Source organism: Paenibacillus sp. H1-7, assembly GCF_022354825.1.
Taxonomy (GTDB): domain Bacteria; phylum Bacillota; class Bacilli; order Paenibacillales; family NBRC-103111; genus Paenibacillus_S.
In genome coordinates, this window is the sequence record NZ_CP031168.1 from 5,820,638 (window position 1) to 5,878,308 (window position 57,671).

At 50.5% G+C, this 57,671-nt stretch carries 55 protein-coding genes and 1 other annotated feature (2 of these 56 running past the window's edge); of the genes, 5 read left to right on the top strand and 50 right to left on the bottom strand.

Going from position 1 to position 57,671, the window contains the following annotated elements; translation table 11 throughout:
• The 3 genes from DVH26_RS25665 to pyrR all read right to left on the bottom strand — a co-directional run.
• Positions 1 to 954, bottom strand: the 5' portion of a protein-coding gene (locus tag DVH26_RS25665; RefSeq protein WP_239626891.1) for a dihydroorotase. Its footprint begins 333 nt before the window's first position; the window shows 954 of its 1,287 coding nt (coding positions 1-954); the start codon lies at positions 952 to 954; its stop codon lies beyond the left edge, outside the window.
• A 99-nt stretch (positions 955 to 1,053) separates the two neighbouring features.
• The gene (locus tag DVH26_RS25670) at positions 1,054 to 1,962 is read right to left on the bottom strand and encodes an aspartate carbamoyltransferase catalytic subunit (RefSeq protein WP_239626893.1); all 909 of its coding nucleotides are present in this window, start codon (positions 1,960 to 1,962) and stop codon (positions 1,054 to 1,056) included.
• The gene (pyrR, locus tag DVH26_RS25675; protein WP_239635488.1) at positions 1,959 to 2,489 is read right to left on the bottom strand and encodes a bifunctional pyr operon transcriptional regulator/uracil phosphoribosyltransferase PyrR; all 531 of its coding nucleotides are present in this window, start codon (positions 2,487 to 2,489) and stop codon (positions 1,959 to 1,961) included. Before pyrR ends, DVH26_RS25670 begins: the two co-directional genes overlap by 4 nt.
• Positions 2,490 to 2,902: 413 nt before the next feature.
• On the opposite strand from pyrR, the gene dapD reads away from it, so the two are divergent.
• Together dapD and DVH26_RS25685 are read left to right on the top strand one after the other, a co-directional pair.
• Positions 2,903 to 3,613, top strand: coding sequence for a 2,3,4,5-tetrahydropyridine-2,6-dicarboxylate N-acetyltransferase (gene dapD, locus DVH26_RS25680; protein ID WP_239626896.1), 711 nt, complete (start codon positions 2,903 to 2,905; stop codon positions 3,611 to 3,613).
• A gap of 166 nt (positions 3,614 to 3,779) precedes the next feature.
• Positions 3,780 to 4,940: an N-acetyldiaminopimelate deacetylase gene (locus DVH26_RS25685; protein ID WP_239626899.1), complete on the top strand. Its 1,161-nt coding sequence runs from the start codon at positions 3,780 to 3,782 to the stop codon at positions 4,938 to 4,940.
• A gap of 156 nt (positions 4,941 to 5,096) precedes the next feature.
• Here DVH26_RS25685 and DVH26_RS25690 read toward each other — a convergent pair whose 3' ends face one another.
• The 6 genes from DVH26_RS25690 to lspA form a co-directional block, all read right to left on the bottom strand.
• Positions 5,097 to 5,486, bottom strand: a complete 390-nt coding sequence (locus DVH26_RS25690) for an ArsR/SmtB family transcription factor (RefSeq protein WP_239626901.1) — start codon at positions 5,484 to 5,486, stop codon at positions 5,097 to 5,099.
• Positions 5,483 to 5,911 (bottom strand): SRPBCC family protein, encoded by a 429-nt coding sequence (locus DVH26_RS25695; RefSeq protein WP_379454540.1) that lies wholly within the window; start codon positions 5,909 to 5,911, stop codon positions 5,483 to 5,485. Before DVH26_RS25695 ends, DVH26_RS25690 begins: the two co-directional genes overlap by 4 nt.
• 4 nt (positions 5,912 to 5,915) lie before the next feature.
• The gene (locus tag DVH26_RS25700; protein WP_239626906.1) at positions 5,916 to 6,296 is read right to left on the bottom strand and encodes a hypothetical protein; all 381 of its coding nucleotides are present in this window, start codon (positions 6,294 to 6,296) and stop codon (positions 5,916 to 5,918) included.
• Between the two features lie 189 nt (positions 6,297 to 6,485).
• Positions 6,486 to 7,640, bottom strand: coding sequence for an aminotransferase A (locus DVH26_RS25705; RefSeq protein ID WP_239626908.1), 1,155 nt, complete (start codon positions 7,638 to 7,640; stop codon positions 6,486 to 6,488).
• A gap of 15 nt (positions 7,641 to 7,655) precedes the next feature.
• Positions 7,656 to 8,579, bottom strand: a complete 924-nt coding sequence (locus DVH26_RS25710) for an RluA family pseudouridine synthase (protein ID WP_239635489.1) — start codon at positions 8,577 to 8,579, stop codon at positions 7,656 to 7,658.
• Positions 8,580 to 8,614: 35 nt separating this feature from the next.
• Entirely contained in the window at positions 8,615 to 9,106 is a 492-nt protein-coding gene (gene lspA, locus DVH26_RS25715; protein ID WP_239626910.1) for a signal peptidase II, read from the bottom strand.
• 107 nt (positions 9,107 to 9,213) lie between these two features.
• On the opposite strand from lspA, the gene DVH26_RS25720 reads away from it, so the two are divergent.
• Positions 9,214 to 9,972, top strand: coding sequence for a TraR/DksA C4-type zinc finger protein (locus tag DVH26_RS25720; protein WP_239626912.1), 759 nt, complete (start codon positions 9,214 to 9,216; stop codon positions 9,970 to 9,972).
• Between the two features lie 158 nt (positions 9,973 to 10,130).
• Here DVH26_RS25720 and ileS read toward each other — a convergent pair whose 3' ends face one another.
• The 37 genes from ileS to DVH26_RS25905 form a co-directional block, all read right to left on the bottom strand.
• Complete coding sequence (gene ileS, locus DVH26_RS25725; RefSeq protein ID WP_239626914.1) at positions 10,131 to 12,899, bottom strand: isoleucine--tRNA ligase; 2,769 nt, start codon at positions 12,897 to 12,899, stop codon at positions 10,131 to 10,133.
• 62 nt (positions 12,900 to 12,961) lie between these two features.
• Positions 12,962 to 13,221 (bottom strand) — a binding site (T-box leader).
• A gap of 79 nt (positions 13,222 to 13,300) precedes the next feature.
• Positions 13,301 to 13,780: a DivIVA domain-containing protein gene (locus DVH26_RS25730; protein WP_239626916.1), complete on the bottom strand. Its 480-nt coding sequence runs from the start codon at positions 13,778 to 13,780 to the stop codon at positions 13,301 to 13,303.
• 178 nt (positions 13,781 to 13,958) lie between these two features.
• The gene (locus tag DVH26_RS25735) at positions 13,959 to 14,741 is read right to left on the bottom strand and encodes a YlmH family RNA-binding protein (protein ID WP_239626919.1); all 783 of its coding nucleotides are present in this window, start codon (positions 14,739 to 14,741) and stop codon (positions 13,959 to 13,961) included.
• 10 nt (positions 14,742 to 14,751) lie between these two features.
• Positions 14,752 to 14,967, bottom strand: coding sequence for a YggT family protein (locus DVH26_RS25740; protein WP_481857620.1), 216 nt, complete (start codon positions 14,965 to 14,967; stop codon positions 14,752 to 14,754).
• Positions 14,968 to 15,042: 75 nt separating this feature from the next.
• Positions 15,043 to 15,477: a cell division protein SepF gene (locus DVH26_RS25745; protein WP_239626924.1), complete on the bottom strand. Its 435-nt coding sequence runs from the start codon at positions 15,475 to 15,477 to the stop codon at positions 15,043 to 15,045.
• Between the two features lie 81 nt (positions 15,478 to 15,558).
• Complete coding sequence (locus tag DVH26_RS25750; RefSeq protein WP_239626926.1) at positions 15,559 to 16,242, bottom strand: YggS family pyridoxal phosphate-dependent enzyme; 684 nt, start codon at positions 16,240 to 16,242, stop codon at positions 15,559 to 15,561.
• Positions 16,243 to 16,271: 29 nt separating this feature from the next.
• Positions 16,272 to 17,129 carry a peptidoglycan editing factor PgeF gene (gene pgeF, locus DVH26_RS25755; protein ID WP_239626928.1) on the bottom strand — a complete coding sequence of 286 codons (858 nt, stop codon included), beginning with the start codon at positions 17,127 to 17,129 and terminating at the stop codon, positions 16,272 to 16,274.
• 196 nt (positions 17,130 to 17,325) lie between these two features.
• The gene (locus tag DVH26_RS25760; protein WP_239626929.1) at positions 17,326 to 17,625 is read right to left on the bottom strand and encodes a YlmC/YmxH family sporulation protein; all 300 of its coding nucleotides are present in this window, start codon (positions 17,623 to 17,625) and stop codon (positions 17,326 to 17,328) included.
• A 178-nt stretch (positions 17,626 to 17,803) separates the two neighbouring features.
• Positions 17,804 to 18,586 (bottom strand): RNA polymerase sporulation sigma factor SigG, encoded by a 783-nt coding sequence (gene sigG / locus DVH26_RS25765; RefSeq protein ID WP_079910477.1) that lies wholly within the window; start codon positions 18,584 to 18,586, stop codon positions 17,804 to 17,806.
• Between the two features lie 169 nt (positions 18,587 to 18,755).
• Positions 18,756 to 19,478: an RNA polymerase sporulation sigma factor SigE gene (gene sigE / locus DVH26_RS25770; RefSeq protein WP_239626930.1), complete on the bottom strand. Its 723-nt coding sequence runs from the start codon at positions 19,476 to 19,478 to the stop codon at positions 18,756 to 18,758.
• A gap of 123 nt (positions 19,479 to 19,601) precedes the next feature.
• Positions 19,602 to 20,522 carry a sigma-E processing peptidase SpoIIGA gene (gene spoIIGA / locus DVH26_RS25775; protein ID WP_239626931.1) on the bottom strand — a complete coding sequence of 307 codons (921 nt, stop codon included), beginning with the start codon at positions 20,520 to 20,522 and terminating at the stop codon, positions 19,602 to 19,604.
• Positions 20,523 to 20,827: 305 nt separating this feature from the next.
• Complete coding sequence (locus DVH26_RS25780) at positions 20,828 to 21,283, bottom strand: flavodoxin (RefSeq protein ID WP_239626932.1); 456 nt, start codon at positions 21,281 to 21,283, stop codon at positions 20,828 to 20,830.
• Positions 21,284 to 21,542: 259 nt separating this feature from the next.
• Positions 21,543 to 22,673: a cell division protein FtsZ gene (ftsZ, locus tag DVH26_RS25785; RefSeq protein ID WP_239626933.1), complete on the bottom strand. Its 1,131-nt coding sequence runs from the start codon at positions 22,671 to 22,673 to the stop codon at positions 21,543 to 21,545.
• Positions 22,674 to 22,717: 44 nt separating this feature from the next.
• Positions 22,718 to 23,968: a cell division protein FtsA gene (gene ftsA, locus DVH26_RS25790; protein ID WP_239626935.1), complete on the bottom strand. Its 1,251-nt coding sequence runs from the start codon at positions 23,966 to 23,968 to the stop codon at positions 22,718 to 22,720.
• Positions 23,969 to 24,146: 178 nt separating this feature from the next.
• Positions 24,147 to 25,043, bottom strand: a complete 897-nt coding sequence (locus DVH26_RS25795) for a cell division protein FtsQ/DivIB (protein WP_239626938.1) — start codon at positions 25,041 to 25,043, stop codon at positions 24,147 to 24,149.
• 222 nt (positions 25,044 to 25,265) lie between these two features.
• Positions 25,266 to 26,534: a UDP-N-acetylglucosamine 1-carboxyvinyltransferase gene (murA, locus tag DVH26_RS25800; RefSeq protein WP_239626940.1), complete on the bottom strand. Its 1,269-nt coding sequence runs from the start codon at positions 26,532 to 26,534 to the stop codon at positions 25,266 to 25,268.
• Between the two features lie 15 nt (positions 26,535 to 26,549).
• Positions 26,550 to 27,455, bottom strand: coding sequence for a UDP-N-acetylmuramate dehydrogenase (murB, locus tag DVH26_RS25805; RefSeq protein WP_239626944.1), 906 nt, complete (start codon positions 27,453 to 27,455; stop codon positions 26,550 to 26,552).
• A 205-nt stretch (positions 27,456 to 27,660) separates the two neighbouring features.
• Complete coding sequence (locus DVH26_RS25810) at positions 27,661 to 28,728, bottom strand: undecaprenyldiphospho-muramoylpentapeptide beta-N-acetylglucosaminyltransferase (RefSeq protein WP_239626945.1); 1,068 nt, start codon at positions 28,726 to 28,728, stop codon at positions 27,661 to 27,663.
• Positions 28,729 to 28,733: 5 nt separating this feature from the next.
• Positions 28,734 to 29,831: a stage V sporulation protein E gene (spoVE, locus tag DVH26_RS25815; protein WP_239626946.1), complete on the bottom strand. Its 1,098-nt coding sequence runs from the start codon at positions 29,829 to 29,831 to the stop codon at positions 28,734 to 28,736.
• Between the two features lie 55 nt (positions 29,832 to 29,886).
• On the bottom strand, positions 29,887 to 31,308 hold the full coding sequence (murD, locus tag DVH26_RS25820; RefSeq protein ID WP_239626947.1) for a UDP-N-acetylmuramoyl-L-alanine--D-glutamate ligase: 1,422 nt from the start codon (positions 31,306 to 31,308) through the stop codon (positions 29,887 to 29,889).
• A gap of 3 nt (positions 31,309 to 31,311) precedes the next feature.
• Positions 31,312 to 32,274, bottom strand: a complete 963-nt coding sequence (mraY, locus tag DVH26_RS25825; RefSeq protein ID WP_239626948.1) for a phospho-N-acetylmuramoyl-pentapeptide-transferase — start codon at positions 32,272 to 32,274, stop codon at positions 31,312 to 31,314.
• A gap of 170 nt (positions 32,275 to 32,444) precedes the next feature.
• Positions 32,445 to 33,848 carry a UDP-N-acetylmuramoyl-tripeptide--D-alanyl-D-alanine ligase gene (locus DVH26_RS25830; RefSeq protein WP_239626949.1) on the bottom strand — a complete coding sequence of 468 codons (1,404 nt, stop codon included), beginning with the start codon at positions 33,846 to 33,848 and terminating at the stop codon, positions 32,445 to 32,447.
• Positions 33,841 to 35,331, bottom strand: a complete 1,491-nt coding sequence (locus DVH26_RS25835) for a UDP-N-acetylmuramoyl-L-alanyl-D-glutamate--2,6-diaminopimelate ligase (RefSeq protein ID WP_239626950.1) — start codon at positions 35,329 to 35,331, stop codon at positions 33,841 to 33,843. The genes DVH26_RS25830 and DVH26_RS25835 overlap by 8 nt, the downstream gene beginning before the upstream one ends.
• Before the next feature lie 95 nt (positions 35,332 to 35,426).
• Positions 35,427 to 37,361, bottom strand: a complete 1,935-nt coding sequence (locus DVH26_RS25840; protein WP_239626952.1) for a stage V sporulation protein D — start codon at positions 37,359 to 37,361, stop codon at positions 35,427 to 35,429.
• Positions 37,362 to 37,442: 81 nt separating this feature from the next.
• A complete protein-coding gene (locus tag DVH26_RS25845) occupies positions 37,443 to 39,737 on the bottom strand; it encodes a penicillin-binding transpeptidase domain-containing protein (protein WP_239626954.1) in 2,295 nt (764 codons plus the stop codon).
• A 24-nt stretch (positions 39,738 to 39,761) separates the two neighbouring features.
• On the bottom strand, positions 39,762 to 40,193 hold the full coding sequence (ftsL, locus tag DVH26_RS25850) for a cell division protein FtsL (protein ID WP_239626956.1): 432 nt from the start codon (positions 40,191 to 40,193) through the stop codon (positions 39,762 to 39,764).
• Positions 40,194 to 40,251: 58 nt separating this feature from the next.
• Entirely contained in the window at positions 40,252 to 41,202 is a 951-nt protein-coding gene (gene rsmH / locus DVH26_RS25855) for a 16S rRNA (cytosine(1402)-N(4))-methyltransferase RsmH (RefSeq protein ID WP_239626958.1), read from the bottom strand.
• Between the two features lie 29 nt (positions 41,203 to 41,231).
• Complete coding sequence (gene mraZ, locus DVH26_RS25860) at positions 41,232 to 41,669, bottom strand: division/cell wall cluster transcriptional repressor MraZ (RefSeq protein ID WP_239626960.1); 438 nt, start codon at positions 41,667 to 41,669, stop codon at positions 41,232 to 41,234.
• Between the two features lie 117 nt (positions 41,670 to 41,786).
• The gene (locus DVH26_RS25865) at positions 41,787 to 42,854 is read right to left on the bottom strand and encodes a DUF4349 domain-containing protein (protein ID WP_239626963.1); all 1,068 of its coding nucleotides are present in this window, start codon (positions 42,852 to 42,854) and stop codon (positions 41,787 to 41,789) included.
• 178 nt (positions 42,855 to 43,032) lie between these two features.
• On the bottom strand, positions 43,033 to 44,295 hold the full coding sequence (locus DVH26_RS25870) for an adenosylhomocysteinase (protein ID WP_239626965.1): 1,263 nt from the start codon (positions 44,293 to 44,295) through the stop codon (positions 43,033 to 43,035).
• 87 nt (positions 44,296 to 44,382) lie between these two features.
• Positions 44,383 to 46,023 (bottom strand): bacillithiol biosynthesis cysteine-adding enzyme BshC, encoded by a 1,641-nt coding sequence (bshC, locus tag DVH26_RS25875; RefSeq protein WP_239626966.1) that lies wholly within the window; start codon positions 46,021 to 46,023, stop codon positions 44,383 to 44,385.
• Positions 46,024 to 46,182: 159 nt separating this feature from the next.
• Positions 46,183 to 47,139, bottom strand: coding sequence for an ABC transporter ATP-binding protein (locus DVH26_RS25880; protein WP_239626968.1), 957 nt, complete (start codon positions 47,137 to 47,139; stop codon positions 46,183 to 46,185).
• Positions 47,136 to 48,161 (bottom strand): ABC transporter ATP-binding protein, encoded by a 1,026-nt coding sequence (locus DVH26_RS25885; protein WP_239626971.1) that lies wholly within the window; start codon positions 48,159 to 48,161, stop codon positions 47,136 to 47,138. The genes DVH26_RS25880 and DVH26_RS25885 overlap by 4 nt, the downstream gene beginning before the upstream one ends.
• A gap of 66 nt (positions 48,162 to 48,227) precedes the next feature.
• Complete coding sequence (locus DVH26_RS25890; protein ID WP_239626973.1) at positions 48,228 to 49,142, bottom strand: ABC transporter permease; 915 nt, start codon at positions 49,140 to 49,142, stop codon at positions 48,228 to 48,230.
• Positions 49,142 to 50,077, bottom strand: a complete 936-nt coding sequence (locus tag DVH26_RS25895) for an ABC transporter permease (RefSeq protein ID WP_239626975.1) — start codon at positions 50,075 to 50,077, stop codon at positions 49,142 to 49,144. The genes DVH26_RS25890 and DVH26_RS25895 overlap by 1 nt, the downstream gene beginning before the upstream one ends.
• A gap of 271 nt (positions 50,078 to 50,348) precedes the next feature.
• Positions 50,349 to 52,004, bottom strand: a complete 1,656-nt coding sequence (locus tag DVH26_RS25900) for a peptide ABC transporter substrate-binding protein (protein ID WP_239626977.1) — start codon at positions 52,002 to 52,004, stop codon at positions 50,349 to 50,351.
• 391 nt (positions 52,005 to 52,395) lie between these two features.
• Positions 52,396 to 53,385 (bottom strand): asparaginase, encoded by a 990-nt coding sequence (locus DVH26_RS25905; RefSeq protein WP_239626979.1) that lies wholly within the window; start codon positions 53,383 to 53,385, stop codon positions 52,396 to 52,398.
• A gap of 172 nt (positions 53,386 to 53,557) precedes the next feature.
• On the opposite strand from DVH26_RS25905, the gene DVH26_RS25910 reads away from it, so the two are divergent.
• Positions 53,558 to 53,914 carry a helix-turn-helix domain-containing protein gene (locus DVH26_RS25910; protein ID WP_239626982.1) on the top strand — a complete coding sequence of 119 codons (357 nt, stop codon included), beginning with the start codon at positions 53,558 to 53,560 and terminating at the stop codon, positions 53,912 to 53,914.
• Between the two features lie 65 nt (positions 53,915 to 53,979).
• On the opposite strand, the gene DVH26_RS25915 is transcribed toward DVH26_RS25910, so the two are convergent.
• From DVH26_RS25915 to DVH26_RS25925, 3 genes are all read right to left on the bottom strand, one after another.
• Positions 53,980 to 54,375 (bottom strand): DUF3397 domain-containing protein, encoded by a 396-nt coding sequence (locus DVH26_RS25915; RefSeq protein WP_239626985.1) that lies wholly within the window; start codon positions 54,373 to 54,375, stop codon positions 53,980 to 53,982.
• 21 nt (positions 54,376 to 54,396) lie between these two features.
• Entirely contained in the window at positions 54,397 to 55,368 is a 972-nt protein-coding gene (locus tag DVH26_RS25920) for a ketopantoate reductase family protein (RefSeq protein WP_239626987.1), read from the bottom strand.
• Positions 55,369 to 55,475: 107 nt separating this feature from the next.
• A complete protein-coding gene (locus tag DVH26_RS25925) occupies positions 55,476 to 56,123 on the bottom strand; it encodes an RsfA family transcriptional regulator (protein WP_239626990.1) in 648 nt (215 codons plus the stop codon).
• A gap of 372 nt (positions 56,124 to 56,495) precedes the next feature.
• Here DVH26_RS25925 and DVH26_RS25930 point away from each other — a divergent pair, with 372 nt between their 5' ends.
• Positions 56,496 to 56,726 carry a DUF2626 domain-containing protein gene (locus DVH26_RS25930; RefSeq protein WP_239626992.1) on the top strand — a complete coding sequence of 77 codons (231 nt, stop codon included), beginning with the start codon at positions 56,496 to 56,498 and terminating at the stop codon, positions 56,724 to 56,726.
• A gap of 61 nt (positions 56,727 to 56,787) precedes the next feature.
• On the opposite strand, the gene DVH26_RS25935 is transcribed toward DVH26_RS25930, so the two are convergent.
• A protein-coding gene (locus DVH26_RS25935; RefSeq protein ID WP_239626993.1) for a class I SAM-dependent methyltransferase crosses the window boundary here: on the bottom strand, positions 56,788 to 57,671 show its 3' portion. It continues 235 nt past the right edge of the window; 884 of the gene's 1,119 nt are visible here — the last part of the coding sequence; the start codon falls outside the window, past its right edge — the gene reads right to left on this strand; the stop codon is at positions 56,788 to 56,790.

Genomic DNA, 57,671 nt, shown 5'->3' on the forward strand with positions numbered 1-57,671 from the left:
CGCTTTCTCCTCTTCGCTGTGCGGTGCATGGTCGGTAACGATAATGTCGATCGTACCGTCCAGCAGCCCTTCGATACAAGCTTGCACGTCTCTTGGCGTGCGGAGCGGAGGATTCATCTTCCAATTCGCATCCATGCCCGGAATGTCTTCATCGGACAGCAGCAGGTGGTGCGGACAAACTTCTGCGGTCACTTTGATGCCGAATTGCTTCGCGTGACGGATCAGGCGAACGGATTGCTCCGTGCTGACGTGGCACACATGGTAATGAACGCCTGTCGCTTCGGCGAGCAATACGTCACGGCCTACATGAATCGCTTCCGACTCGTTCGGAATCCCCTTCAAGCCGTGCTTCTTGGAGAATGCTCCTTCGCTTACCCAAGCGCCCTCTACCAGCGTGTTGTCTTCGCAGTGAGCGATAACCGGGAGCCCGATCGATGCCGCTTTGGCCATCGCATCCTTCATCATTTGCGCGCTTTGCACGCCAACGCCGTCGTCCGTGAAGCCGATAACGCCGGCCTCTTTCAGTGCGTCAAAATCGGTCAGCTCGCGGCCGAGCTCGTTCTTCGTAATACAGCCGTATGGCAGGACGCGAATTACGCCTTCGGTTTCCGCTTTGTCCAGTACATACTTGACCGTCTCGACCGTGTCGATTACCGGCCGGGTGTTCGGCATGCAGGCGATCGTCGTGTAGCCGCCGCGTGCAGCGGAACGGGTTCCGGTTGCAATCGTTTCTTTATGCTCAAAGCCCGGTTCGCGAAGATGCACGTGCATATCGATCAAGCCCGGTGTTACCAGTTTGCCTGCCGCATCCACTACCGTGTGGCCCGCCGTATCCGGCACGCCGTTGGCTGCGTCAATTATCGTTTCAACTACATTGCCTTCTACTAAAATATGCCGTTTCGCCAGCTCGTTACCGGTAGCTACAACCTGCGCGTTCAAGATCCAAATTCCCATAATGCCCTCCCTGTCGTTCTTCATTGCTTATAGTGTGCCCAGCGAATTCATTCGCCCGCATTTCTCTATGTACGGGCCCGTATTAGGAAGCTAATGATGTTAGCTTAATGCCCGTTCGATTACAGCCATTCTTATCGGAACCCCATGCCCCATCTGGGCGAAAATCTTCGAGCGCTCGCACTCGACCAGCTCGTCGTCTATCTCAACATCGCGGTTGACCGGCGCAGGGTGCATGATGATCGCATGAGGCGCCATCGCCGCTTCCCTTTTCACGGTTAAGCCGTAAGCCTCACGATAGTCGGCAGCCGACTTATACACGCTCTCTTCGTGGCGCTCCAGCTGCACCCGCAGCATCATCACCACATCGGCCTTGATTGCTTCGTCGATCGTAACGTACGGCGCATATGCAGCCAGCTCTGGCGCCTGCATCGATGGCGGAGCACACAGGCTTACTTTGGCTCCCATCGTCTGCAGCGCCCATAAGTTCGAGCGCGCTACCCTGCTGTGCTGAATATCTCCGATGATCGCTACGTGCAGCCCCTTCAGATGCCCGAACTGCTTGCGCATCGTATACAGATCGAGCAGCGCTTGCGTAGGATGCTCATTGTTGCCGTCGCCTGCATTGATCAGCGGTACTTTGATCTTCTCCGCCAGCTCGGCCAGCAGGCCGTTCGGCTTCATCCGGATCACGCCGGCGTCGATCCCCATAGATTCAAGCGTTTTGACTGTATCGTATATCGATTCTCCTTTTTGCACACTCGATACTGCAGCCGCGAAGTTCAACACTTCCGCGCCGAGTCTTTTCTCCGCTACTTCGAAGGAAAATCGCGTTCTTGTGCTGTTTTCAAAAAACATATTGGCCACAAAACGGCCCTGCAAGTGGTTCGCCAGCTTCACGGGATATTGCTCCCAATAGGCCGCCCGGTCTAATATGGCCGTGATGTCCTGTGCACTCATCCCTTTGGTGCCTAACAAATGTTTCTCCGATGCGAGCTTCAACTGTGTCATCCGTTTTGCCTCCTTTGTTGAGTAATGACGACCTGGTCGTCTCCGTCCACTTCTTTAAGCAGTACCTCGATGCTCTCAAGGCGCGAGGTCGGAATGTTTTTGCCCACGTAATCAGGACGAATCGGAAGCTCCCGGTGGCCTCGGTCGACCAGCACGCCCAATTGGATCATCTGCGGCCTTCCCAAATCCATCAAAGCGTCCATTGCCGCTCTAACGGTTCTGCCTGTGTACAGCACATCATCGAACAAGATGACCTTCTTGTTGTGAATGTCCATTGCCGGTGCTGCATCGCTCTTGACCGCCCGCTCCAGCCTGCCCGACCGGTCGTCGCGGTAGCGCGTTACATCAATCTCGCCTACCGGAACCGGAACGTTCTCGATCTCCATGATCCGCTCGGCAATCCGGTTGGCAAGGTATATGCCGCGGGTTCGAACACCGATAAGCACACAATTCTCGAAGCCTTTGTTTCTTTCCAAAATTTCGTGAGCGATCCGGGTCAGCGCTCTTCGCATTCCCGTTTCGTCCATTAACACGTGCTCTGCTTCCTGGGCCAAGGTCTCCGACCTCCTGCATCAATGAATAGTGTTAGGCTAGCGATTGAATCCTACAAAAAAAAACCTTGCACTTAGGCAAGGTTTGCGGACACAAGGAGAGAAGCGGGCATGGGGATAGAGAGTCTGTACGCACAGACTGCTGCTTATCTCTGGAATCCCGTTCCATCCAATCGTTCACCTTGCCAGCCTCTCTGGACTGATTTTAAAGGTGCTATTCAGTTACAAGCATTATCCCATGTTCGACACCCGCTGTCAATAGCAACTGTCGATGTATGTCGAGGCGCATTGCTAGAACCCCGCTTTTATGCTATAAAGAAAAGGAATGATTTCACCGGGCGGCATATGGACGGTCACCCGTTATTTTACATAAGGAGTTGGAACCTAAGATGTTGGAAATGAACACAGAAGAAGTTATCAATTTTATTAAAACCAGCACGAAAAAAACCCCAGTGAAAGTATATGTAAAAGGCGATCTGGAATCCATTGACTTCGGCTCCGCCGTACAATCGTTTATTTCCGGCAAAAGCGGCGTCGTATTCGGCGAGTGGACGGAAGTAAAGCGCATTTTGGACGAGAACCAAGCCAAAATCGAAGATTATGTCGTTGAGAACGACCGCCGCAACTCCGCCATCCCTATGCTGGATTTGAAAAACATCAACGCTCGCATCGAGCCGGGCGCTATTATCCGTGATAAAGTAGCTATCGGCGACAATGCCATTATCATGATGGGCGCTTCGATCAACATCGGCGCATCCATCGGTGCCGGCACTATGATCGACATGAACGTGGTAGTAGGCGGCCGCGCCAAAATCGGAGCTATGTGCCATATCGGCGCCGGTTCTGTTGTTGCCGGAGTTATCGAGCCTCCATCAGCTCAACCGGTTGTTATCGAAGACGACGTGCTCGTAGGCGCTAACGCGGTTATCCTCGAAGGCGTTCGTATCGGCAAAGGCTCCGTAGTAGCAGCTGGCGCAGTAGTAACTGTCGACGTTCCAGAAAATACGGTTGTTGCCGGAGCTCCAGCTCGCGTGATCAAAACCGTTGACGCTAAAACGAAGTCCAAAACGGAAATTCTTCAAGACCTGCGCACCCTGTAAGGCTAGGTGCCCTCAGCAAGGGCCCGGCGATTATCGCCGGGCTTTTTGTATAGGATCATCTGCTTTTAAGGAATACGCTGCGTCAAGGATAGAAATTTTGCGCGATTACGCGCTGTGCGTATGAAGTACAATCGTAATACCATCCTGCTTAGGAGGAGCTCTTTACATGTCTAACTCTACAACTAGCACTGTCGCATCGCCAAGCCGGTTCGTATCCATTCGGCGCGACCTGCATCAAATTCCCGAAGCTGGCTTTGCCGAATTCAAGACACAGCAATATTTGCTCGATTATATCAGCACACTCCCCCAGGAGAGAATCGAAGTCCGCACTTGGCGAACAGGCATACTTGTTAACGTCAAAGGCACGGCGCCAACCCGCCGATTAGGGTATCGTGCCGATATGGACGGACTTCCGATTGCGGAGGATACGGGCTATGAGTTCCGCTCCACCCATCCGGGCTATATGCACGCGTGCGGACACGATGTGCATATGTCTATCGGACTTGGCGTATTGACCCATATCGTCAATCAGCCGATCCGAGACGATATCACATTCATCTTCCAGCCCGCAGAGGAAGGGCCGGGCGGCGCAAAGCCGATGCTTGAATGTGAGGAGCTTCGAGATTGGATGCCGGATCAGATCGTAGCGCTTCATGTTGCTCCCGAATATCCTGTCGGGACTATAGCGACCAAGCCTGGCATTTTGTTCGCCAATACGTCCGAGCTGTTCATTGACCTGACGGGCAAAGGCGGGCACGCCGCGTTTCCGCATAATGCCAATGATATGGTTATCGCAGCTTGTCAGCTTGTCACCCAGTTGCAGACGATCGTATCGCGCAATGTCAATCCGTTGGATTCGGCCGTTATTACCATCGGTAAGATCGACGGCGGCACCAAGCAAAATATCATCGCAGAGAAGGCGCGTCTTGAAGGAACGATCCGCACCTTGTCCGCGGAAACAATGACTTTGATTAAATCCCGCATCGAAGCGTTGACAGCCGGTATGGAAACCGCGTTCCAATGCAAGGTCGATATCGATTACGGGGCGAACTACCGGCAAGTATTCAACCATGCGGAGACGACGGCGGAATTCATGGACTGGGTTCGCGACAACGGGCTCATGCAGGTCATTGAATGCACCGAAGCGATGACAGGCGAGGACTTCGGCTACTTCCTGGAGACAATCCCCGGATTCATGTTCTGGCTCGGCGTCGATACTCCTTACGGCTTGCATCATGCCAAGATCGAGCCTAATGAACAGGCTATCGACCTAGCTATCAACACCATAAGCCGATACTTCCGTTGGAAGTCGGACGAACAACAATAAACAAAACCGCTCATTGACGAGGATGGATACATATTACTTACTCCAATCCTCTCCATGAGCGGTTTTATATTATGACCTTCAAACGACCGAGTACCAGAGTCGTTCATACATCCGTTTTTTTACGTCAGTACATACGGAACAGAGCGATCCGTTCGGTCATTCTCCCCCGCTCTCCGACGGCTTACGATTCTCCACCAGTTCGATCGTTCCAGACGATGGACCACTTTCATCGGCCTCAACAAACCGTTTGAGCGCGGCCATCTTATTCTCCCAGTACCTCTCGTAGAAGGCAAGCCAGCGCTTCAATTCAAGCAGCGGCTCGGTATCCAGCCGGTAACGCGTCTCGCGCCCTACCTTTCTTTCCTTCACAAGACCTGCATCCGACAAGATGCGAAGATGCTTCGATACGGCGGTTCGGCTCATTGGGAAATGGCTGCTGAGTACCGTAACGGGCTTCTCCTCCTCCACCAGCAGATTTAACAACTTCCGCCGCGTCGGATCGGCAATCGCCTGGAATACATCAACCTTGGGCGAAGCGGAGCTCATTGCGAGTCTTCAATGATCGTTCTCAGCTTTTGCACGATACCGATCCAGCCGTTGGACATTCTTTCGTGCACGACTTGGTGCGTTTCACCGAATTCGGTTACTTTATCTATATCCCATCCGGAATGAATCAGGGTGAATTCGGTCTTGCCTTCGAGCTCGGTTAGTTCAAAGGTAAGCGTCCAGTCTTTCCCCCATGTGAAGGAAAGCCGTGTTGGCGGGTCAAGCTCCGTTACTTTGCAAGGCGAATCGCCGAAAGGACCGGCTTTCAAATGGAACTCGTATCCGAGCACAGGCTCGAAATTGTTCGGCATAAACCAGGCGCCTATTCCATCGGCGGTTGCCACTGCACTCCAGACTTTTTGAATCGGTGCATTCAATGTAACGGTTTGACGAATATCGGGTACGGTATTAGTGCTCATAAACATCCTCCTAATTTTTCGTTTTTACTTTATCCTGATGACGAAACCGCAGCGCAGACCATGTCTCATCGACGGCTACGTTGCTGACACACCGGTATGGAGACAGCTCGGCGACCAGTGTGAATAAAACATCCCGGTTAATATCCGTTTTGAGCTTCGAGCTTTGCTTCGGATAAGTGATCCAGAACAATGCATCCTCCTTCAACAACGGTGTAACCTGAGGAAGCCGCTCCTTCAATTCCTCCGCATTGCTTACAAACAGCTGCACAAACTCGTACAACCCCTCCGCTGTATCCGTGCCCTCTACTCCCAGCTTGTACCCTGCAGGAGCGTTGACTACCAGGGCTCTTCCCTCTTTGTAGCGAAGCTTCTTCAGTAACGCCTCATTCATGAATAGCGGTTCCTTTCTTCAACAATAAGATTGCTTCTTTGATGCAACTAAATGCGAAACCTTTTGGTTTCATTTTGTATTATACGAAACCTTTTGGTTTCACGTCAATCCCCTTTTTCTTCCGCTTAAATTATTGTTGCCCGGTAAAAAGAAAAAGGACGCAGGAATCACTTCCCTGCATCCTCCTTTTTATAATGTGCGCACGAAGGTCTCCATGCGATCCATTGCTTGCTCGAGCACTTCCATTGCATAAGCGTACGAAATACGGATATATCCTTCGCCATAAATGGAGAACGCATCGCCCGGAACGACAGCAACCCGCTGCTCTTCCAGCAGCTTCATCGTGAAATCCATGGAGCTTAGCTTGAACCGTTCGATCGAAGGGAACAAATAAAAGGCTCCCTCCGGCTTCTCCAATTCAAATCCCATCTTCGTCAACCTGTCATAGACGTAATCTCTACGTTGAATGTAAGCTTGCTTCATTGGAAGCGCATCGTCCACACCGTTGGTCAATGCCTCCAGAGCCGCATATTGGCTGATCGAGCTGGCACAAGTCACATTATATTGATGAACCTTTACCATATGCTGCGACAAATACTCAGGTGCGAATGTAAATCCAATACGCCAGCCGGTCATCGAATGCGATTTAGACAGCCCGTTAATGACAATTGTCTTCTCTCTCATCGTACCGATAGTCGCCAATGATTTATGAGGCTGATCATATATAAGTTCGCTGTAAATTTCATCGGAGATTACAAAAATGGATTTGCTCTCAAGCAGCCGCGCAATCTCGTTCAGCTCTTCCTCGCTCAGCACCCGGCCTGTCGGGTTGGACGGATAGCACAAAATGATGCATCGCGTTTTTTCCGTTATGTGAGGCTCCAGCAGGTCCGCCGTCAGTTTAAACCCGTTTGCTCTTGTATCGACATAAATGGGCTCTCCACCGCACAAACGCACCAGCGGCTCATACCCCGGATAAATCGGTCCCGGCAAGATCACCTCGCTGCCCGGCTCCAAAATGGTTCTAAGCGTAATATCAAGCGCTTGGCTGGCCCCGGTCGTTACTATGACTTCCGTCTCCGGCTTATATGTAAGGTCATATTTGCCTTTCACGAAGGCCGCGGCGGCTTGACGCAGCTCCAGCATTCCCGGGTTAGGGGTGTACGTTGTTTTGTGCGCATCAATCGCTGCTTTGGCGGCCGTCATAATATGATCCGGAGTCGGAAAGTCCGGCTGACCGATCGTTAAGGTAAGTGCATCCTTATACGTGCTGACCAGATTGGAGATTTTCCGGATTCCCGAAATTTGAATATCCTTAACCTTGGGGTTAATCAAATGTTCCATGACTTCGATCCGTCCTTATCGATTTTTTAGCACATGAAGCAGATGCTTCATATCCTCGGGCATTTCAGCCTCAAACTGCAGCTGCTCTCCCGTTCTTGGATGAACAAATCCTAGGATCGCCGCATGCAGCGCCTGTCCTTCCATTGTGATGCTTTTGTTTTTGGCCGGACCATAGGCAGGGTCCCCTGCCAGAGGATGCCCGATGAACTTCATATGAACCCGAATCTGATGCGTACGGCCGGTTTCGAGCTTCAGCTCCACCAGAGTGTAATCGCCGAACCGCTCCAGAACGACAAAATGGGTGACCGCACGCTTACTATTCTTCTCCGTCACGGTGTACAGCTTGCGGTCATGGGGATCGCGCCCGATCGGAGCCTCGATAGTGCCATGATCGTGAGCAACGTTCCCGTGAACTACAGCCAAATATTTGCGGTTGACCGAATGCTCCTTCAACTGCGCGGCGAGAGAGGCATGAGCCAGGTCGTTTTTGGCCGCCATCAGCAAGCCGGACGTGTCCTTGTCGATGCGGTGCACAATGCCCGGCCTCATTACACCGTTAATACCGGACAAGTCCTTGCAATGATACAACAGGGCATTCACTAACGTGCCGCTGTAATGGCCAGGCGCAGGATGGACTACGAGTCCCCGCGGTTTGTTGACTACGATGACATCCGAGTCTTCGTACACTACATCGAGAGGAATCGCTTCAGGCTCCAGACGCAGCTCCTCAGGCTCCGGTATCGTCAGCAGCAGCTTGTCGCCTTCAGCCAGCTTGTAGTTCGCTTTCACTTCGCCGCCGTTTACTTTGAGATACCCGTCCTTGATCCATTGCTGGACCTGAGTTCGCGAGACCTCCTCCTCCAGCGATTCGGTAATGAATTTGTCGATCCTCTCGCCGCGGTCTCCGGCTTCCGCTGTCCATTCCAGCGTATTATCCATTTGTTCTTGATCCTGATCGGAAACTGACATTTTCGTTACGCGCCTTTCTTTTCATTTCTCCAGCTGATTAACGAATCGACGAAAATGAGAATGACTCCAACCACGATAGCGGAATCGGCCACATTAAAGATCGGATACGTATAATCTACATGAGTTCCGAACCAATTGAATTGAAACCGGAATTGCAGGAAATCGACGACTTCTCCGAACAAAGCCCGGTCGATAAAATTGCCCAATGCGCCGCCAAGCAGCAAGCCCAAAGCGAAAGGAAGCAATTTGCGGCCTTCCTTGCGCGTTTTTTGCAAATACCAAATCACTCCCGCAGCGATAATGATCGTAATGACGATAAAGAACCAGCGCTGCTCCTGCAAAATGCCAAATGCGGCCCCGCGGTTTCTGTGGGATGTTATTTGGAAAAACTCGCCGATGACCGGCCGCGACTCGCCAATCGTCATATTGTTGACAATGAGCCACTTGGTAACCTGGTCCAAAATCAGCACGATCACTGCATAGATGTAATAAATCAATGTTTCATCTCCTTATCGCTTCCTGGGATACAATGATTTTCCTATGTAAAAAGAAAAGCTCCCGCAAAAAATAGGAGTATTGTGATTTCTAAAAGGAGGCGTCTCTTATGACGAATCACCCGAACTCATTGGATTCCCGTCAGCTGGAACAATTGGAAACCATGCTTCAGGAAGAACGGCAATGGCTCGAAACGCATATGCAAGAAAACGATCATTTCGGTCTTCACGATTCCATGCGCGACCAAACCGGCGAACTATCGACCAATGACAATCATCCGGCCGATGTAGGCTCCGAAATGTTTGAACGAAGCAAGGACATTGCCTTGCATGAAAACCGGGAACGCCATCTGATGGATGTCAATGATGCCTTGTCACGGATCGAGAAGGGTGAATACGGCTACTGCCGCACGTGCGGAGCACCTATATCCTATGAACGACTCAAAGCCATTCCATCGACCGCTTATTGCGTTGAGCATGTGCCGGATCCGAGCTTGTCTCAAAGGCGTCCGGTGGAAGAACAGCTTTTGGCACCGCCTTTCGGCCGAACAAGCCTGGACGAGCTTCCGGAGCAAAACCAGTTCGACGGCGAAGATGCATGGCAGATCGTCGAAAGCTGGGGTACCTCCAACAGCCCGGCAATGGCTGAAAATCCTAACGTATCGGACGATTATAACGATATGGAAGTAGAGGCCGAAGAAACCTACGGCTATGTGGAATCCTTTGAAAGCTTTTTGGCTACGGACATGTACGGACAACACGTCACCGTTGTAAGAAACAGAGCCTATCAGGACTACATGCACAATGGCGAAGGTGAGGGCTTGCTGGAACCCGAGCAATCGATAGAAGACGAAAATTATTATGATTAAGGTCCAGTGTTGCTGACTTCTAATTTCGATATTTAAAAGCCCCATCCATCCCACATATTTCGCTGTTAGGATTCTTGACCAGCTTCCTCCACTATAACCAAAGTAACGAGCGAACCGGCAAGACTGTTGAAGAGTCTTGCCGGGCGCCCGCTTATAACTTAAGCACCGGTGTTCAGCTTGATAACTCCCGCGCAGCGTTTGCACAGCGTCGGATGCTCATGATCGTGACCGACTTCCGGTGTGACAATCCAGCAGCGCTCGCATTTCTCGCCTTCTGCCACTTCAATTTTCACCGAATGTCCTTTGTACGCATGTGCGCCTTCAGGAGCGGCTGTACCCGCTTCGTGAACAACGACGTCGGATACGATGAACAATTGATCCAATTGTTCGAAGCCTTGCAGCAGCTGGTGCGTTGCTGCATCAGGGTACACATGAACGGAAGCACCGAGAGAGTTACCGATTACTTTTTCCTTGCGCGCCGCTTCGAGCGCCTTCAGAACATCATCGCGAACGGCGATGAATTGCTCCCATTTGCTCTCTACCGCTTCATCAAACAAGGAGCTATCGGTTTGTGGAGCCTCGCTCAGCTGTACGCTGGCCAGCTCAACACCTGGAATATACTTCCACACTTCATCCGCTGTATGAGGCAGAATTGGAGCAATCAATTTAGTTATTGCCGTGAGCGCATCATATAATACCGTTTGCGCCGCTTTTCGTCCAGCATCAGCCGGAGCGCTTGCATACAGGCGGTCTTTGCAGATGTCAAGATAGAACGCGCTCATCTCTACTGCGCAGAAATGATGGACTGCTTGGTACACGATGTGGAATTCGTAGGCGTCATAAGCTTTCATGACCCGCTCGATCATCCGGTTCAATCGGATCATTGCAAACCGGTCAAGCTCGCTCATTTCACTTGCCGCTAAGCGGTCGGCTGCCGGATTGAAATCGGACAAGTTTCCAAGCAGGAAGCGAAGCGTATTGCGAATCTTCCGGTACACTTCCGTAATTTGACTCAAAATATTATCAGAGATACGAACATCCGCCTGATAATCGACCGACGAAACCCACAAGCGCAAAATATCGGCACCGAGCTTATCGCAAACCTGGTTAGGGTCCACGGTATTCCCCAACGACTTCGACATTTTGCGGCCCTCTCCGTCCAACGTGAAGCCATGGCTCAAAATGCCTTTGTAAGGCGCTTGACCGCGTACGGCTACGCCAGTAATCAGGGAAGAGTTATACCAGCCGCGGTATTGGTCGGAGCCTTCCAAATACAGATCGGCAGGCCACTGCAGCTCGTCGCGAGTTTCGAGAACGGCTGCATGGCTGGAGCCGGAATCGAACCAAACGTCCATGATGTCCGTTTCCTTGCGGAAATGGTCGTGTCCGCATTTCGAGCAAACCGCGCCGCTCGGCAGCAGCTCGCTTTCGTCTTTTTGGAACCAGGCGTTGGAGCCTTCCTTTTCAAACAATTGAGCCACATGCTCGATCGTGTCGTTGTTTACCAGCGGCTCGTTACAGCTGCGGCAGTAGAAGATCGGGATCGGAACGCCCCATACGCGCTGACGGGAAATACACCAGTCTCCCCGGTCGGCAATCATATTGTGCAGCCGCACTTCGCCCCAGTTAGGCGTCCAGTTAATCCGTTTGATTTCGTCGAGCATCTCTTGACGGAATTTATCGACCGAGGCAAACCATTGCTCGGTAGCACGGAAAATAACCGGCTTCTTCGTCCGCCAGTCATGCGGATATTGATGCTGAATCGTGCTCATGTGCAGCAGATGTCCGGATTCTTGAAGCTTGTCGGTAATAATCTTGTTGCCCTTCTCGTAAAACATGCCTTCAAAGCCAGGAGCTTCCGCTGTAAAATGCCCTTGATCGTCAACCGGGCACAATACGCCCAGATTGTAGCGTTGACCAATAACGAAGTCGTCCTCACCGTGGCCCGGAGCCGTATGTACGCAGCCAGTTCCGGCTTCAAGCGTAACGTGCTCGCCTACCATAACCAGCGACGTGCGGTCATAGAACGGATGCTGGCACAGCACATGCTCCAGCTCGCTGCCCTTATATTGCGACAGCACTTCTACATCTGTCCATCCGATTTCTTTGGATGCCGCTTCCAGCAGACCTGCCGCAAGCACGAACTTTCTGCCGTCGGCTTGTACGAGAGCATAGTCAAATTCAGGGTGCAAGCTGATCCCTAGGTTCGCAGGCAGCGTCCAAGGAGTCGTTGTCCAAATGACGATAGACGCATCTTCCGGCAGCTTGCCTTTGCCGTCTTTCACTTGAAAAGCGACATAAATGGAAGTCGATTGCTTATCCTTATACTCAATCTCCGCTTCGGCCAGTGCGCTCTCGGAAGAAGGAGACCAATATACCGGCTTTAATCCTTTGTAAATGTAGCCCTTATTCACCATTTGCCCAAACACGCGAATTTGTTGAGCCTCGTATTTCGGCTGAAGCGTAATATACGGGTTGTCCCAATCGCCGCGAATCCCGAGACGACGGAATTGCCCCTTTTGCTTCTCCACCCATTGCAGCGCATATTCCTTACAATATTCGCGGAACTCATGCACGCTCATCTTTTTGCGGTCCACTTTACCGCCGTTAGCGATAGCTTGCTCGATCGGCAAGCCGTGTGTATCCCAGCCCGGTACATAAGGCGCGTCGAACCCTTGCATCGTTTTGAACCGAACGATAATGTCCTTCAAGATCTTATTCATTGCATGGCCGATATGGATATCTCCATTCGCATAGGGAGGCCCGTCGTGTAAAATAAATTTCGGCTTGCCTTTGCGGCTTTCCTGCACCATACGGTAAATATCGATTTCATTCCAATGCTCCTGCATTTTAGGCTCAGCTTGCGGCAAATTACCGCGCATCGGAAATTCGGTCTGCAGCAGATTTAACGTTTTACCATAATCCATCGTTCCTTCAATCCTTTCGCTTCTTCTGTTTCTCCATTCATGAAAAAAAGACCTCGCATCCCCATAGGGACGAGAAGTCTCGCGGTACCACCCTGATTAAGGCTATCGCTGCCGCTCCAGTGTCATATACTACAATGAACCGGTTGCCGGACAATATGCCTTCGCTCAACGATCGATAACGGGATCATCCGATCTTCTTTACTGGTTTTCAAGAGACGCTCATGGGTGATATTCCTTTACTGCACAGGACGGGCTTCCACCAAGCTCCCGACTCGCTGAACCATGCATGAGATAAAGTACTCGTCCCAGTCAACGCTTTAGCTATCTTTTACTTTACTATTACGGAGTATAGCGAATAAATAAGGCCTAGTCAACTTAGCCCACAATGGAACTACGGCCGATTAGGAATGCTCGAGTTCCATCCGTTCCAGGGAGCTCCAGTCTTCTTTGCCCAACAGCTCCAGCTGAGCCTCCAGCAAGGTGCGAAAACGTGTACGATAAATCGAAGCCTGCTTCTTCAGCTCCTCGATTTCCACTGCAATTTTGCGCGATTTTGCCAGCGATTCGTTGATAATACGATCTGCGTTCTTTTCCGCTTCTTTTATAATCAACTGCGCTTCCTTCTTGGAATTCGATTTCACTTCGTCAGCAGCTTCTTGAGCGATGATGATCGTTTTGCTCAACGTTTCCTCGATATTGGCAAAATGATCCAGCCGCTCTTGAATCGTCGCCAGCTGATTTTGCAAATCCTTGTTCTCACGAATAAGCGCTTCGTAATCTTTAATCACTTGATCGAGAAATTCGTTTACCTGATCTTCATCATAACCGCGGAACGAACGGCCAAATTCTTTATTATGTATATCCAACGGTGTTAAAGCCATTGCTGCACCTCCTGAATATTTTGCAACATCCCGATTAAGTACTTGTCAGACGCGTAATGCTATATTCGACAGCAGCCTTCATTTTCCTGCATTGTTTCGTAAAAAAATGTAATTCCATCGTTCTCGATGCTTTATCGCTTTAACCTGCCGCAATCCCATGAGGTAAAAAAATCGGCAATTATACATATTTGCCGACTTTCACTCGAAATCTTCCTTTTTTAGTTACGCCTTCAACTTCCAGCACCTTAAACCGTCCGAATCCTTGCATTGATACGACATCACCCGCTTTCAGCGGCTTGCTCGGATCCTCCTCTTGCTTCCAATTCACCTTGCACCGACCGGCTTTGATCGGAATCAAGATTTTGGCACGGCTCAAATGGTACACGTCGCTCACGATCCCATCCAGCCTCATGGAGGCGACGGACAGGTTGATGTCCTCCAGCTTCGTGTCCGCGGCCTGAAGCTTCTCCAGCGGCAGAGCTTCCGTCTGCACATGCACCCGGTGCACCTGCTGCAGATTAAGCCGCATATAGTCCGCTACCTCGCTTGCTACGAGGAAATGACAGCCCGAATCCGATACATGAATATCGCCTATTTTGTCCCTTTTCATCCCGAGTGCCAGAATAGCTCCCATGTAATCGCTGTGATCCAGCTCCTTCAGCTTATCATCCAGCGAAGATACTGCGATCAGACTGATTCCCATGTCCTCGTCATCCAGCACCCGGTAGTCCGGAGCGATGAGCGCTCTTCTTCGTTCCGCGCCGTCATGCCCTCCGTCAAACCGCACCTGCACGTCCATACTTCGGTTCACTAACGATTCTACAATAAAAGCTTGCCGCGGATCCAAAAAATCCGTTAGCTTCGCGTCATGCTGCTCCGCCTTGGCGACCCACTCCGCAGCCTTATCCACAAAGCGGTGTTCATCCGGGTGAAAATGCGAGTAAATGTTATCTACGCTCAATTCCAATCACCTATACAAAAAAGTTCACAATCGCCCGGATGCCTTCGCCGACAAATCTTAGCGCGATCAAAGCGATGATGGGAGAAATATCGATCATTCCGCCAATTGGAGGGATGAAGCGACGGAAAATTCCCAGGTAAGGCTCACACAGCTTCCCGAGGATTTCGCCGACAAAGCTGTCTCTTGCAGCAGGCAGCCAGGACAGCAGCACGTAGGCGATCAGCATATATGTATAGATTTCAACAAGGGTGTAAATGTAGCCGTCAATAGAGTTGTACAAGCTGGTCACCTCGATTTCAAATTATTGAGAGTAGCCTTCATGATTCAGTATTTCCGAGATGGACCCGTGAATTTCAACCGTATCCGGTGTACATAGAAAAATGTTCGGACCAATCTTGGAAATAGATCCGTTAAGAGCATAGACCGTTCCGCTCAAGAAATCGACGATTCGGGTCGCCTGATCCGGACGGACCAAATGCAGGTTGACGACAACCGGACGCCGCGAACGCAAATGATCGGCAATCTCCTGGGTATCCTCGTACGATTTAGGTTCATTCAGGACTACTCTGACATTTTTTTGCGAGTGTATGCTTACGATGTTTCCTTTATTTTTACGTTGCTCTAATGGATTGGTTTCAGGTTCTTCTACGGTTTGTTCGACGACTCGTTCCCGCTCCACGATCTCTTCTTCATCTTGTAATCCCAAGAAATTCATGAATTTGTTCATTACGCCCATGTCCTCTCCTCCTTAGAGTTTCGCCGCAGGCGAAACTTGCTTCGTAAGCATACGCTTGATTTCGCCGTAGTCGAAACTTACTTATTCTTTACCCACCAGCACGGAGCCGAGACGAATCCACGTCGCTCCCTCTTCGATCGCGACCTCGAAGTCGTTGGACATCCCCATCGACAGATGCGGCACTTCGTAGCCAAGCACCTTGTTGCGGTTCAGCTCGTCCCTCAATTCCCTGAGCCCCCGGAATACCGGTCTGGTTGCCTCCGGCTCCGCTTCATAAGGCGCCATAGTCATCAGTCCTACCACCCGGATGTGCTCCCGTGAACGGATTGCATCAATGAATCCTGCGAACTCCTCCGGAGGGAGGCCGTACTTCGATTCCTCTCCGGAAACATTCAGCTGTATAAAGCATTGTGCTGTTATACCAAGCGCGGCCGCCTTCTTATCGATTTCCTTTGCAAGCGACAGCCTGTCCAATGAATGGATATAGGCAAATTTACCGACAACATCCTTTACTTTGTTCGTCTGCAGATGTCCGATAAAATGCCATGTCCCTTGATCGCCGAAAGCTTCCCATTTGGCTTGTGCATCCTGCCACCGGTTCTCACCGATATGCTGGAGACCGTGCTGAAGGACGAGACCGGTTGTTTCGAGCGATACGTATTTGGTTACTGCAATAATTTGAACCTCATTGCGGTCGCGTCCTGCGCGTGCGCACGCATTCGAAATTCGTTCTTCCACTAAGGGTATAGATTGCGTCAATAGCAAAACGCGAAGTCACCTCTATTCCATGTTGCCTATTCGTATAGGCCGATCCATGCCGCCATCCGTCCTGTCTTTCCGCCTTCTTTACGATGGGAGAAGAACAAATCCGTTCGGCAGCTTGTGCATAAACTACTCATTTCGATACGAGACGGCAAAATTCCTGCTTTTATCATAATTTGTCGGTTCATTTGTTGCAAGCTTAAGTTATACTTCCCGTTTCCTTTATCTGCATAAATCGGAGAACCGCCGTCTTCCTGTTCATTTCTAATTTGCAGCTCATCCATGGACTGACGGATTCGGGATATCACATGCTCATCCACCTCATAGCAGCAATCACGAATGGATGGCCCTATCGCAGCCAAAACATCATCAGCCGCCGTACCGTAATGGAGACTCATAGCCTCCACCGTCTTCTTGGCTATTTGCAGAACAGTCCCCTTCCAGCCCGCATGTGCCAGGCCGATAGCGTTTTGTACCGGATCATAGAACAACAGCGGTACGCAGTCCGCGAACAGAGCATGCAGAAACAGTCCCGGCTCATTCGTTATGAAAGCGTCCTTGGACTGAATGGCCCGCTCCCTGGAATCAATCCCTGCACCCGCATGCTCCCGGGTAATGATCTGTACCTCGTTCCCGTGCACCTGTTCCGCATAAGTGCATTGATCCAGCCCGACCCTCAGCGCTTCCGCGAGCTTCTCTCTGTTTCTTACCACATCTTCGTGAATATCATTTACGTGAAGGCCGCAGTTCAAGCTGCCGAACTCGCTTTTGCTGACGCCTCCGAGCCGGGATGTAAATCCTGCTGTCAAGCCTGCATTTTGGTTCATCCAGCTTTTTATATAAAACAGCTCGCACCCGTTCTCCACCTTTTGCAAGACAAATGGTTCCAATCCAATCAACCCCTCGCCCTCGATTTCCGTATATCCTCTCTCTACCAGTATACACGATGGAGAAACAAAACCTCAAAACAAAGCTTCAAAAATGTTCCAATATTCCTCACAAACACAACATAAAAAATAACACACATCGAAAAGCGCCCCGTGAATCGGGCGTCTTCTAGTGTGCCTGCCAGCTTGAATCGGGGTGTTACCCCCTATATTGCCGGTTAAATTCCTGCCCGGCTTCCATTTCCTCCTGTTGCCGGTAGGTTCTTACATCGTCCAGCTTAACCAGAACAACATCCATGCCGATCTTGACGATGTTTTTCCACGGGATGACGACGTCCGTTGTTCCCCCGAACCATCCGAAGAAGCGTCCGCCGTTAGGCACGACGATCGATTCGATTCTCCCTTGCCGCAGATCCAATTCCAAATCCGTTATTTGTCCGAGCTTTTTACCGTCCACAATATTGATTACGTCCTTGGTTTGAAAATCCGATATTTTCACGCTGCAACCACCACGTATTCTCATGTATTATTTACCGACTGACCAACGATTGGTATGCTCGCGCATACTATATATTTACTATATGTAGAACTTGGGCAAAATGTCCATATTCAAGAAAAAAAGACCCTTCTCTCCCGGTTGGTCAGGCGAGTCAGGTCTCGGACTATTGCAAGATCGGTTAATTTTTTACGTGCTTTTGCATTTGCGATATCGCCGATTTCTCCAATCGGGAAACTTGCGCCTGGGATATGCCGATTTCATCAGCAACCTCCATTTGCGTCTTTCCATCAAAGAAGCGCATGGACAAAATCATCTTTTCCCGGTCATTCAGCTTCCGCATAGCTTCCCGCAGCGCGATGCCTTCAATCCAGGACACATCCTTGTTGCGGTCGTCGCTAATCTGATCCATCACGTAAATCGGGTCTCCACCGTCATGATAGATCGGCTCAAACAAGGAGACAGGATCCTGTATCGCATCCAGTGCAAACACGACATCCTCCTTAGGCACATTAAGCGCTTCGGAGATTTCGTAAATCGTAGGCTCGCGGGAATTTTGGTTGGTGAGGCTGTCGCGAACCTGCAGCGCCTTATAAGCAATGTCCCTTAAGGACCGGGATACCCGAATAGGGTTGTTGTCACGCAAATAGCGTCGTATTTCTCCGATAATCATAGGTACTGCATACGTGGAAAACTTAACATTTTGGCTCAGATCAAAATTATCAATTGCCTTCATCAGTCCGATACAGCCGACTTGAAACAGATCGTCTACATATTCACCGCGATTGTTGAAACGTTGAATGACACTCAGCACTAATCGTAAGTTGCCGTTGACCAATTTCTCTCTTGCCGTTCTCTCGTTGTTCGTTTGAAGTTGAACGAATAATTCACGCATTTCCGCGTTGGTAAGAACAGGTAGCTTTGCAGTGTCCACACCGCAAATCTCGACTTTGTTTCGGGTCACCGTGATTACCTCCCAAGGAGAAACATTACTGTTAATTATCTCCTCGGTCTGCATTTTTATGCGTGGGTCACACCTGCCTGTACAACCGCCGGAAAGGCAAGCGGAGCAAATTTCCAAGCAAATCAAGCGCGGATTCGCTTTCATCGGAGCGAAAAAACTTTTTTCCAGTTTACACCATTTTATTGAATTCCTTGCGCAGCCTTTTGATAATGCGCTTTTCCAGGCGCGATATATATGACTGCGATATCCCAAGCATATCCGCAACATCCTTCTGCGTCTTCTCCTCTCCGTCCTGAAGGCCGAAGCGCAGCTCCATTATCGTCCTCTCCCGTTCAGAGAGCTTATCCAATGCTTTATGCAGAAGCTTCCGGTCCACTTGCTCCTCGATATTACGGTAGATCGTATCGTTCTCGGTTCCCAGCACATCCGATAGCAAGAGCTCGTTCCCGTCCCAATCAATATTGAGGGGCTCGTCGAACGAAACCTCCGTACGGATTTTGCTGTTACGGCGCAAATACATAAGGATCTCATTCTCAATACAGCGAGAAGCGTAGGTGGCCAGCTTGATTTTTTTCTCAGGGTCAAACGTATTCACCGCTTTAATGAGACCGATCGCGCCAATCGATACGAGGTCCTCAATGTTGATTCCTGTGTTCTCAAACTTGCGGGCAATATAAACGACCAGCCGCAGATTTCTCTCAATCAGCATGGCACGAATAGCTGCATCTCCCGAAGGAAGCTTCTCCAGCAAGTATTCTTCCTCTTCGCGTGTCAAAGGAGGAGGCAGGGCTTCACTTCCGCCGATATAGTAAATCTCCTCCCCTTTGAGGCCAAGAAACAGCAAAAGACGGAAATAATAGATTTGCAGAATGAGCTTCAACTTCAAGAGCATATTCGTGTTCCTCCTTAGCATTGTGCATAATGGATTCGTTCAAGATATAAGACATTGATTCGGTCGCATCTCCGGCTAATCCGATACCTCATGATTTACTGCTCTCAGATTACTGCCTTATTCTCAGGAGGATTGCAGCAGCGTAGGATGGATGATCGCCTGATAGGCATTGTCCGCGCTCAGTTTGCCACCGTCCAGTCCGATCAGCACCTTTAACGTTTCGAACTGCTTGTCGTTATACGTGATGACTACCCGATCCGGTTTGATTGCCAGCATAAACTGCGTGCTTCGGTTCACACCCCGGTATGGAACCAGCCTGAGCCGATCCTGCCATTCAAACTCATCGGTTCCTATCGCTCCTACAATTTGATCGACTTCGGACTTCTCGATTCGTTTCTTCCACGATTCCGGTATTTTTTCTCCCCACTGGGAGAGTTCCATGACCATGACCGGCGTTTTGGTCAGCGGATCGTACAGTTGATTGCCGGTATCAATCAGCCCTGTACAGCTGGATTCGAACTCATCGATGTGCACGTCCACCTTGGCAAAATAGGAGGACATCTCTTCCTTGCGCTTGGCAGCCTGCTGAACATAACGATACAACAGGATAGAAGAGAACAGCACAACGATAACGAACAGCAGCCCGATCTGCAGCCTGTGCTCCAAACCGCCGGATTGTGTAAATAAGATGCCGTTGATCACTTCGCCCGACGACATCCAAAAATAATGAACACCTACGATAGCACCGGCCGCTACAAAATTAACTACATAAAAAGCCCCCACGTTCCGCCAGAAATGCTGCATCCCTCCATATCCGAACGCAATGAGGAGCATCATTAGAGACAATAGGAACTTCACCGCAAAGGTGAACAAAAAGGAAAGCGGCGGAAAAAACAAGAACACGACATAAACCCCGCCGAGACATGCCGAGCATACAAGCCTCCACCATCGAAACGTTAACTTTCGAGATTTTGCCGTTGCCAGCAGCAGTGCCGCATCAATGAGCATGTTGATCAGGAAAATGATATCCACGTATACGATCATTTCCCGTTTCCCTCCTGGCACTTGGCCGGTTCATTCATTGATTTGAGCGAATGAGACAAGTATATAGTAAGCTTATTCCAAAGTCTGTCTAAACTTGCCGATTAGGTGCAACTTTTTTTGTCAGATTTTGGATTGCAATAATGAGGACAAGCTTGACCTGTAATCGCTGGTTAGGCTGCCGTCTCACTGTACATCATGTTTATAAGCTGTCATCCGTTAATGAAAAAAGAGAGGGCTTATGCCCCCTCCTTCTCCGGTCCTCCATGCGTTAAGTAACATCTATTCCAACATTTCATATGTAAGAGCTATTGCGAATTTCCGTTCAAAGCTTGAACAAACTGGCTGCCATAATTTTTGCAATCTTCTTTTTCTTCCTTCGATGGAGATAATTCAATCTTGAGTCCATCCAATACAACCTCCGCTCCACGCTCCTTCAGCTTTTCAATGAGTGTGTCCACGGCAGCGCCGTATTCCGAGTAAGAAGAATCGCAAGAACCGAAGACGGCAGCTCTTTTTCCGGTTAAATCCAGATCGTCCATATCATCATAAAAGTCAAGAAACTCGTCCGGCAAATCACCGTCGCCCCAAGTATAAGCTCCCAGCAAAATTCCATCATAATGTTCCAGCTCGGATGGGTTGCTATCCATTACATTTTTCTGGACAAGCTCTGCACCCGCCTCGACTACACCATCTGCTATTGCATCCGCTATATCCTCTGTATTGCCTGTCATGCTTGCAAAAATCATAATTACATTTGCCATGCTAGTTCCTCCCCAGTCCGTATGCATAATCAGATGATAACGATTCTCATTATCAAATACATGTAAATGATAATCATTATCATCTTTGTTGTCAATAGTTTTTTCATAGGCTCTGGTAGTTTTGCTAGCACGGCTCCCTGCTTTTTCTTACGCCAATCTTGTTCTGGGACCTGATTTCATTTTCCTTCTTGTCGTATCGAACAATAAAAAAGCCCTCTTCCACCAGGAAAGAGAGCTTTTGGGTTACCTAAGGCACTGCTTATTTATCCATTCCGTTTCTTCCGCGGTTGCGTAGGAAGGTCGGAATATCCAATTGATCGCTTGACGTTTGACCGCCGAAAGGACGCAAATTGTTTGTGCCTCGGTTGTCACTTGGTGCAGACTCCTGCGAGGAGGTATTACCGCCAACAGGTCTGCGCTGTTGTTGAACTTCCGGTTTATGTTCAAATCCGGTAGCGATTACAGTCACCTGAATTTCATCCTTCATCTTCTCGTCGATAACGGCACCGAAAATCATATTGACTTCCAGATCGGACGCGGAAGCAACAATATCCGCTGCTTCATTGACTTCATACAACGACAGGTTGGCACCACCTGTAATGTTCATCAATACACCGCGAGCGCCGTCGATGGAAGTTTCCAGAAGCGGACTTTGGATCGCCTTCTTGGCAGCTTCTGCAGCCCGGTTCTCGCCCGTTGCGACTCCAATACCCATCAGAGCAGAACCGCGCTCGGTCATAATCGTTTTTACGTCGGCAAAGTCAAGATTGATAAGTCCCGGTACGGCGATCAAGTCGGAAATCCCTTGGACGCCTTGACGAAGAACGTTATCGGCTACGCGGAATGCTTCCAGCATCGGCGTCTTTTTGTCAACGATCTCGAGCAATCGGTCGTTAGGAATGACGATCAGCGTATCTACTTTTTCCTTCAAAGCTGCGATCCCTTGCTCTGCCTGCATTGCGCGTTTACGGCCTTCGAACGTGAACGGTCTCGTTACGACGCCAACTGTAAGCGCTCCGCATTCCTTGGCGATTTCAGCAATAACGGGAGCCGCACCCGTACCTGTTCCGCCGCCCATACCGGCGGTGACGAATACCATGTCGGCACCTTTCAAGGTATTGAAGATCAGCTCGCGAGATTCTTCAGCCGCCTTCTTCCCTACTTCCGGGTTGGCACCTGCACCCAATCCGCGGGTAAGCTTATCTCCGATCTGCATCTTTTGATCCGATTTGGAATATTGAAGCGCTTGAGCGTCCGTATTCACCGTAATGAATTCTACGCCCTTCACTCCGTTGTCGATCATGCGGTTAACGGCGTTGCTACCGCCGCCGCCCGCACCGATAACCTTTATTTTTGCTAGACTATCCACGTCCATATCAAATTCAAACATACTCTATTGTCCCCCTCATTAAGCTTCATAAGTCAGGCGCACCCTTAAATAAACTCGCTCAACCAATTCTTGAATCGTTCCATGGCCGACGGCTTTTGTTCGCTGGCCGCGGATGGTTTTTTTGGATTCGAGACGGATTTTTTCACTGCGCTGTTCGTTTTGGCGGTTTTCAAATATTTGGAAGCATATTGGATAATCCCTACTCCACTAGTGTAAGAAGGGTCGCGAACGCCGATGAAATCAGGTACGGCAATTCTGACAGATGTAGCTAACTCGGCTTGAGCAACAGCTAAAACACCCGGCATGGATACCGTTCCGCCAGTCAGCACATAGCCTCCAGGCAGCTCGGAGAAACCGAGGCGCTGTACTTCCAAATGGATTAAATGGAATATTTCCTGCACGCGGGGTTCTACGATATTGGCCAAATCCACTTGCGAGAATTCTTTATCCACGTTGCTACCTATCCGATTGACCTTGAATACTTGATCGGCAGCAGCATGCTCGATGACGGAACAGCCGAATTTCAGCTTGATCTTCTCGGCAATATCCACTTGAGTACGAAGCCCGATCGAAATATCGTTCGTTATGTACTCGCCGCCGATCGGCAGTGTGGATGTGGCGACTAAATTGTTTTGTTCAAAAACGGCAATCGTCGTTTGTCCTGCGCCAATATCAACGAGCACGGTTCCGACGGATTTCTCGTCCTTCGACAGGCACAAATGTCCCGCCGCCAAAGACATCAGAATCAAGCCGCCGACTTTCACTCCCGCTTTCTCGACAACGCGAAGAAGATTATGTATCGCTGTCTTGGCGCCGGTAATAATAGTTGCTTCGACTTCGAGACGAACGCCGATCATGCTGCGCGGATCATGGATTTCATCCAGTCCGTCCACCAAATATTGGTTCGGTACGACTCCGATAATCTCGCGTTCAGGTGCTAGAGGAATTACTTTCGCGGCTTGAATGACGCGTTCGATATCCTCATCCCCGATTTCTCGGTCTTCATTGGAAACGGCAACTACGCCATGGCTAGATTGCAAAGCAATATGATTCCCGGAAATTCCAACGTAAACCTCTGCTATTTGAATACCTACCATACGTTCTGCGTGATCGATCGCGTTGCGAATCGATTGAACGGTCTGATCGATATCGACAATGGCTCCCTTGCGAATACCTTCCGAGTCGGCAGATCCAACCCCTATTATATTAATGGCGCCGTTAACGACTTCCCCAATAATAGCACGAACTTTGGATGTACCGATGTCCAAACTAACAATGATGTCATTGCTGCTCAACCTGTGGCACCTCCTATGACTTTTAATAGATATGAGCATCGATGAAAAGAAAGCTTCTGTACATATTCCACACGACTGGGATTTTCCCTCTTTTTTCGCAAATTTTTTTATACATTTGCGCCTAAACATACCGTAACTTCAATTCTATCATTAATTCTAGCGATTGAGTAGCTATTTTCTACCCGTTTCGCGGTGTTTCTTTGTCCTGTGTCTTCGTATCTTTACCTGTTGGAGCTTTGGTCGAATTCTCTTTGACGGCGTCCTTTTTCGGGTCTGTTTTGGTGTCTTTGGACGCGCTGTCTTTGCCCTTGGAGGCATCGGTATCGAAGGGGGCGTGAGTGTCCGCCTCCAGCAGCTTCAGGACGCCGGTATTGATTTTATTTTCCTTCAGGCTGGTAATATAAGTACCCAAATAGTTCAGCTTCTCAGGCAAATATCCGACGGTTGTAATCACTTCAAACTGGGAACGGGTATACATTTTGATCCGGTCGGGGTACGATTCCGATGGATCCGGTTTGATTTCCGAAATATCCGTTAATGTAGAAGGCGAAGCCGAAGCGAGCGCTTTGCACAGCTTATTCTTCAATTCCTCGTTGCTTCCCCACCCCGTTAAAATGGGCTTGTCCATCACGAAGTTGACATCTCCCGATACGGCGACGACGCTCCCGTCTGCAAGAATCGCCTCAGGCTGATTCTCGGCGTTGAACTGGTAGGCAACTCTCGGATATTCCTTGACTTCAATCTCGATTACACCGGGAAAATGCTTGGTCACCTTCGCCGACTCTACCATTCGCAGCGATTCGATCTGCTCCTCGATATAATTCGAAGTAACGGAAAAGAAATGATCCCCTACCTTGACCGGGGATGCTTGTAATACCGCATCGGCCTTCAGCAGCTCCTGACCCTTGACTTCGACCGCTGTAATCTTGCTGAGAGACGATTGGAAGAATAGAATGCACAGCAGAATGATGAAAAATAAAAAAAGAAACAAAAGCAGTCTTCTGCTGCTTCTTGATTTTGTTTTTGCCTTCGGTTTCGGTTTCTGGATGACAGGCAATCTTTGTTCGGGGTGCAAGGTTGTCCCTCCTAAGGGCTTTCTGAAGGAAAGCCTTCTTCGTAAGCATGTGCTGAGTTTTTGCGATAGCAAAAACTGGCTTCGTAAGCGTAAGCCGGGCTTTCTGAAGGAAAGCCTTCTTCGTAAGCGGAAACTATGTAAACCGCTGGTATCCCCGTCTAAAAAAGAGGGGATAAATCAGCGGCAATGTTCATAGGAATCATGATATAAGTTCGTAATGAGTTATTCGGAAGGAACAGGCAGCACACGATTGATATTGGCTCCGAGACGGGAGAGCATGAGCTCGATCCGGTCATACCCCCGGTCAATATGATGAATTTGTTCGATGACCGTCGTTCCTTGAGCGGCAAGACCTGCGATTACAAGCGCGGCTCCGGCTCTTAGATCGGTTGCTTCAACGGTAGCACCGTACAGTCTGGGAACGCCTCTGACAAACGCTGAATTCAAATCCAGACGAATGTCGGCACCCATGCGGGAAAGCTCGTCGACATGCTTGAATCTGCCTTCAAACACGGTCTCTTTCAAAATGCTCAGCCCATCGGCCAATGATAGCAATACCATTATTTGCGATTGCAAATCTGTCGGGAATGAAGGATGCGGCGAAGTGACGATGCGTTCTACTGCTTTGGGCCGCGATAAGCAGCTTATATTCATTATATCACCGTTAATCGCTATTTGAACACCTGCGCGCTTCAGCACATGAATCGCCGATGTCAAATGGGCGGGACATACGTTCTCCAGGGTAACGTTCCCTCGAGTAACAGCTGCTGCGATCATCATGGTACCGGCGACGATCCGGTCCGGAATTATGCGATAAGTACATGGAGTCAGCTCGGATACCCCTTCGATCGTTATCGTATCGGTACCCGCTCCAATAATGTTAGCTCCCATCGCATTCAGGAAATTCTGCAAATCTTGTATTTCCGGCTCTCTGGCTGCATTGGAAATGGTAGTCAAGCCCTCGGCCATCGTAGCAGCCATCATAATATTTTCCGTAGCACCAACACTCGGAAAATCAAGTACGATCTCTGCACCGCGCAATTGCTTGGCTGTGCACACAATCATATTGCCGGACTCCTCTATTTGCGCTCCTAATGCAGTGAGTCCTTTCAAATGTAAATCTATCTTTCTTTCTCCGATCGCGCAGCCGCCGGGCTGATAGACTTGCACTCTACCAAAACGCGCCAACAACGGCCCCATCAAAAAGATGGAGGATCTCATCTGACTCATCAGATGCTCAGGGATGTGATGCGAATGCGCTGTGGATGTGTTGACGGTAACTCTATCGTCCTGGTGCTCCGTGCGGCAACCTAGAGCCTTTAGTATGCTCAGCATGACCTGAATGTCCGACAGGTCGGGTACGTTGTGAATCGTAATCGTACCATCCGCCATCATGCCTGCTGCCAATATGGGCAATGCGGCGTTCTTCGCACCGTGAATCTTGATGGCTCCCGATAGAGGTCTCCCGCCCTCGATAACCAACTTTTCCAAAGTCCCACCTCCGATTTACCGCTCACCCACCACCAATACTTCAGGTACAAGCTTGACGGAGTACATTTCCAATACAGTCCGCTGCACTTGTTCAATGAGGGTGAGCACGTCCTTAGCTGTCGCTTGCCCGGTGTTGACGATGAAATTGGCATGCATTGGCGATATTTGGGCTCCACCGACGCGGTAACCCTTCAAGCCCGCCGATTCAATAAGCTTCGCAGCAAAATGACCTTCCGGATTGCGGAATACACTCCCCGCACAAGGCATATGCAGCGGCTGGGTCCGCTTGCGGCGGTCTTTGTAAGCCGCCATCGCTCCGGCGATTTCTTTGCGGTCCCCGCTCTTCAGCTGGAATACCGCCTCTGTAACGATTCCCGGCTGCTTTTGCAATAACGAATGCCGATAGGAATACTCGAAATCCGCCTGCTGCATGGTAACCAATTCACCTGTCGGGAGCAGAACTTCAGCTCTTAACAGTATTCGTGACACATCGGATCCATGAGCTCCGGCGTTCATGTAGACGGCGCCCCCTACCGTTCCCGGAATGCCTCCGGCGAACTCCAGACCGGTCAACCCTTCCTTGCCGGCCATGACGGATAGCTTGATAAACGAATAAGCTCCTCCGGCATAAACGACGTCGCCATCAAAACGCACTGTATCCAGCACCGGCCCGAGCTTGATTACGATTCCTCGTATTCCTTTATCGGATACCAGCATGTTGGAACCGCGTCCGAGAACGGTCCAAGTCGTTTGATGCCGGTGCAGCAGCTTGACGGCCTCGACCAGCTGCTCTTTGGTTTCGGGAATGAGCAGAACATCGGCCGGTCCGCCAATCTTCCAAGTGGTATGAGGCGCCAGCGGTTCATTCAGCCGACATTCGCCGAATTCGCCGCTCAGCAATTGAGTAATGACCTGTTGCATGGGAAAACCTCCTCCACAGAACCTCCGGGCTGCCGGCCTCGGCAATGCCGAAAACCGGAATGATCAGGAACGAACTAACGCCGGTGGTGCCGGCTTTTTCCGTACTGTCATGCATGCTCCGTTGTCTGTCACGGTTATAGTGTAGTTTATGTTCAATCGGAAATAGTGTGACAATCGCCCAAATAGTTTCTTCTTAACGAGAAAGTTACTTCAGACTGATTTGTTGAATCAGGTCGATAATCGTGTCGGCGGCATTGCTTTGTTGGGTCGTTCGGATATTGTTCGCGATGCTCTCTTTGTTCTCGTAAACTCCGTCGAGACTTTGAACGAGCGTTTCCGCCGATAAGTCTTCTTCGAACAATACACGGGCGTAGCCCTTTTTCTCGAAGGAGGCCGCATTGAGGATCTGGTCCCCACGGCTCGCCTGTTTCGTTAGAGGAATGAGCAGCATCGGCTTGCCAAGAGCCAGGAATTCGAAGATCGAGGTCGCTCCGGCCCGGGATAATACGATATCGGTCATCGCCAGCACATCGGCCAGCTCATCGTTGATGAATTCGAACTGCTTGTAGCCCCTGCGTTTGGCGTAAGTGTCGGCCACATGCCCTTTACCGCAAATATGTACGATCTGGAATCGCTCCAATAACGGGTCCAGCGCGTCTCTGACGGCCTTGTTGATCGCTTGGGCCCCCAAGCTGCCGCCCATGATGAGAAGCACCGGCTTTTGCTTGTGAAACTCGCATAAATCGTAAGCACGGCTTGCCTTGCCCTGCAAAATTTGATCGCGGATTGGAAGTCCGGTGCAGATCCCTTTATCGCCCTTGATATGCTTCAGCGATTCGGGGAAATTGACGCACATCCGGGTGACGAACGGCATGGAAATTTTATTCGCCAGTCCCGGGGTCATGTCCGACTCGTGGCTGATGACGGGAATACGGTTCAACCAGCTTGCCACTATGACCGGTACGGAGACGAAGCCGCCCTTGGAGAACACGATGGCCGGCTTCAGCTTGCGAAGCAGCATGTACGCCTCTCCGATCCCTTTGACGACCTTGAACGGGTCCTTGATGTTTTTCAAATCAAAATATCTGCGGAGCTTGCCGGACGATATATGATGAAACGAAATGCCTGCATGATGAATAATATCTTTTTCTATGCCGTCTCGGGAGCCGATATATTGGATATCCCAGCCCAGCTTTTTCAATTTGGAGATAATTGCAAGATTCGGAGTGACATGTCCTGCTGAACCGCCTCCTGTAAAGACGATGGTTTTCAAGCCGTTCACCTCGCAAAACGGGATATATTTAGTAGAATGCCGATGGAGGTCAGCATCAGCGTAAGCGACGATCCGCCAGCGCTAATCAGCGGAAGCGTAATGCCGGTAACCGGAAACATGCCGATAACCACACCGATGTTAATAACGACCTGTACCGCAATCATGCCTACGATGCCGGTCGCAAGCAAACTGCCGAATGTGTCGGGGGCCGTAATAGCTGTACGCATTCCCCGCCAAACAAGCAGCATGAATAAAGCAAGAACGAAGGAGCCACCGATGAAGCCTAGCTCTTCGGCAATAATGGAGAAGATGAAATCCGTCTGCGGCTCGGGCAAATAGCTGTACTTTTGACGGCTCATGCCGAGTCCGAGACCGACCAGTCCGCCGGGTCCTATCGCATAGAGCGACTGTATCGCCTGATAGCCGGCGCCAAGAGGGTCCTGCCACGGGTCCAAAAACGCCGTGATTCGCTTCAATCGATAAGGAGCTGCGATAATCAGCCCGATGAAGCCTACAACGCCAACCATACCAAGATAGGACAGATGCAAAATCCGTGCTCCCGCCGTGTAAATAATAAGCAGCGAAGCGCCTACAAGCACAGCCCCTGTGCCCAGATCCGGCTGCAGCATGATGAGACCGAATGCGAGCCCCATCAGCCCGAGAGGCGGCAGCAAGCCTTGCGTAAACAGCGTAATCTTGTTCTGCTGCTCGGATAACAGCTTCGATAAAAATAAAATCATGCCCATCTTCATAAACTCGGACGGCTGTATTCCGAAGGAGCCGATGCCGAGCCAGCTTCGCGCGCCTCCGCGAACGACGCCGATGCCGGGAATCAGCACGACGATCAGCAGGACAAAACAGACGATCAGGGCGATTTTGGCATACTTTTTCCATATCCAGTAATCCACGTTCATAGTGAAAAACATCGCCACGATTCCTAGCGCGGCGAACAAAAGCTGCCTTTTCAAATAATAGAAATAATCGCCGAATTCATGAAATGCAAGCACCGCACTGGCGCTGTACACCATCACCACACCTATTGCCAAGAGCATCATCGTGCAGACCAATAACGTTACATCCGGAGCAGACCGTGCTTTCGCCATACGCGCCACCTCTTAACCTTAACAAAATGTTAGGGTAGGCTTGTATGCCCCCCTCTTAAAGGTTATGCACGGACTGCCTAAACATGCTTCCCCTTTCCTCATAGGAAGGAAACATGTCCCAGCTGGCACACGCCGGCGACAGAAGAACGACGTCTCCCGCTTCCGCCATGTCGGCTGCCTCCCGAACCGCCTCGTTGACCGCATCCTGCGCATTGTTAGCAGTATCGACCGTTTTTACGAGGCTCATGCCTGCAAGTCTAGCAACATGACATATTTTATCTTTCGTTTGGCCCAACGCTACGATGCCTTTAATGCGGCCCGACTGAAATACGGGCAGAAGCTCCATATAATCCGATCCGCGGTCAAGGCCGCCTGCGATCAGGACGATTTTTTGCTCTAACGATTCGATAGTTTTGATGCTTGCTGCAGGGTTCGTCGCCTTGGAATTGTTATAATAGTCGACGCCGTCCTTCGTAGCCACGTGCTCCAGCCGGTGCTCGACGCCGCGGAACTCTCTCAACACCTGTGCTATCGTATCGATAGTCACCCCCGCCGTCAACGCGGCACAAGACGCGGCAAGCGCATTTTCTACATTCATCGTTCCCGGAATGCCGATCTCCTTTACGCCGAGAATCCGATGAACCGAGCCCTTTTTATCGCGGTATACAATGTGCCTGTCTTCTGCGTGAACGGATTCCTTGAAGGTAGGTGTGACAAATACGCCGTATTCCAGTTCCTCTTGAATCGAGAATGGCAGCACGTTCGCCTTGGCGCTCGATGCGATTTGACGGCATACCGGTTGGTCCCAGTTAAGAACGGCCGTATCGTCAGCCCCCTGGTTGGCGAACAGCTTCGCCTTCGATTCAATATAATCGTCGATTGATCCGTGATAATCCAGATGCGTCTCATAAATATTCAGCAAGCACGCGATCCGCGGCTTGAAATCGTATGTACCCTTCAATTGAAAGCTGCTCAGCTCCACAACCATATGGTTATCCGCTTCCGCTTCTAGAGCGGCCTCGGTCAAAGCGCGCCCGATGTTGCCCGCCACGATCGGCTTCAAACCCGCTTTCTCCAGCATAATACCGATCCATGTCGTAGTGGTCGTTTTGCCGTTGGAGCCCGTAATACAGATCATCGGAGCCTTGCATACGTGATAGGCGACTTCCACCTCTGTAACGATTTCGATCCCGAGCTCCTGTGCACGTTCGATAGGCTCGATAGTGTACGGAATACCGGGATTTTTCACAACGAGCTTAACATCCTCATGAATTAATCCGGACGGATGACTGCCGCAAATAACAGAAATACCCAGAGCCGCAAGTTCATCGGCCTCAGGGCATAGGTTTCGTTCTTTCTTATCGTTGACGGTTACCTTGGCTCCCAACTCGTGAAACAGCTTGGCTACAGCGACTCCACTGCGAGCCAAACCCAATATTACCACTTGTTCGTTTCGATACGACCGTGGATGCTTCATATGCTACAACACCTCGTTCAGAAATAGTCCGATTCCCGCCAACACGATGCCCACAGCCCAGAACGTAATGACGACACGCCATTCGGACCAGCCTACAAGCTCAAAATGATGATGAATCGGGCTCATTTTAAATACTCTTTTTCCTCGCGTTTTGAAGGAAACGACTTGAATAATAACAGAAAGCACTTCTACGACGAACACGCCGCCGATGAGCACAAGTAGAATTTCCGCTTTGGTCAAAATAGCTACGACCGCAAGCCCGCCTCCGATTCCGAGCGAACCTGTATCCCCCATGAACACTTTGGCCGGATGGGCATTGAATACAAGGAAACCAAGCACGGCTCCAACCATCGCTGCGGAGAAAATGGCTACGTCCGGCTGCGTATTATTCAGCGCGATAATGGCATAAGCTCCGAAAGCAACTGCACTCGTACCCGCCAGCAAGCCGTCCAGTCCGTCGGTGAAGTTGACCGCATTGGACGTACCGAGCATCATCAAGACAACGAAAGGATAATACAGCCATCCCATCGGAATCGTATAATCGATAAAAGGAATGCGGACATCGGTGCTGTGACCGATTTGACCGAGCAAAATACAAACTATAATCGAGACAATCAGCTGGCCGAGCAGCTTTTGTCTTGCTGTCAGACCTAAAGACCGCTTCAAAAATATTTTAATATAATCGTCCATGAATCCAACCAAACCGTACCCTAGCGTTGCGATCAGCAAAATGACCATTTCCATGCTTTTATCGGCAAACCGCAATACGGCCAATGCCAGTGCAAGCAGAATGATAGTGCCTCCCATGGTCGGCGTGCCCGCTTTTTTCAAGTGCCCTTGCGGTCCGTCGGTACGGATTTGCTGCCCGAACTTCAGCCTCCTGAGAAGCGGTATGCATAATGGGCCCATGATGACGGCTAGCAGGAAAGCTGCCCCCAATGTGATCATGACCACGTTAAAATCCACAATTAAGTCCCCCTAAAAACTTTCCGAAGGAAAGTTACTTCGTAAGCATCATCTACAAACTTTCTGAAGGAAAGTTACTTCGTAAGCATCATCTACAAACTTTCTGAAGGAAAGTTACTTCGTAAGCATCATCTACAAACTTTCTGAAGGAAAGTTTCTTCGTAAAACCGTTATAATTGCTGCAGCAGTGACACGACCTGCTCAAGCTTCATCCCGCGGGAGCCCTTCACGAGAACGACATCGTCGGGCGATGCAACAGCGGCGACCGCTTGAGCCAACCTGCTCTTGTCGTCGAAGGCGAATACGCGCCCCGAAGGGTAGTGCACAGAGGCTTCTTCGGCAATGTATTGTGCCAGTCTCCCGAAGACGTAAACCCGGTCGATCTGCTTCGGATCAAGCTCCCGCCCGATTGCACGGTGGAACTCCGCCTCCTGTTCTCCCAGCTCCAGCATATCTCCCAGAACGACAATCTTGCGATTGTACCCGGTAAGCTCCTGAAGCAGCTTCAACGCCGCCTTCATGGATGTAGGACTGGCATTATAAGCATCGTTCAAAATGGTCAGCCCCGATGGAGCCTGAAGCTTCTCGATCCGCATACTCGTCATCGTGCTCGTTCTCAATCCTTCAGCAATACGTGCGGCCGGAATACCGAAATGGACGCCGACGGCAACCGCAGCCAATGCATTAATGACATTATGAAACCCAAGCAGCGGGATATAAAAAGCAACATCTTGAAAACGCGGTATGGTAAAATGCGTGCCTGCCGCATCCATTCGGGTTTCACTAGGATACAAATCGTTATCCTGATTCGCTCCGAAACGGACCCGGTGATAGCGCGAAGCCTTCATCCCTTCATTGGGCTTAAGCTCCGGAAGCACCTTCTCGATCAGAGGCTCATCGCCGTTATACACCAACGTGCCGTCCTGCTGAAGACCGGTCATAATTTCCGTCTTGGCCCGGGCTATCTCCTCCCGGCTGCCGAGCTGAAGCAAATGGGCTTCACCGATATTGGTAATCAATACGATCTCCGGCTCGGCAAGCTCGGACAGAAGCCGGATTTCACCCCGTCCGCTCATCCCCATCTCCAGCACGGCGATCTCGGTGTTCTCATCCAGCTGAAGCAGTGTCAGAGGCAGGCCGATGTGGTTATTGTAATTCCCGATCGTTTTGTGCACTTTGAAGGTCGTGGCAAGCACCGAAGCCGTCATATCTTTAGTCGTCGTCTTCCCGTTGCTGCCGGTAATGCCGACGATACGCACAGCGAGCTCTGACTTATAGGCTTTGGCAAGCTTCTGCAGCGCCTCCAGCGTATCATCCACCAGAATCAGCGGTAAATCCGCAGGCCGCTGCTCATGATCCTTTTGCCATAAGGAGGCTGCGGCTCCCTTGGAAGCCGCGTCATCCACGAATTGATGTCCGTCGAACGATTCACCGATCAGCGGAATGTACAGATTGCCCTCCTGGATCGTTCGCGTATCCTTGGATACGCCTCCGACCGGGATGTTGGCCCACTCTTCCTCCGCCAAGCTTCCGCCTGCCATCGCCGCTATTTGTCCTAATGTTCGTCTAATCACGGTATCGTCCCCTTATCGCTTCCTTGGCAACCTTGCGGTCATCAAAATCATGCTTGACGCCCATGATTTCCTGATACGTTTCATGCCCTTTCCCCGCAATCAATACTACATCGTCAGAGGTTGCCTGAGCAACGGCTTTTTGTATCGCTTCCCTGCGGTCCGCGATCAATTCGAATCGGTCGCTCGACATGCCCGCCTGCTCGATCCCGGGTATGATGTCCTCCAATATGCTCCGCGGGTCCTCGGAGCGCGGATTATCGGACGTTACATACAAATAGTCGCTGTAGCTCGCCGCCACTTTCCCCATCAGCGGACGCTTCTTGCGGTCACGGTCTCCCCCGCAGCCAAAGACGGTAATTATGCGTCCTGCAGCAAACTGCTTGATAGTGGATAGCGCATTCTCCAGTCCGTCCGGCGTGTGGGCGTAATCGACGAGCACGAGGAACGGCTGACCGCCGTCGACGACCTCCATCCGCCCGTCAACCGACTGTACGGCTTCCAGACTTTGCTTGACGGCTTCAATCGGAATGCCTTCAAGCAACGCTGCCGAGATGGCCCCCAATGCATTGTAGACGTTGAATTTGCCGACCAGTCTCGTATGGAAGTCTGCGGTCCCGCGAAACGTGACGCAGCGGAACCGCGTTCCTTTGGACGTGATCTGAATATCTTCCGCGCGAACGTCAGCCTGCCGATCAATCCCGTAAGTGATGACCTGAGCTGCGGTCTGCTTCGCGTAGTAGTCCGAGGAAGGGTCATCCGCGTTGAGGACAGCGTAGGAGTGACGGCTCGGGTCTCCGTGAAATTCGTTTCCCATTCTGGAAAATAGCAGCCCTTTGGCAGCTTGATACTGCTCCATCGTTTCATGGTAATCAAGATGGTCTTGCGTCAGATTCGTGAAGATCCCCGTTCGGAAGCCGCAGCCCTTCACCCGGCCCAAATCGAGCGCATGGCTGGAAACCTCCATCACGCAATAATCGGTTCCCGCGTCAGCCATCAGACGCAAATTTCGCTGCAGATCGATGGCTTCGAGCGTCGTTCGTTCCATTAAGGTGATTTCCGATCCGATTTTCATCTGAATCGTTCCCATCAATCCGGTACGTAAGCCTTGATCCGACAAAATGGCGTCGATCAAGTACGTGCTGGTTGTCTTGCCGTTCGTGCCCGTTACCCCGATCAGCTTCATTTCACGGCTTGGATAGCCGTAGAAATAATTGGCGATGACCGCCATGGCGTACCGGCTATCCTTGACCAGAAGCTTCGGCACGTTAACGTCGACGTCATGCTCGACAACCAAAGCCGCAGCCCCGAGTTCGACCGCCTTGGCTGCATATTGGTGGCCGTCGGTTACAAGGCCGGGAATGCACAGGAACAGATCTCCCGGCCGAACCTTGCGCGAGTCGGTCTGTATTCCGGTGAATTCCGTCTCCGCGTCGCCCAAAATGCGGCTGACCGCAAGCTGAGATGCCAGTTCCTTTAGCTGCATGAGTTACCCTCCGTTTTTAACACATGGTATCTATTATGGACAAAAATCGCCTCAATGAAAAGCCCAAATTTTCATTTTCATAGAAATTGTTATTCTTAAGATCCCGGTGGCGGCGCGGTATCCGATAAATAAATGCGGATGGTGGAGCCCTGCTCTACTTTTACTCCCGCTTTAGGCACCTGATTGACTACATATTGGCCGACACCCGACTTGGCCAGCAGAAAATCGGAGTTCAAATCCTCGTAAATATCGGTAATGCTCATGCCGATCAAGCTTGGTACTTGCACGGTTTTCGTATCGCCATACACGTACTTGCGCTCCAGCTGATCCTTGCGCGCAGGAACATTCATATAATGGAGCGCGTCCTCCATTATTTTCTTAACCATAGGAGCGGCGATCAGTCCGCCGAATTGAATGCCTTGCGGGTTATCTACAGCCGCATACACAACTACCTTCGGATCGTCGGCAGGCGCAAAGCCGATGAAGGAGACGATATGCTCATTGGCCGAATAACGGCCGTTGATTACCTTTTGCGCGGTACCCGTCTTTCCGCCGACGCGATACCCTTCAATAAATGCATTGCGGCCGGTACCGTTAGCTACGACACTCTCGAGCGTTTCCCGAACTTGCTTGGAGGTGCTCTCCGAGATGACCTGTCTGACCAGCTCCGGCTTCACAGTCTCGACTAAATCTCCCGATTCCGGACTGTACCAGCCTTTGGCTACATGCGGCTTAAACAGCTTCCCTCCGTTAATGGCGGCAGAAACCGCTGTAATTTGCTGGATGGGCGTTACCGATACGCCTTGCCCGAACGAGGTTGTTGCCAATTCCACAGGCCCGACCTTGGATGGCTTGAACATGATTCCGTTTTCTTCCCCGTTCAGATCGATACCCGTTTTGCGGCCGAAGCCGAAATTTGAAATATAGTTGAACAGCGTGTCTTTGCCGAGCCGCTGGCCCATAACGACGAAGCCGGGGTTACATGAATTTTCCACGACCTGGAGGAATGTTTCGCTCCCGTGGCCGCCGCGCTTCCAGCAGCGGAGCCTCGCGCCGGCAACTTCAATCGAGCCCGGATCATAGAATGGCTCCGTAAGATTGACCTTCTTTTCTTCCAGCGCTGCGGCCAGGGTAATGATTTTGAAGGTCGAACCCGGCTCATAGGTCATCCAGATCGGCAGGTTGCGGTCGTACGATTCCTTCGGAAAATCACGGAAGTGGCCAGGATCAAAGCCTGGTCTCGAACCCATAGCCAATATTTCCCCGTTGTTCGGATCCATCATGATGGCAATGGCATTGTTCGCTTGGTACTTCACCATCGTCTGATCGAGCTCACGCTCCAATATCGACTGCAGGTGATTATCAATCGTAAGCTGCAGGTTCATACCGTCACGGGGCTTCACATATTCGTCCGAAGAGTCGGGCATTCTCCCGCCACGCGCATCCGCCAAATACGAAAGGCTGCCTTGCAATCCGGTAAGCAGTTTGTCATACTTCAATTCTATGCCCGTCAAGCCTTTATTATAAACGTCGGTAAACCCAAGAATATGAGCCGCAAGACCTCCGAACGGATAATACCGCTTGTTGTCCTCGGCTACAATGATTCCCGGCAGCTCCAGCGACCTGATTTCATTCGCTTTCTCTTGCGTAATTTTGCGTCCTGCAGGCTGTATGCGCACGCTCGATTTCCGAACGTTAATTTGCTTGAATACCGATTCTTCGGTAACCTGCAGCATGTTCGCTAGCTGTGCGGCTGTTGCCTTCATATCCTTTATTTGCGCCGGGATGGCGTAAATCGTCGGCGAGCTGATATTGTACGCCAGCTGCACACCGCTTCGATCCCATATTTCTCCCCGCTTCGCTTCAAAAGGAATATCGCGCCTCCACAGCTGCTCCGCCTTCTCGGACAACTCGGTACCCATCCAAATTTGCACGTACCCGAGCCTCACGATCAGCGCCATAAACAAAACCGTTCCTACAATTAAAGCGGCAAACAGCCGACGTCGAACCGTAACATTCGATGCCCTCATGGACGTTGTTCTCCCCTCCCGAAAGGTTGTCTAGATTGTTTCATATCCAGACTATTCGGGACAACCAGGGGATAGAACAAGCTATCTGGTTGTTGTTGTACCTTTTTTGCCGGAAGTATCTGACGTCTTGGCACCATCGGATGTTTTGGCCGGCGGCTTGTTATCCGATTTGGAGGCAGCCGTATCGCCCGTCGGCGTTTGAATCAGCTCGCTGTACGGCTTAAGCTGCAGGGTAACGACTTTCACATCGCCCTCTGTCGCAACGGTTTGGGAGGCCACGTAGCCTTCTCCGTTGGATTGGCATTTCACCTTGAGGAAGGAGCATACTTCGAGCGCATCCCTGAGCGACTTCCCGGTTAGATCGGGAACCGTCGGGTCTCCTCCCGTATCCTGCATGGTTAAATAAATTCGTTGCGTAGTTCCGATTTCTGTACCAGGCGCCGGAGATTGGGCGGTGATCTTAGGGCCTTTGCCTATCGCTTCAACGGCAATACCGTATTTGTTCATCGTTGTCTTCGCTTGCTCCACCGTTTGCCCGATCAAATCAGGCACGGTCGCCTTGATTTCCTTCTCCGGAGCTTTCGTCTGCTGCGTCGAGGATGGAACTCCCATGTAACGAAGCGTTTGCGAGACGATCTCCTTGAATGCAGGCGGAGCCACCTCGCTGCCCCGATGGTAGTCACCGCCAAGATCAGGCTCGTCGGCAATGATGGTCACAAGAATTCGCGGATCCTCGACAGGGGCGTAGCCAATGAACGAAATAACCCATTTGCCCTCGGCATACCCTTTGCCGCCCGGTTCGACTTTATTCGCTGTTCCCGTCTTCCCGGCTACGCGGTAGCCTTCGATGGCCGCCTTCTTACCGGTACCAATCGCTTGGTCGCTTACGACCTGCTCCAAATATCCGCTCACTTGCTTAGCCGTCGCTTCGGATACGACCTGGCGAATGACCTTCGGCTCGAACGATTGAATCACTTCTTTGGTCTTCGGATTATAGATTTCCTTAACAATATGAGGCCACATCAGCTTGCCGCCGTTTGCGATTGCTGCATAAGCAGCGGTTTGCTGGATCGAGGTTGCGGTCAAGCCTTGACCGTACGTCGCTGTCGCATATTCGACGGGATTGCGCAACCGTACCATACCGGCAACCTCGCCCGGAAGATCGATCCCGGTTTTGGCGGCAAAGCCGAACTTGTCGATATATTGCACCAGCTTGTCTTTGCCCAGCTTTTCATAGCCTAGCTTGACAAATGCAACGTTACTTGAGCGCTTTAACCCGTCCAAATAGGAAATCGGTCCCCATCCGACAATATTATGGTCATGCAGCCGGTTGCCCGGAACTTGAATCGAGCCGGACATAAACGTATCGTTCGGGTTAAATATGCCTTCTTCCACCGCACCAGCCAAAGTAACCAGCTTGAAAGTGGAGCCCGGCTCATATTGGGAGCCTATAGCGTTATTGAAAAAGTCGCTCTGATTTTTCGACTCCCAATATTTATTCGGGTTAAAGTTCGGCAAGCTGGCCATTCCGAGAATTTCCATCGTTTTCGGATCGGCCGCTATCGCCGTAATACTTTTGGGGCGATACTGGTCGTATACTTTTTCAAGTGCGCTCTCTATGTAAAATTGAATGTTTTTGTCTATCGTCAGCCTTACATTATTGCCGTCAATAGCCGGCTGGTAGGTTACCTTGGAATCGGGAAGCTCGACGCCGGTACGGTCCTTCTCGTACATCAGGGAGCCGGGAATCCCTTTCAGGGCCTCATCAAACTTGTACTCCAATCCCATGATCGGATTGCCTTCTTTATCGCTGTAACCCAAAATATGGGAAGCAAGCTTGCCGCCGGGATAAAACCGCTTCGTTTCCTTTAACAAAGAAATGCCGACATTGTTCGTATTCGCTTGCTTCTTAAGCTCCTCTACCAGCAATTTGATTTGCTCGGCCACCTCGGCGTCAATTTTCCAGCCTTCATTTCGAATTTCGACCTGAGGATTCGTTACCGAATACTGCTTGGTCAAGCGGGATAAAATCTTCTCCTCCAGCGCAGCGATAGAAGCAGGATCGTCCGATGTCTTCAACAAATCGGCAAGCCGTTTGGCTACCGTCACTTCCAAGTGCTTGCTTTGGATAATCTTCGGATTGAGAGCCAGAGTAAACGCAGGAGCGTCCTCCGCCAACACTTTGTCGTTGCGGTCGTTAATCATTCCCCGTACGGGACGCAGCACTTCTTCTTTTTCCCATTTTTTTTGCGCCTCGGCGCGAAGCTCCTTGCCATCCACGACCTGTACCCAGTACAGCCTGCCCACCAGAGCAAAAAAAAGGAGGGTAAATACCCCCCCGATAAGTAGCGATCTCAGCTTCACTTTCTTGTTCATATAGTCACTCTCCAAGTCAGATGATTACGGGGTTTCCGTCTTTTTCTGGTTGGCAGCCGTCTCTTTGGATGGGCTTCCGGTAGTTTGTCTAGGTATTTTGCTGATCTGCTTATCGTCCGGAGGCACCATGCCTAACTTCGTCGCTTCTTGTCTTAAGCGGTCGGGACTCGACAGCCCGTCCACTTTATGCTTCAACACGCTATTCTCAGCCTGCAGCTTCTGGATGTCGGTCTCCAGCTTCAAAATTTTCGTGTTCATTTCATAGATTTGCGCATAGCGCCATATAATCAGGCTGGCGACGGCTACGCAGACAAGCACGGTGAACAAGTAGAGCAGCTTCTCTTGTACAGGGAGCGATTTGTTGCGGTAAACAACCTTCTTCGTTTCTTTGACACTTACCTTTTTCTGGCCAGACTTTTGCTCGACCGCCAAATTCCCATGAATATATGCAGGCATGCAGTTTCTCCTCCTTCACTTCCGCGGATCCATTATTAATAGTATCGTCCTTGTTATGCTACAGCTTCTCGGCAATTCTAAGCTTAGCCGATCGCGCTCTCGGATTGGCTTCCAGCTCGTTGTCTCCCGCTTCGATCGGCTTGCGGTTAATGAGCTTGAGCGTCCCCTTCTTCCCGCAAACACACATCGGAAAATCCGGAGGGCACGTGCAGCGCTCAATATATTTGGCGAACGTCTGCTTACAGATGCGATCCTCCAGCGAATGGAAGGTAATGACTGCAGCTCGTCCTCCCGGCGCGAGACAGCGGATCGTCTGCTCCAGCGCTTCCTCAAAGGCGCCGAGCTCGTCGTTCACCGCGATGCGCAGCGCCTGGAAGCTTCTCTTGGCAGGATGCGGCCCGCTGCGCCGTGCCGCCGCAGGAATCGATTCCTTGATCAGCTCCACGAGCTGCCCCGTCGTTTCGATAGCGCCTTTGGCGCGTGCTGCCACTATATTCGCCGCAATGCGGCGGGAAAACTTCTCCTCGCCATACTCGAACAAGATGCGCGAAATTTCTTGCTCCGGCCATTCGTTCACAATCTCCTTGGCCGTCAATTCCGCCGTTCGATCCATTCGCATATCCAGCTCGGCATCGTGATTGTAGCTGAAGCCGCGGTCCGCCTCGTCTAACTGCGGCGAAGACACGCCGAGATCGAACAAGACTCCGTCCACCTGCGGCTTGCCGTCCTTCATAGCCTGAGGAATGTTCCGCAGCTGCGCCTCCAAATCCCTGAAGTTGCTACGGACAAGCTTCACTCTATCCATGTAAGGCGCCAGCTTGGTTTCAGCGTTAGCGAGAGCGGCGTCATCCTGGTCGAAAGCTATGAGCAGTCCCTGTTCGTTCAACCGGGATGCAATGACGGAGCTGTGTCCCGCCCCTCCCAATGTACAATCGACGTAGACGCCGTCCGGCTTTATATCCAGTCCTTCTACGGCTTCTTCTTTCAAAACGGTGATGTGATGAAACATGATGCATATCCTCCTGTGTTCGTCGGGGTCTATAAATCAAAATTAAAATCCACAAGCTTCTCGGCGATCTCGTTAAACGATTCTTCCGATTGTTGGGAATAGGATTCCCACATTTGCTTGCTCCAAATCTCGACCCGATTGGAAACCCCGATGACAACGCAGTCTTTTTCCAATTTGGCATGCTCGATGAGATTATTCGGTATGTTCATTCGGCCTTGCTTATCCAGCTCGCATTCGGTAGCTCCGGAAAAGAAAAAACGGGTAAACGCGCGGGCGTCCGATTTCATAAGAGGCAGCGCCTTGAGCTTCTGCTCCAGCACGCTCCATTCTTCCCTGGGGTATACAAACAAGCACTGGTCCAAGCCGCGGGTAACGATGAAGGAGGGTCCAAGGGATTCGCGAAATTTAGCCGGCACAATCATACGACCTTTATCATCGATGCTGTGCTGGAATTCCCCCATGAACATTCAACCCTCACCCCTTTCCACCACTTTACCCCACTTTCCACCACCTGTATAGTTACATTTCTCCACAAAAACAAAAAATCCTGCTACAGAGCAGGATTTCCTCAAACATTTTCATTTTCAGCTCGCTGAGCCGTCATCGTTCTCCGACTTATTTCCCGAGAAATCTTCATTTTCTTCAGCCAGCTTTTTACGAATTTCGAGCAATTTCTTACTTCTCGAGCGCTTCCACAGCCAGAACGGTACCGCCAGTATGGCAAGCACGAGGAAGACCGGCAAAATCGCCGCTGCGATAACGACTATCCATTGGAAAACAAGCAGCAGTACGGCGGCGCTCCCGTTGAGGGCTGCGGCAGCCCGTTGCATCAATGGTCCCCCATCCTGTGCCTTGATGACGGCGGCAGAGCCGATTTTTTGCGATAGCCTCAGCTCAATCGTCGAATAGGCTACATTTTGATCCAAATACCGCATCCGGCCTTTGATTCGCTCGATTTCCTCCTGCACCTTACCAAGCTCGGTAGAAAAGGCTAGCAGCTCATCGGTCTTCGACGCTTTCTCCATAAACGCGATAAGCCTGCTTTCCACCACCTGCTTCGCCTTCAGCCTTGCGCTCAAATCGACGTACTCCTCCGACACGTCCTGCCCCTGCATATTTTTTTGCGTGGACGGGTGGATCTTCTCCAGTTGATTCAGCAGGGAACTGAACCCGCCTGCAGGAACCTTGATCATGTACGTGCCGTTCTTCTCATACTGGGTTTCATTCTGGCTGAATTGCAGCACATACCCTCCCGCCTGATTGACCGCGGCTTCGATCTTGCTTTGCGCCTCATCGAATTTCTCGACCTGCATCGTCAAATTGGCGCGATAAATGATTTTGCGGTCCACCGTGCTCTCGGCTCCGCTCCCATTGAAGCTGTCCGCCGGCTTGGACGCGTCCGCAGCGCTGCCAGCCTGGGCAGACTGGGCTGCCATCGAAGCCGTGGGCGTCGCCTTGTTAGCGCCTCCGGCACTAGTGTCCGCTGCTGCTTTGGAATCTGCGAAGGCCAGCTCCTGCGACGCACTGGACGCCGACTGCTTGCTTTGATCCGCAGCTCCGCATCCGGCGATAACTACTACCAGCAGTGCTGCGACAGCCCACTTGCTCATTTTAAACCATGGCCATTCTCTTCTTCTTGTTTCGGCTTGCATTTCAATCCCCCCTGTGGAATGCAGCTTGCGCCTCTTACTTTGACCCTAATGCCGGCGCTACCTTAATAACGTGGTGGATTATGGGATTGTTGCATCGAATTGACAATAAAGCTGCCCGGAAACAAAAAAACAGCCTCTCCCGCGATGGGAAAGGCTGTCGATACGAAAGACTCAGGGATTAATGCTCCGCCCAGCTGTCCAAGTAGGATTTTTGCTCTTCCGTCAAGGAATCGATGGAAATTCCCATGGAAGCCAGCTTATAGCGGGCTACTTGCTCATCCAGCTCGTAAGGTACGTTGACTACTTTTTTGCCGATATTTTGGTAGTTGTCATTTACATATTTCAAGGACATCGCTTGCAGTGCGAAGGTCATATCCATAATTTCAGCAGGATGGCCGTCTCCGGCAGCCAGGTTGACCAGGCGTCCTTCTGCGATCAGGTAGAACTTGCGGCCGTCTTGAAGCGTGTATTCCTCGATATTGCGGCGAACCGTACGCTTGGATACGGAAAGAGCATCAAGCTCTGGCTTGTTAACCTCTATATCGAAGTGTCCTGCGTTGGACAGAATCGCTCCGTCCTTCATCACTTTATAATGCTCGCCGCGGATAACGTCACGGTTGCCTGTAACGGTTACAAAGAAGTCGCCCACTTTGGCAGCTTCTTCCATCGACATAACAGCGAAGCCGTCCATGTAAGCTTCAACCGCTTTGATAGCGTCGATTTCGGTTACAACAACATTGGCGCCAAGTCCTTTGGCACGAAGGGCTACCCCTTTACCGCACCAGCCGTAGCCTACTACTACGACAGTTTTGCCCGCTACGACGAGGTTCGTCGTACGGTTGATGCCATCCCATACGGATTGGCCGGTACCATAACGGTTATCGAACAAGTATTTGCAGAATGCGTCGTTAACAGCTACCATCGGGAACTGAAGCGAGCCGTCTTTTTCCATTGCTTTCAAGCGCAAAATACCGGTTGTCGTTTCTTCAGCGCCGCCGCGAACTTTCTTGAGCAAATCTTTACGCTCGGAGTGCAATACCGATACGAGGTCGCCGCCGTCGTCGATAATCAGGTCCGGTTCGGTTTCCAGCGTTTTCACGAGCAAATCCTTATATTCCTGCGGATCCGGATTGTACTTCGCGAATACCGTAATTCCGTCCTCGACCAGTGCAGCGCACACATCGTCTTGCGTGGACAACGGGTTGCTGCCGCAAATAGCGACTTCCGCTCCGCCCGCTTTAACGACTTTGGCCAAATACGCAGTTTTGGCTTCCAAGTGAAGGGAAATCGCAACCTTCAACCCTTTGAACGGCTGCTCCTTCTCGAATTGCTCGCGAATGCGGTTCAATACCGGCATGTGGGCGTTAACCCAATCGATTTTCAAATGGCCTTCCGGCGCCAAAGACAGGTCTCTGATAATGCTGCGTTCTTTAGTGTTCATTGTTGCTCCTCCTAGTGTAAAATGATGCCGGACAGCCGGCCGAATAACCCCTATGTAGAATCACGTGTTGAACAGGATTGCTCGAACTTAAAAATAACAAATCTTATGCTGACCGTCATGCTCATAGTCGCCGTCAATCAGCTCTTGAAGCCATTCATTGCCGTATTTATTCAAATACGTCAAGATGTTGTAAACCCGCTCCTGCGGTTTGCCCAGGGGCAATACGGATAGGCCGATACGCTGGAATTGGCGCATGGATGCGTCGAACTGGGACCGGACCGCATCGGCTGCCTTTTGCTCGAGGAAACCGATTTGCTCGATAATTTTGCCCATATTCGTCTCACCCAGCTTGCCGAGTCCCGGGTTCACGCCGGCAATCAGCTCGACCAAGGGCTGATAGCTATCCTTGAACTGGCTGCGCACCTGCTCGAAGCGCTCATCCAGCTTGAGGCTGTCCTGCTCACGAAGCCACTGCTCCTGCTTCTCATCCAGCCGGTACAGTACATCCTCCAGAGTGAGTCCGTACTTCTGCATGTTTTTCTGCACGGTGCCTTCCAGCAGTGTAAATTCCAGACGCGGAATGATGATAGGCATCTTCATTGCGGCGCGATGAAATGCTTCTTTCGTAAGCCCCCAATAGGCTATTTCCCCGGGACCAAGCACCGTTCCGAGCACGGGAAGAACATAGTCCTGCATCAGCGGACGGGTCAGCACGTTGTTGCTGAATCTTTCCGGAGCCGTCTCGGTCCATTCCATCAGCTGCGGCAAGGAATATTCCCTCTCTTGCTTCCTATCGGTAAACCGGCCGCCGCCTTCCGCGGAATAAAGAAGGATACGGTCCCCTTCATCGAAAACGAAGACGTTGGCGCCGCGCTCATGCATGTCTACCTGGGAAGAATAGCCGAGAGCCTGCACCTGGGCTTTGCCCCGATGATAAGCGTCGGAGTAGGCTGCATGATCCGTAATAAGCTCACGGAACAATGGCGCTTCCAGACTCCGCAGCGCAGGGTCGTCCGAATCCAGCAGCACGAGTCCGTACGAGCCGAACAGCTTGGCGATAAGCTGACCGAAGAAATCGACGAGCGTAGAGGATGCAGCCGCAATGGTATGAAGGGAATCCATCCATGCCGCCTTGAACTCGGTCGGAATCAGCGATTCATCCAGCTGGCGGAGGGCTTCCTCCCACTGCTCCCCGGAAATGCCCAGCTTGCTGATGGAGCTGCGCTTTCCGCCGGGGTGGTCAATCTTGATTTTATTCACCTGCATATCCTGCGTCAAGGAATAGATATGATTCACTTCATCGAAATCATGATCTTCCCCGGCGATCCAGAATACGGGGATGACGGGACGGTTAAGCTTCTGTGCCGCTTGACGCGCCGAGCGGATCAAGGTTACCGCCTTATAAATAACCAGCGCGGGTCCCGTTAACAATCCGGCCTGCTGGCCTCCGACAATGCATACAGCCCGGTCGTCCCGCAGCTGTTCAATTGCTTGCATAGCTTCCGGAGCGTTATGGAGCCGCTGATTGAAGGCCGCCAGCACGTCGGCCACCTGCTCGCGATCCGCAGCCTTAGCCCGCCCACGGTCCAGCCAATCCGCCCTCTCCTGCCAGGAAGAGCTGTCCCACGGATTATAATCGTACAAGGAGCTAACCTTGTCATAGTTTCGTATATAATCCTCAGTCATAGGCTGGCTGGATTTCCAATGAATCGATTGTATGTTCAACAAGGTTCCGCCGCCTCTCTTATTACTAATTATGTACTCCTTGATTGTACACATGTTCGGCACAATCGTCAAAAGAGAAAATGCGCTAATAGGAAACGAAAAGCCGGTCGGTCCGCAGGCAGAGCTGCCCCGAACGTTCCGGCTTTCTTCCTATTATATAAATTAATACAAATGGCAGGCTACATAGTGATTCGGCTCTACTTCCTTGAACTCCGGCATCGAAGCCGCACATTCCGGCATCGCCTTCGGACAACGGGTGCGGAACGGGCAGCCGCTCGGAGGATTCAGCGGGCTTGGAATCTCGCCCTGCAGAATGATCCGCTCGCGGGTTCTTTCCACTTCTGGGTCCGGGATCGGAATGGCGGAAAGCAGCGACTCCGTATACGGATGCAGCGGCTTGGCGTACAGCTCGTCGGAGGTTGTAACCTCAACCAGCTTGCCAAGGTACATAACGCCGATCCGGTCGGAAATATGCTTAACCATCGCCAAATCGTGCGCGATGAACAAATACGTCAAACCATGCTCTTTTTGCAGCTTCTTGAACAGATTGACCACCTGCGCCTGAACGGACACGTCCAATGCGGAAATCGGTTCATCGGCGATAATGAACTTAGGCTCGATGGCCAGCGCACGGGCAATCCCGATCCGTTGTCGCTGTCCGCCGGAAAATTCGTGCGGGAAGCGGCTCGCATGCTCGGAGTTCAAGCCTACGGCTTCCAGCAGTTCGAACACGCGTTCTTTACGCTTCGCTCCGGTATATAAGCCATGGATATCGACGCCCTCGGCGATGATGTTCCCTACCGTCATCCGCGGATTCAAGGATGCGTACGGATCCTGGAACACCATCTGCATTTGACGACGGAACTCGTTCAGCTTGCGGCCGCGGAGATTGTGAATATTTTCACCATTAAACAATACTTCCCCGCCGGTAGCCTCATAAAGGCGGATGATCGTCCGGCCAGCCGTCGATTTACCGCAGCCGGATTCGCCTACGAGACCGAACGTCTCCCCTTGATTGATGGAGAAATTCAAATTATCTACGGCTTTCAGCGTTTTTCCGTTGGCCACCTGAAAATGCTTTTGCAGGTTGCGAACTTCCAATAATGGTTTCCCGCTCATCGTGCTGCACCTCCCACTTCTACAGGTCGTTCCACTTTAGGCGCATCGGGATGAAGCAGCCAGCAGGCTGCGGAATGCGTCTCGGTCAGCTTCGTATGCTCCGGATCGATCTCCAGACAGGCTTTCATCGCGTAAGGGCAGCGGGCAGCGAACGCGCAGCCTTTCGGCGGAGCGAACAAATCCGGCGGCGTGCCTGGAATAGGAACCAGATCGCTGTCGGCATCGTGGTCGAGCCGAGGTACGGAACGTAACAGTCCCCATGTGTAAGGATGCTTCGGATCGTAGAACAGCTCGTCAACCGTGCCTTGCTCGACAACTTTACCCGCGTACATAACGATTACTCGTTGAGCCATCTCCGCCACAACGCCGAGGTCGTGGGTGATGACGATGATAGAAGCTTCCGTTTTTTCGGACAAGGACTTCATCAGATCGATGATTTGCGCTTGAATCGTCACGTCAAGAGCTGTGGTAGGCTCGTCGGCGATAAGCAGCTTCGGATTACAGGCCAATGCAATGGCAATCATAACGCGCTGGCGCATCCCGCCGGAAAACTCGTGAGGGTATTGATGAATACGGCCTTCCGGATTGGAAATTCCTACCATTTTCAAAATTTCAATGGCACGTTCATTTGCCGCAGCTTTGCTCACGTTTTGATGCTTGATAAGGCCTTCCGTAATTTGTTTGCCTATCGTCATCGTCGGATTCAGAGAGGTCATAGGATCCTGGAAGATCATGCCCATCTCGGAACCGCGAATTTTTTCCATTTGTCTATCTGAACATTGAGTGATTTCCGTCTTGCCGTCGAATTTGATCGAGCCGCCTTTAATAACGCTTGGCGGGGACGGAATCAGTCTCATAATGGTTTGTGCAGTAACGGATTTTCCGCAGCCGGATTCACCAACGATCGCCAGCACTTCTCCTTTTTTAAGCTCAAAAGAAACACCGCGTACCGCCTGTACTTCACCGACATATGTGCGGAAGGATACCTTGAGGTCTTTAACCTCCAATATATTTTTACTCATGGTTGGCACCTCCTGCATGCTTTGATGTAGGGCGTAAGCCCGATTCGAGAGCTTAGCTGCTCTCCATTACTTTCTCATTTTCGGATCCAGCGCGTCGCGAAGCCCGTCACCAAGCAGGTTGAAGCTCATCAGAATCAAGCTGAAAATAATAGTCGGGAAAATAATGCGGTGCGGGTACAAACGAATAGCGCCTGCGCCGTCAGACAAGAGAGCGCCCAAGGAAGCTAACGGAACCCGTATTCCCAGACCGATAAAGCTCAAAAATGCTTCCACAAAAATAGCGGACGGAACGATAAACGTAATCTGTACAATAATCAAGCCGAGTGCGTTCGGCACCAAATGCTTCAGAATAATGCGAGCGCCGTTAGCGCCAAGCGTCCTTGCTGCAAGAACGTATTCCTGCTCCTTCAACGTCAAAATTTGACCGCGTACGAGCCGAGCCATCGGTACCCAGCCGGTTATCGCATACGCGATAATGATCGTTTTAAATCCGGGGCCGATTACGACAATGAGCAGGATGGAGATCAACAAGAAAGGAATCGAGTAAATAATTTCGATAATACGCTGCATAATATCATCGACACGACCGCCATAATAAGCGGAAATGCCTCCGTATAATACCCCGAACACCAAATCGAGCAAAGCAGCGGTAATCCCGATGGCAAGCGAGATTCTAGTCCCCCACCAAATACGAACCCACAAGTCACGGCCGAAATCGTCGGTACCGAACCAGTGCTCTGCGGACGGCTTCAGGTTTTTAATGTCATAGTTTTGCGTTGCATAATCATATTGCGAAAAGATCGGTCCGAAGATTGCAAGCAAAGACAGCACGATCAATGTGATAAGACCGAACATAGCCAGCTTATTTTTCTTAAGCCTTCTCCAAGCATCCTGCCAATAAGTCATAGATGGACGTACGATGACATCTCCACGGTCCGTTCCTTTGGCTACGGGCTGAAACATATCTTTCGATATTTGCATTACTTGGAACCTCCCTTAGTCAGACGTATACGTGGATCAACCAATCCGTACAAAATATCGGTGATGAACAATACAACAACTAATAAGAACGAATAAAAAATAGTCAATCCGGTAATCATCGTATAATCGTTCGAATAAATGGATTGGACAAAGTGCTTGCCGAGACCTGGTACGACGAAGATTTGCTCAACGACCAGCGTACCTGTAATCAAGTTGACGAATACCGGTCCGATTACGGTTACGACTGGCAAAATAGCGTTTCTGAGCGTATGGCGGATTACGATGGCGCGCTGCGATAAGCCTTTCGCTTTAGCCGTTTTGATATAATCCAGACTTAATACATCGAGCATGGACGTTCTCATCAAACGTGCCAATATCGCTATGGTACCAAATGATAGAGCAATGGCAGGAAGCACCCTGCTGGAGGCACCGGTCCACATCCCCGCAGGCAGCCAACCGAGCTTAACGCCGATAAAATAAGACAACAGAGGCGCCAAGACGAACGAAGGAATGGAAATCCCCACAACAGCGGTAAACATCGCCCCGATATCCCAGCCCTTGTTATGATTCAAAGACGCGATGATCCCCAGAATCAGACCTACCACAATCGCAATTAACAGCGCCCAAAGCCCCAATTCCAGCGAAGCCGGAAAGCCTTGCGCGATAATTTCGGTCACTTTCCGGGTCGGAAAAGCATACGATACACCCAGGTCCCCGTGAATGACATTATTCATATACTTCAAGTACTGCTCCCAAATCGGCTTATCCAAGCCGTACTGTGCATATAAAAGCTGCTTCTGCTCTGCAGTAAGTTTTAGCGTGTCTTCACCGAATGGATCACCCGGCAAATTTTTCATAAGCACAAAGGTGAACGTGACGATCAGCCACAAGGTAATGACCATATAGACTAAACGACGCAATGTGTAGCGAAGCATAATACACCTCCTGTACTTAATTAAAAAAAAATAAAAATCTCACAGTCAGTCCCGGGTTCTAATGGAGCCAAACTGCTTCGCAAGCATAGACTCAATGTTGCAGAGGAGGACTATGTTTGCGAAGCAGCTCAACTTCAATCCAAATAGACAATACGCTTCGGGCATGCTTAACCTGCAAAAAAAATAACAATGAGACCGTTCCAAACGGCTTTCAGAACGGCCCCATTGATGAACAACTTCAGCCTGTGCAAGGGCTAAAAGCTTGCTGCAATTACTTCAAGCTAACCCATTTCAATTCCCACTCTTTGGACATAGCCGGAAGAATTAAACCGTCAATATTGGTTTTCTTCGCATATGGTCTTGTCCGGAAATAAAGCGGAGCCAAAGGCATATCGCTCATAAGCTGCTTCTCGGCATCGATCAGCATTTTGGAGCGTTTAGCCAAATCGATTTCTTTATCGGCACCCTTAACCAATTGGTCGTATTGAGGGCTGGAGTACTGCATGTAGTTAAACGATTTGTTATCGGAAACCCACATATCCAGGAATGTCATAGGGTCGTTGTAATCAGCGCCCCATAGAGCAATCAAGGAGTCAAAATTGTTTTCTTGCATGTTTTTTACGCGCAGCGCGAACGGCAACGGCTCGCCTGTGACGTCAACGCCTAGGTTTTGCTTCCATTGCGCTTGAATAAATTCAATCGTCTTCTTGGAAGTATCCGTATCGTCGGAAGTCAGCTTGAATGTAGGCAGTGATGTCATATTCAGCTCTTTCAAGCCCTCAGCCAGCAACGTTTTTGCTTTGGCAGGGTCGTATGCAGGCTGTGCATCGCCGGCAACCTTACGGAATTCTTGCTTGTTGCCGTCAAGAACCGTTCCCGGTACCAAACCGGTAGACGGAATGGATGCTCCGCCAAGAACTACTTCATTCAAAGCTTTGCGGTCGATAGCCATGCCAAGTGCTTGGCGAACTTTAGCGTTAGCAAATGCCGGAACTTTCTTTGTTTGGAACATGACATAGGAGGATACAAATTCCTTTTTCAAAGCCAGGTCTGGCTTGCCTTGATACATTTTGAACTGGTCGCCTTTCAGCTCAGTCAAGTCCACTTGGTTCGTTTCGTACATGTTCAAGGATGTGCTCGCATCTTTCACAACGTTAACCGTAACCTTGTTCAGCTTCACGTTCGCTGCATCCCAGTACTTGTCGTTTTTCACAAGAACCAGCTGCTGCTCGTGATCCCATTTCTCCAGCTTGAACGGTCCTGCACCGATAACTTTATCAGCGTCAGCGCCGTATTTGTCGCCTTGGCTCTTAACGAAATCAGGCTTTTGCGGGAAGAAGATCGGCATGGACAATTGGTCGGTGAAGAATGCGACCGGCTTCTCCAAAGTGATTTCCAGCGTTTTGTCATCTTTAGCTTTTACGCCGACTTCCGCTTTCTTCGCTTCAACCTCTTCCGGCTTTGCTGTGTTAAGTGCAGCGCCGCCTTTAATCCAGGACAGCATGGAAGCATATTTCGCTTTGGTAGCAGGGTCCAACGTACGCTTGTACGCATATTCAAAATCACTTGCTTTCAAAGGCGTGCCGTCCGCCCAAGTCAAGCCGTCACGCAATGTAATCGTATATACCAGACCGTCAGCAGAAATCTTCGGTAATTCTTTGGCAAGTCCAGGCTGTGGCTTGCCTTCCGCATCCAAACGGTACAACCCTTCATTGATGGCGTTGATAATCGTAAATGTAGGGTTGGTTGTTGCAATAGAGCTGTCCAATGCAGGCGGCTCAGCAGATAGATTTATTCTCAATTCTTGAGCCGGCGCTTTTGTGTCTGTACCCCCAGCTTGATTCTTCGTGTTGTCCGCACAGCCTGCAGCAACGGTACCGAACATGGCTGTTACTGTGGCCAGGACTAGAAGTTTTTTCAACTTCATAGATATCCTCCTCTGATAGATATGTAATTATATGGCATCTCCGAATGATGTCAGAAAACCTCACTCAGAATTAACACCCTTGAATAATAAAGTATTTTTTTAATTTTGTAAATACTTGAAACCGTTACCAATAAAAAATTATACAACCAATGGTCAATTAATGCTAGTTGAATATTATACCATGGTCAATTAAATGGTAAAAAGGAGACGAGCCTTGCCAACGGTTCCTGAATATTCAAATTAACCTGCACCTTCCGGTACAAAGCAGCACAAAATAAACTTGGCACACGTTTTTCAAATAACTTACATTCTCACCTATTATGTCCTGTGCAAGTTTGATTATGCAGTTATGGCTGTTCACGGCAAAGCTGCCCGCTCATCATTAGTATGGCTAAATCGTAATATCGTAATTGACGGGAGTCTCCATAATCTTTTTAACCTCATTGAGGTCGTTTGATTTGCCTAATGCCCACATTAATTTGGGAACGATCGCTTCGGTATTCATATCTCCCGACAAAATAATCAGATCTTTGGAAACTTTGCGGCCTACCTCGTACAGGTTCAAGTCTTCGCCTTCCTCCAAACACTGCGTCGTAATAACAACCGCAACGCCGGATGCGATCAGCTCTCTCACCTTGGGCAGCAAATCCCTTCCTTGGAACGGTATGCCTCCATTGCCGAAGCTCTCAATAATAACACCCCGGTATAAAGGCTGCAAATAGTTGAAAATCTCGGGCTTCGTTCCCGGAACCAGCTTTAACAAGAACACATCCGGATTCAGTAACGGATCCAGCTTGAGCTTTTTGCTCGTTCTTGGCGGCATCGCATTGACGTATTTGACTTCGGAGCCGCTAATATAGGCAATGTAAGGGTGATTAATGCTTTCAAAAGCGTCGTAGCTTTTGGTACGGATTTTTACCGCTCTCGTGCCTCTGATGACTCTGCCGTCAAAAACCAAAAAAACGCCGCCTGTGTCTTCGCACGCAAAACGGATCGAGTCAAGCACATTTCTCTTGGCATCGGTTTTCTTGACATTGATAGGGACTTGGGAGCCCGTAATAACAACCGGTTTGTTCACATTGTGAAGCATGTAGGAAAGCGCTGCTGAGGTATATGCCATTGTATCGGTTCCATGGGTAATAACGAAGCCGTCATATTGAGAGTAGTTCTCGTATATGGCTTCGGCAATTTTCACCCAGGACTCGGGCTGCATGTTGGTGGAGTCAATATTCATTAGAAGCTTGCTGTCCAGACGGTAATCTTGATTCTTGCCGTCTAGAAAGCTTATCAGCTCATCCGCATCCATGCCGGGAGCCAATCCTTCCATGCCTTGAACGGCAGCAATGGTTCCTCCTGTAGCCAACAGAAGTAGTTTTTTCATGATCCGCACCTCGGATGAAATCATATCGTACGCTTATTGCGACTTTTCTATCCTATTATATTCATGAAAAATCGATAAATCAAGCGATAATTACGCGTATCGCGAACAACACTCTTGAGTATCGCATTCCCGGTGATATAATGGGATTTGAACTAAGGGGGATAAATAAAATATGGTTTTAAATAGATTAACCGAATTAAGAAAAAGTAAACGTTGGTCTATTCAGTACACCGCTGACCGGCTCGGCATTGCAAAAAGCACCTACGCAGGCTACGAATCAGGCTATCGCGAACCGTCGCTGGAGGCTATACGGGCATTGGCTGATCTGTTTGAGACTTCGATAGACTATGTATTAGGTCGAGTACATGATCCCAAATTTCCTAATGAAAAAAAAGCTTCAATCATCAAAATGGACTTATTATGTTTGGAGAAGGATAGTTTAATATTGGACGGCAAAGCCCTTACCCCCACAGAGGTAAAGCATCTCGTTGCCTTTATAAGAACGGTCCGGGGAATGGAAGGAGAATGAACGGCGGACACTCCCTCTCGCTTAGCAGGGCAGTGTCCAACTGGCGGCTCTATGTATTATTATTATCAGCTTGCAACAATATATTTCCCTATTCCGATAAATACCAGCAGTACGTAGCAGGCGGATAGGACGACAAATCCGAGACGAAGCAGCGTTCTTCCGATTTTCACAGGGTCGATCTTGCCTTTTACCCGATTTTGCATATTGCCCAGCAAGCCTCCGGCGATCAGGAACAACAAGATCATCGCCCAAAGCCCAAGACCGGTCTCAAACAGCTGCCGCGTCATGACGGCCACGGAACCGATCAAAAACAACGTGGTCACATCGACCGAAAGATAAGTCGCCTTCTTTTTATCCTTCGTTACATAGTATGTTATACCCCAAGTTGCGAAAAACGAAACAAACGGAACTAGCGCCAAAAAAGTGTACAGAGTTTGCAGCCACCCCATGAACGCGCTCACGGCCAGATCACCTGCTCCTACCTATTTTTTAGTCCACTGCTGCTCTATGGACCGGACCAATCGGTACACCGTTTCGTGTGTCGGCAGCTGAATCCCTGTCTGGTGCGCTTTGGCCAACAAGCCTCCCGTAATGGCGTCAAGCTCCGTTAGCCGCTCGGCGCGAACATCCTGGAGCATGGACGATTGATTCGCCGCGGTTCGGCAGCATACGGTCTCCAGCTGCTCCCATAAATCTTCGGCCAGCTCGATATTCAGCTTGTCTGCCAACGTGACCCCCTCGTCATACAGCAGACGCATAAGCTCGCGCGAAGCCGGCAGCTCGAGCAGCTTTCCGTTTGCAATTTGCAATATGGCAGTCAACGGATTGATTACGGCATTTATCAGCAGCTTATTCCATACTTTACTAGTCATTTGGTTCGACAAAGAGACGCCGAATCCTGCATTCTGCAGCACATTTTGCAGTTTTTTTAACATTTTTTCATCGTCGTGTCGATTCCCTGCCGGAATCATGCCTCCGAGCCAGGTGATGCCTCGGCCTGTATGCTCCACCTCCGTCGGCGAATGCTTTAACGCCCCTTCCGTCGTGACCGCGAGCATGATCTGAGAAGGACTGATGCGTGCCGACAAAATATCCGTGTGGCCTATGCCGTTTTGGAAGCACACAAGACGGGCCGACGGACCGAGCCGCTCTGCAAGAACCTTCGCCAATTCATCCGTTACGGCCGTCTGCTTCAAGGTCAGCGCAGTAATCTCGGTCGCAGACTGCATACACGGCTGAGCTATCCACTCATCCCATGACGCAACCGGAGGATGAACCGTCACGCTTTCGCGCCCGCCTTCCGGCGCTGCTCTTGTCAGCAGCAAGCCGTCCCTCTCTAACTGCTCTGCTTGCTCCCGCGTTCTTGTCACAAGCTCTACGTCGGCTCCTGCGGATGCTAGCGACGCCGACACCAGCAAGCCAAGCGCCCCTGCACCTATGACTCTTACCTTCATGACTCTATCCCCTTTGAACTACCTTCGCCGTTTCCATTGTTCTCCACCATCATATCAGCTAGCCGGTACAAACGAAAGCTCCGCAAGCCGTAGCCGCGGAGCCGCTCTCAATCTATTCTTTCTAAATTGCCGTTCGCATCCATCTTGAATCTAGGCTTGCCCTCGTCTTCTTCCTCTACAAGAAAGGCCAGTTTACGTGCACGATCCATAATTTGAATAAGCGCTTTGTAATCATCGTTCACGACGCGATAATCCGTTTCGACTTCATTGACCTGCTTGTTCAGGACGTCGTTCTCGTCACGCAATCTTTCGAGTTCGTCCGTCTTCTCGCTTAACTCTTTCTCCAAATGGCGTATATGGCGGGACATTTCCTGATACGTTGCTTTCCACTGCCTCAAGAAACGGATCACCGCATCAATAGAAATAGATTCCTCGGAAAAAGAATCGTTCGCTTTTACATGATCGCTATGGTCCAAAACCGCCGTATTGTTGGAAACGGCAGCGAATCCGGAATGCTTTTTCTGCTGATTTCTCTTTTGTCTTTGGGCTTTTGCAATTTGAATAGCAGCCTCGTATTTTTTTCTTACAAAACTATTCCAGCGGAAACCGCAAGCAGCGGCGGTTCTGCCGATTTTCTCGCCCACTTCCTCAAAGGCGGTTAGCTGTGTACTACCTTCACGAATGTGACGCAATGTCACCTCCGCCAATATTAAATCGTCTTCCTCGCTCCAAGCATCTTGTCTGATAGCTGTCATACAATAGCAGTCCTCCTAACCCCTGGGTAATCAAACATCCCTGTTCCATCCAAACATCTATTGAAAAGTTAAGACATGGAATGTTGCGTTACTTCATCTCTATGCCCATAGTAGAGTTCATAGAATCGTTTTCTACTATTTTGTATTGCCATTTTTTAAGGGACTCATACATGAATTGGCGGGCGTTAGGGAAAGCTTAAGATCATGGCAAACACAAATTGTTTTAAATTCGTCACGTATTGGACGTTTACACCAATTGAAGCAACCGTTATAATGTCTAATAGTAAATAACGCCAGTGAGAAAAATGGGTCGAACGATAATGATTCGCTTTTGGCTTCTCACGGAAACTCGTAAGGGAAGGGGGATGCACAATGGATCGCATGTTTCGCGTGCTTGGCTTTTGGACATTGGTTATCGGATTGATGGCGCTGGCCGGCGAGTTGGTTCCGATGGCAATGCTCTTTTTTGCCCAAACGGCTATCTTCGTATTGTTGGGATATTTGAAACTATCCGAACGTACCTACATATTGCTTTTTTGGGGGTACATGATTATTTCCTTTACGGGATTCACGTACTGGTCTTTCTTCAAAATGTCCATCTAAAGCATTTCCCCGATATGAACTTGGATTGGCATAGGAAAAAGGTGAGCCGCACTGAGCGGACTCACCTTTTTTCTTGTACAAGCACCTTGAACAGCTCGCTCATCTGATCGCTCAGTAGCAGCTGGCGAATCGACCGGTTTCGGCGGGCCGCCTCGCTGAACGGATCCGCGCCCATGGCGTCCTGCAGCATCTGAAGGATGCCGTTCTCTAGCAAAAACTGCTTCTGCGTCGTACAGCTCTTTAACCGCAGGCCCGCGTGCTCCCCGGCGCGAATCAGAGCCGTGAAGTTCACATGCGACGTGATGTCCTGCCATCCTGGAGCGCTATAAAATTGCTCTGACGCCATGTGGCTGCGGTAGCCTATAATCGTCCCCTTCATCCGGTGCTCCGCATACAATTCCTCCGCCTGATCGCCGTAGTCGACGGTTATCAGCTGTCCGCGGCCCACTGCCGCTCCAATGCTGCGAATCCAGTCCAGCGCGTGAAGGTTCACCTCCAGCTGCTGTCCTTCCTGAAAGTCGACCTCTTGAACGTGTAAATACGTCCCGAGCGGCTCGTCTTCTTCCACCAATCTGAACGGTTGTTCCGCGAAGGCTTGACCGCTCTCGTCCCATTCTACATACAGCTCATACGGTCTCCCTCCGATCCACTGAATCCGGTGGACCGGGAACGCATCGAGCAGTTCGTTCGAGAGGATGATAACGTTCTCCCATGGGCCTTGACTCCGCCATTGCTCGTCCGTCATCCATTGTACTCGTCCTTCATGTTCGGTAAGCGCATCCTGCTGCATAGCCCTATGGCGCTCGCTTTTCTCTACGCTGATATATGCGGTCCGCTCATATAGGTCTGTATCCAGACGCTTCAGCTCGTCCAGAATCAGCCTTGCAAGCCTTCCGGTTCCGCCACCCCACTCCACTACCCTTAACGCGGCCCCAGGGCCGAAAT

Bases quoted from the DNA above. Each gene is read 5' to 3' on its own strand.
- DVH26_RS25670 (WP_239626893.1), bottom strand. From the start codon at position 1,962: ATGACACAGTTGAAGCTCGCATCGGAGAAACATTTGTTAGGCACCAAA.
- pyrR (WP_239635488.1), bottom strand. From the start codon at position 2,489: ATGGACGAAACGGGAATGCGAAGAGCGCTGACCCGGATCGCTCACGAA.
- dapD (WP_239626896.1), top strand. From the start codon at position 2,903: ATGTTGGAAATGAACACAGAAGAAGTTATCAATTTTATTAAAACCAGC.
- DVH26_RS25685 (WP_239626899.1), top strand. From the start codon at position 3,780: ATGTCTAACTCTACAACTAGCACTGTCGCATCGCCAAGCCGGTTCGTA.
- DVH26_RS25690 (WP_239626901.1), bottom strand. From the start codon at position 5,486: ATGAGCTCCGCTTCGCCCAAGGTTGATGTATTCCAGGCGATTGCCGAT.
- DVH26_RS25695 (WP_379454540.1), bottom strand. From the start codon at position 5,911: ATGTTTATGAGCACTAATACCGTACCCGATATTCGTCAAACCGTTACA.
- DVH26_RS25700 (WP_239626906.1), bottom strand. From the start codon at position 6,296: ATGAATGAGGCGTTACTGAAGAAGCTTCGCTACAAAGAGGGAAGAGCC.
- DVH26_RS25705 (WP_239626908.1), bottom strand. From the start codon at position 7,640: ATGGAACATTTGATTAACCCCAAGGTTAAGGATATTCAAATTTCGGGA.
- DVH26_RS25710 (WP_239635489.1), bottom strand. From the start codon at position 8,579: ATGGATAATACGCTGGAATGGACAGCGGAAGCCGGAGACCGCGGCGAG.
- DVH26_RS25720 (WP_239626912.1), top strand. From the start codon at position 9,214: ATGACGAATCACCCGAACTCATTGGATTCCCGTCAGCTGGAACAATTG.
- ileS (WP_239626914.1), bottom strand. From the start codon at position 12,899: ATGGATTATGGTAAAACGTTAAATCTGCTGCAGACCGAATTTCCGATG.
- DVH26_RS25730 (WP_239626916.1), bottom strand. From the start codon at position 13,780: ATGGCTTTAACACCGTTGGATATACATAATAAAGAATTTGGCCGTTCG.
- DVH26_RS25740 (WP_481857620.1), bottom strand. From the start codon at position 14,967: ATGCTGATCGCCTACGTGCTGCTGTCCTGGCTGCCTGCTGCAAGAGAC.
- DVH26_RS25745 (WP_239626924.1), bottom strand. From the start codon at position 15,477: ATGGGCGTAATGAACAAATTCATGAATTTCTTGGGATTACAAGATGAA.
- sigE (WP_239626930.1), bottom strand. From the start codon at position 19,478: ATGCTCTTGAAGTTGAAGCTCATTCTGCAAATCTATTATTTCCGTCTT.
- spoIIGA (WP_239626931.1), bottom strand. From the start codon at position 20,522: ATGATCGTATACGTGGATATCATTTTCCTGATCAACATGCTCATTGAT.
- DVH26_RS25780 (WP_239626932.1), bottom strand. From the start codon at position 21,283: ATGGCAAATGTAATTATGATTTTTGCAAGCATGACAGGCAATACAGAG.
- ftsZ (WP_239626933.1), bottom strand. From the start codon at position 22,673: ATGTTTGAATTTGATATGGACGTGGATAGTCTAGCAAAAATAAAGGTT.
- murB (WP_239626944.1), bottom strand. From the start codon at position 27,455: ATGCAACAGGTCATTACTCAATTGCTGAGCGGCGAATTCGGCGAATGT.
- spoVE (WP_239626946.1), bottom strand. From the start codon at position 29,831: ATGGCGAAAGCACGGTCTGCTCCGGATGTAACGTTATTGGTCTGCACG.
- murD (WP_239626947.1), bottom strand. From the start codon at position 31,308: ATGAAGCATCCACGGTCGTATCGAAACGAACAAGTGGTAATATTGGGT.
- DVH26_RS25835 (WP_239626950.1), bottom strand. From the start codon at position 35,331: ATGCAGCTAAAGGAACTGGCATCTCAGCTTGCGGTCAGCCGCATTTTG.
- DVH26_RS25840 (WP_239626952.1), bottom strand. From the start codon at position 37,361: ATGAGGGCATCGAATGTTACGGTTCGACGTCGGCTGTTTGCCGCTTTA.
- DVH26_RS25845 (WP_239626954.1), bottom strand. From the start codon at position 39,737: ATGAACAAGAAAGTGAAGCTGAGATCGCTACTTATCGGGGGGGTATTT.
- ftsL (WP_239626956.1), bottom strand. From the start codon at position 40,193: ATGCCTGCATATATTCATGGGAATTTGGCGGTCGAGCAAAAGTCTGGC.
- rsmH (WP_239626958.1), bottom strand. From the start codon at position 41,202: ATGTTTCATCACATCACCGTTTTGAAAGAAGAAGCCGTAGAAGGACTG.
- mraZ (WP_239626960.1), bottom strand. From the start codon at position 41,669: ATGTTCATGGGGGAATTCCAGCACAGCATCGATGATAAAGGTCGTATG.
- DVH26_RS25865 (WP_239626963.1), bottom strand. From the start codon at position 42,854: ATGCAAGCCGAAACAAGAAGAAGAGAATGGCCATGGTTTAAAATGAGC.
- DVH26_RS25870 (WP_239626965.1), bottom strand. From the start codon at position 44,295: ATGAACACTAAAGAACGCAGCATTATCAGAGACCTGTCTTTGGCGCCG.
- DVH26_RS25880 (WP_239626968.1), bottom strand. From the start codon at position 47,139: ATGAGCGGGAAACCATTATTGGAAGTTCGCAACCTGCAAAAGCATTTT.
- DVH26_RS25885 (WP_239626971.1), bottom strand. From the start codon at position 48,161: ATGAGTAAAAATATATTGGAGGTTAAAGACCTCAAGGTATCCTTCCGC.
- DVH26_RS25890 (WP_239626973.1), bottom strand. From the start codon at position 49,142: ATGCAAATATCGAAAGATATGTTTCAGCCCGTAGCCAAAGGAACGGAC.
- DVH26_RS25895 (WP_239626975.1), bottom strand. From the start codon at position 50,077: ATGCTTCGCTACACATTGCGTCGTTTAGTCTATATGGTCATTACCTTG.
- DVH26_RS25900 (WP_239626977.1), bottom strand. From the start codon at position 52,004: ATGAAGTTGAAAAAACTTCTAGTCCTGGCCACAGTAACAGCCATGTTC.
- DVH26_RS25905 (WP_239626979.1), bottom strand. From the start codon at position 53,385: ATGAAAAAACTACTTCTGTTGGCTACAGGAGGAACCATTGCTGCCGTT.
- DVH26_RS25910 (WP_239626982.1), top strand. From the start codon at position 53,558: ATGGTTTTAAATAGATTAACCGAATTAAGAAAAAGTAAACGTTGGTCT.
- DVH26_RS25920 (WP_239626987.1), bottom strand. From the start codon at position 55,368: ATGAAGGTAAGAGTCATAGGTGCAGGGGCGCTTGGCTTGCTGGTGTCG.
- DVH26_RS25925 (WP_239626990.1), bottom strand. From the start codon at position 56,123: ATGACAGCTATCAGACAAGATGCTTGGAGCGAGGAAGACGATTTAATA.
- DVH26_RS25930 (WP_239626992.1), top strand. From the start codon at position 56,496: ATGGATCGCATGTTTCGCGTGCTTGGCTTTTGGACATTGGTTATCGGA.